The 57671-nt window shown below is 56.7% G+C and carries 47 protein-coding genes and 1 tRNA gene; 10 read left to right on the top strand and 38 right to left on the bottom strand.

All coding sequences use genetic code 11. From position 1 onward, the window contains the following. Positions 1–85: 85 nt before the first annotated feature. The 6 genes from Q0336_RS07150 to Q0336_RS07125 form a co-directional block, all read right to left on the bottom strand. The gene (locus Q0336_RS07150) at positions 86–625 is read right to left on the bottom strand and encodes a T9SS type A sorting domain-containing protein (RefSeq protein WP_298527124.1); all 540 of its coding nucleotides are present in this window, start codon (positions 623–625) and stop codon (positions 86–88) included. Positions 626–688: 63 nt separating this feature from the next. Continuing rightward, a complete protein-coding gene (gene cdaA, locus Q0336_RS07145; RefSeq protein ID WP_298527121.1) occupies positions 689–1462 on the bottom strand; it encodes a diadenylate cyclase CdaA in 774 nt (257 codons plus the stop codon). Between the two features lie 33 nt (positions 1463–1495). Then, positions 1496–2392 (bottom strand): dihydropteroate synthase, encoded by an 897-nt coding sequence (gene folP / locus Q0336_RS07140; RefSeq protein WP_298527118.1) that lies wholly within the window; start codon positions 2390–2392, stop codon positions 1496–1498. Between the two features lie 24 nt (positions 2393–2416). Continuing rightward, entirely contained in the window at positions 2417–2971 is a 555-nt protein-coding gene (locus tag Q0336_RS07135; protein ID WP_298527115.1) for a 5-formyltetrahydrofolate cyclo-ligase, read from the bottom strand. Positions 2972–3002: 31 nt separating this feature from the next. Further along, on the bottom strand, positions 3003–4652 hold the full coding sequence (locus Q0336_RS07130) for a S41 family peptidase (RefSeq protein WP_298527112.1): 1650 nt from the start codon (positions 4650–4652) through the stop codon (positions 3003–3005). A gap of 42 nt (positions 4653–4694) precedes the next feature. Next, positions 4695–5141, bottom strand: a complete 447-nt coding sequence (locus tag Q0336_RS07125; protein ID WP_298527109.1) for a dCMP deaminase family protein — start codon at positions 5139–5141, stop codon at positions 4695–4697. Positions 5142–5535: 394 nt separating this feature from the next. Here Q0336_RS07125 and Q0336_RS07120 point away from each other — a divergent pair, with 394 nt between their 5' ends. The 3 genes from Q0336_RS07120 to Q0336_RS07110 are packed head-to-tail and all read left to right on the top strand — an operon-like array spanning position 5536 to position 8629. After that, positions 5536–6516, top strand: coding sequence for a polyprenyl synthetase family protein (locus tag Q0336_RS07120; RefSeq protein WP_298527106.1), 981 nt, complete (start codon positions 5536–5538; stop codon positions 6514–6516). A 12-nt stretch (positions 6517–6528) separates the two neighbouring features. Beyond that, complete coding sequence (locus tag Q0336_RS07115) at positions 6529–7140, top strand: hypothetical protein (protein ID WP_298527103.1); 612 nt, start codon at positions 6529–6531, stop codon at positions 7138–7140. Next, positions 7133–8629 (top strand): metallophosphoesterase, encoded by a 1497-nt coding sequence (locus tag Q0336_RS07110; protein WP_298527100.1) that lies wholly within the window; start codon positions 7133–7135, stop codon positions 8627–8629. Before Q0336_RS07115 ends, Q0336_RS07110 begins: the two co-directional genes overlap by 8 nt. Positions 8630–8748: 119 nt before the next feature. Here Q0336_RS07110 and radA read toward each other — a convergent pair whose 3' ends face one another. Further along, a complete protein-coding gene (gene radA / locus Q0336_RS07105; RefSeq protein ID WP_298527098.1) occupies positions 8749–10125 on the bottom strand; it encodes a DNA repair protein RadA in 1377 nt (458 codons plus the stop codon). Between the two features lie 390 nt (positions 10126–10515). Between radA and cobJ the strand changes: the two genes are divergently transcribed. From cobJ to lipA, 3 genes are all read left to right on the top strand, one after another. Then, positions 10516–11931: a precorrin-3B C(17)-methyltransferase gene (gene cobJ, locus Q0336_RS07100; protein WP_298527096.1), complete on the top strand. Its 1416-nt coding sequence runs from the start codon at positions 10516–10518 to the stop codon at positions 11929–11931. 276 nt (positions 11932–12207) lie between these two features. Then, positions 12208–14382, top strand: coding sequence for a S9 family peptidase (locus Q0336_RS07095; protein WP_298527093.1), 2175 nt, complete (start codon positions 12208–12210; stop codon positions 14380–14382). 66 nt (positions 14383–14448) lie between these two features. Continuing rightward, positions 14449–15342, top strand: a complete 894-nt coding sequence (gene lipA, locus Q0336_RS07090) for a lipoyl synthase (RefSeq protein ID WP_298527090.1) — start codon at positions 14449–14451, stop codon at positions 15340–15342. Positions 15343–15511: 169 nt separating this feature from the next. Here lipA and Q0336_RS07085 read toward each other — a convergent pair whose 3' ends face one another. From Q0336_RS07085 to Q0336_RS07000, 18 genes are all read right to left on the bottom strand, one after another. Further along, positions 15512–16870, bottom strand: a complete 1359-nt coding sequence (locus Q0336_RS07085) for a sodium:alanine symporter family protein (protein WP_298527087.1) — start codon at positions 16868–16870, stop codon at positions 15512–15514. A gap of 299 nt (positions 16871–17169) precedes the next feature. After that, a complete protein-coding gene (locus Q0336_RS07080; protein WP_298527085.1) occupies positions 17170–17643 on the bottom strand; it encodes a Dps family protein in 474 nt (157 codons plus the stop codon). A 199-nt stretch (positions 17644–17842) separates the two neighbouring features. Next, positions 17843–18373 (bottom strand): 50S ribosomal protein L9, encoded by a 531-nt coding sequence (rplI, locus tag Q0336_RS07075; RefSeq protein WP_298527083.1) that lies wholly within the window; start codon positions 18371–18373, stop codon positions 17843–17845. Between the two features lie 61 nt (positions 18374–18434). Continuing rightward, on the bottom strand, positions 18435–18704 hold the full coding sequence (gene rpsR, locus Q0336_RS07070; protein ID WP_021667904.1) for a 30S ribosomal protein S18: 270 nt from the start codon (positions 18702–18704) through the stop codon (positions 18435–18437). Between the two features lie 26 nt (positions 18705–18730). Beyond that, complete coding sequence (gene rpsF / locus Q0336_RS07065) at positions 18731–19060, bottom strand: 30S ribosomal protein S6 (RefSeq protein ID WP_021667905.1); 330 nt, start codon at positions 19058–19060, stop codon at positions 18731–18733. 513 nt (positions 19061–19573) lie between these two features. Continuing rightward, entirely contained in the window at positions 19574–20050 is a 477-nt protein-coding gene (locus Q0336_RS07060; RefSeq protein ID WP_298527080.1) for a hypothetical protein, read from the bottom strand. 91 nt (positions 20051–20141) lie between these two features. Next, positions 20142–20717: a hypothetical protein gene (locus tag Q0336_RS07055; protein ID WP_298527077.1), complete on the bottom strand. Its 576-nt coding sequence runs from the start codon at positions 20715–20717 to the stop codon at positions 20142–20144. 261 nt (positions 20718–20978) lie between these two features. Beyond that, the gene (locus Q0336_RS07050; RefSeq protein WP_298527074.1) at positions 20979–22115 is read right to left on the bottom strand and encodes an RluA family pseudouridine synthase; all 1137 of its coding nucleotides are present in this window, start codon (positions 22113–22115) and stop codon (positions 20979–20981) included. A 5-nt stretch (positions 22116–22120) separates the two neighbouring features. Then, complete coding sequence (locus Q0336_RS07045) at positions 22121–22762, bottom strand: PASTA domain-containing protein (RefSeq protein WP_298527072.1); 642 nt, start codon at positions 22760–22762, stop codon at positions 22121–22123. Between the two features lie 33 nt (positions 22763–22795). Then, the gene (locus Q0336_RS07040; protein WP_298527071.1) at positions 22796–23527 is read right to left on the bottom strand and encodes an ATP-binding cassette domain-containing protein; all 732 of its coding nucleotides are present in this window, start codon (positions 23525–23527) and stop codon (positions 22796–22798) included. 18 nt (positions 23528–23545) lie between these two features. Then, positions 23546–24292, bottom strand: a complete 747-nt coding sequence (locus Q0336_RS07035) for an ABC transporter permease (RefSeq protein ID WP_298527070.1) — start codon at positions 24290–24292, stop codon at positions 23546–23548. Positions 24293–24322: 30 nt separating this feature from the next. After that, the gene (locus tag Q0336_RS07030) at positions 24323–24970 is read right to left on the bottom strand and encodes an outer membrane lipoprotein carrier protein LolA (RefSeq protein ID WP_298527068.1); all 648 of its coding nucleotides are present in this window, start codon (positions 24968–24970) and stop codon (positions 24323–24325) included. A gap of 54 nt (positions 24971–25024) precedes the next feature. After that, positions 25025–27559, bottom strand: coding sequence for a DNA translocase FtsK 4TM domain-containing protein (locus Q0336_RS07025; protein ID WP_298527066.1), 2535 nt, complete (start codon positions 27557–27559; stop codon positions 25025–25027). Between the two features lie 194 nt (positions 27560–27753). Next, positions 27754–29703 (bottom strand): TonB-dependent receptor, encoded by a 1950-nt coding sequence (locus Q0336_RS07020; RefSeq protein WP_298527063.1) that lies wholly within the window; start codon positions 29701–29703, stop codon positions 27754–27756. A 107-nt stretch (positions 29704–29810) separates the two neighbouring features. Beyond that, positions 29811–30527 carry an HmuY family protein gene (locus Q0336_RS07015; RefSeq protein WP_298527060.1) on the bottom strand — a complete coding sequence of 239 codons (717 nt, stop codon included), beginning with the start codon at positions 30525–30527 and terminating at the stop codon, positions 29811–29813. Positions 30528–31122: 595 nt separating this feature from the next. Next, complete coding sequence (locus Q0336_RS07010) at positions 31123–31716, bottom strand: hypothetical protein (protein ID WP_298527059.1); 594 nt, start codon at positions 31714–31716, stop codon at positions 31123–31125. A 244-nt stretch (positions 31717–31960) separates the two neighbouring features. Then, a complete protein-coding gene (locus Q0336_RS07005; RefSeq protein WP_298527057.1) occupies positions 31961–32596 on the bottom strand; it encodes an OmpH family outer membrane protein in 636 nt (211 codons plus the stop codon). A 50-nt stretch (positions 32597–32646) separates the two neighbouring features. Continuing rightward, positions 32647–32862, bottom strand: coding sequence for a hypothetical protein (locus Q0336_RS07000; RefSeq protein ID WP_298527054.1), 216 nt, complete (start codon positions 32860–32862; stop codon positions 32647–32649). 146 nt (positions 32863–33008) lie between these two features. On the opposite strand from Q0336_RS07000, the gene Q0336_RS06995 reads away from it, so the two are divergent. Beyond that, positions 33009–34466 carry an aminoacyl-histidine dipeptidase gene (locus tag Q0336_RS06995; RefSeq protein WP_298527051.1) on the top strand — a complete coding sequence of 486 codons (1458 nt, stop codon included), beginning with the start codon at positions 33009–33011 and terminating at the stop codon, positions 34464–34466. A 234-nt stretch (positions 34467–34700) separates the two neighbouring features. On the opposite strand, the gene Q0336_RS06990 is transcribed toward Q0336_RS06995, so the two are convergent. From Q0336_RS06990 to Q0336_RS06930, 13 genes are all read right to left on the bottom strand, one after another. Continuing rightward, positions 34701–35147 (bottom strand): hypothetical protein, encoded by a 447-nt coding sequence (locus Q0336_RS06990; protein WP_298527049.1) that lies wholly within the window; start codon positions 35145–35147, stop codon positions 34701–34703. A 169-nt stretch (positions 35148–35316) separates the two neighbouring features. After that, complete coding sequence (locus Q0336_RS06985) at positions 35317–37167, bottom strand: Ig-like domain-containing protein (protein WP_298527046.1); 1851 nt, start codon at positions 37165–37167, stop codon at positions 35317–35319. Positions 37168–37179: 12 nt separating this feature from the next. Continuing rightward, positions 37180–39030, bottom strand: coding sequence for a hypothetical protein (locus Q0336_RS06980; protein WP_298527043.1), 1851 nt, complete (start codon positions 39028–39030; stop codon positions 37180–37182). Between the two features lie 210 nt (positions 39031–39240). Next, on the bottom strand, positions 39241–40281 hold the full coding sequence (locus Q0336_RS06975) for a hypothetical protein (protein WP_298527040.1): 1041 nt from the start codon (positions 40279–40281) through the stop codon (positions 39241–39243). Between the two features lie 7 nt (positions 40282–40288). Further along, the gene (locus tag Q0336_RS06970; RefSeq protein ID WP_298527037.1) at positions 40289–41686 is read right to left on the bottom strand and encodes a hypothetical protein; all 1398 of its coding nucleotides are present in this window, start codon (positions 41684–41686) and stop codon (positions 40289–40291) included. 24 nt (positions 41687–41710) lie between these two features. Next, the gene (locus tag Q0336_RS06965) at positions 41711–43486 is read right to left on the bottom strand and encodes a hypothetical protein (RefSeq protein ID WP_298527034.1); all 1776 of its coding nucleotides are present in this window, start codon (positions 43484–43486) and stop codon (positions 41711–41713) included. A 6-nt stretch (positions 43487–43492) separates the two neighbouring features. Further along, positions 43493–45961, bottom strand: a complete 2469-nt coding sequence (locus tag Q0336_RS06960) for a TonB-dependent hemoglobin/transferrin/lactoferrin family receptor (protein ID WP_297192474.1) — start codon at positions 45959–45961, stop codon at positions 43493–43495. Positions 45962–45974: 13 nt separating this feature from the next. Beyond that, positions 45975–46556, bottom strand: coding sequence for a hypothetical protein (locus Q0336_RS06955; protein ID WP_298527031.1), 582 nt, complete (start codon positions 46554–46556; stop codon positions 45975–45977). A gap of 12 nt (positions 46557–46568) precedes the next feature. Next, on the bottom strand, positions 46569–47771 hold the full coding sequence (locus Q0336_RS06950; protein ID WP_298527028.1) for a hypothetical protein: 1203 nt from the start codon (positions 47769–47771) through the stop codon (positions 46569–46571). Between the two features lie 802 nt (positions 47772–48573). Further along, a complete protein-coding gene (gene cobT / locus Q0336_RS06945) occupies positions 48574–49626 on the bottom strand; it encodes a nicotinate-nucleotide--dimethylbenzimidazole phosphoribosyltransferase (RefSeq protein ID WP_298527130.1) in 1053 nt (350 codons plus the stop codon). Positions 49627–49650: 24 nt separating this feature from the next. After that, positions 49651–50163: a bifunctional adenosylcobinamide kinase/adenosylcobinamide-phosphate guanylyltransferase gene (locus Q0336_RS06940; RefSeq protein WP_298527026.1), complete on the bottom strand. Its 513-nt coding sequence runs from the start codon at positions 50161–50163 to the stop codon at positions 49651–49653. Between the two features lie 39 nt (positions 50164–50202). Further along, complete coding sequence (gene mfd / locus Q0336_RS06935) at positions 50203–53598, bottom strand: transcription-repair coupling factor (protein ID WP_298527023.1); 3396 nt, start codon at positions 53596–53598, stop codon at positions 50203–50205. Positions 53599–53724: 126 nt separating this feature from the next. Continuing rightward, a tRNA-Asn gene (locus Q0336_RS06930) sits at positions 53725–53798 on the bottom strand. Positions 53799–53883: 85 nt separating this feature from the next. On the opposite strand from Q0336_RS06930, the gene Q0336_RS06925 reads away from it, so the two are divergent. The 3 genes from Q0336_RS06925 to Q0336_RS06915 all read left to right on the top strand — a co-directional run bounded on the left by Q0336_RS06925 (position 53884) and on the right by Q0336_RS06915 (position 57390). Continuing rightward, on the top strand, positions 53884–54870 hold the full coding sequence (locus Q0336_RS06925) for an adenosine kinase (protein ID WP_298527020.1): 987 nt from the start codon (positions 53884–53886) through the stop codon (positions 54868–54870). A gap of 44 nt (positions 54871–54914) precedes the next feature. Next, positions 54915–56615 (top strand): S41 family peptidase, encoded by a 1701-nt coding sequence (locus Q0336_RS06920; RefSeq protein ID WP_298527018.1) that lies wholly within the window; start codon positions 54915–54917, stop codon positions 56613–56615. An 82-nt stretch (positions 56616–56697) separates the two neighbouring features. Next, complete coding sequence (locus Q0336_RS06915; RefSeq protein ID WP_298527016.1) at positions 56698–57390, top strand: NAD-dependent deacylase; 693 nt, start codon at positions 56698–56700, stop codon at positions 57388–57390. Positions 57391–57671: the final 281 nt, after the last annotated feature.

Below are 57671 nucleotides of genomic sequence, written 5' to 3'. Positions count from 1 at the left end.
ACCTTGGAGCAAGAAGAGCGCCCTTTCTCGCTGGAGAAGGGGCGCTCTTGCTGTAGGGGGTGGGGAAAAGGCGGTGCGGGCGGGCTTAGCGGACGATGAGCTTGCAGATGAAGGTCGTCGTCGGGAAGATCGAACGGAGTAGGTAGATGCCCGTGGGGACGTTGATCCGGGCTTCTTGGACTCCCCGAGCGGAGAGGACCTTTCGCCCTTGCATGTCGAGAAGGTCCAGCTGGGTAGCGGGGTGGGAGAGACGTAGGTTCTTCCCCGAGAGCCTCGCTATGGGGAGGGTCTCCGAGGTGTAGAGGGGCTCGTCGGAAGGGCGGGTGATCGAAGTCGGAGCCTTATAGTAGAAGCCCCCGATGACGTGCCCTCCCGAGATGAGGTACGTGCCGCCGCTGACTAGGGTGATCGCCCCTTGGTCGGCATAGGTGAAGATCTTCCCGCCGATGATCTTAGTTGCGCCCACACGAGAAGAGAGCGAAGGGAGGGACGGTATGCCATCCTCCGTGGGATGACCGCTTTGCACCTTGGGTGCTTCACGGTGGGAAGTAGCAGCTAGACCTTCGCCCCCCATGAGCGAGAGGAGAACGAGGACGAGGAACTGTCGGATGGATCGTGCTGACATAGATCTAGGGGCAGATGGAGGTGGGGCTGGGTACGTGTCTGCGGTGGAGTGGGTGGGCAGGCCTTAGTCTTCGGCAGCCAGGAGTGCCCGCAGTTCGTCGGGGCTGATGTCGACGATGATCTCGCCACGATAAGCCAGCGAGATTGAGCCGCGCTCTTCGCTGATGATGATCACCTTGGCATCGGTCTTCTGCGAGAGGCCAAGTGCCGAGCGGTGGCGAAGGCCTAGGTCTTTGTTCAGGTCGGTGTTGCTCGCCACGGGAAGGATACAGCCCGCAGCGCAGATCTTGCCCGAGGAGATGATCATCGCTCCGTCATGCAGAGGGCTATTCTTGAAGAAGATCGTCTCGATCAGTCGGGCATTGACCGAAGCCTGGAAACGTTCGCCAGCGTGCTGGTAGGGCGTGAGGTCGGAGATACCTTGCACGGCGATCAGAGCTCCGGTCTTCTTGCGGGCCATGTTCATGCACGCCAGCACAACGGGGGCGATGTAGTCGGCTTCGTCTTCCTCCTTGGCCGAGCCGTCACGTAGGAGCTTGCGTATCTTGCGCCAGCGCTGGGCCGAACCGATGGTGACGAGGATCTTCTTGATCTCATCTTGGAAGATGATCACTAGGATGATGAAGCCGATGTTGATGAACTTGTCCAGCAGCGCCCCCATCAGTCGCATCTGAAGCACCTGAGAGATCAGTAGCCAGAGGATGAGGAAGGTGACGATTCCCATGAAGATCGATCGGCTCCCCGAATAGCGCAAGGTGACGAACGCATAGTAGAGGAAGACTGCCATCAGCAGGATGTCGATGATATCCTTGAGCGATATGTCGAGCCACGAAAGCATAGAAGTCAAGGGTTAGAGAGGTAAATACAAGGATTAAAGCGGGCGAAGGTGTCGGTAGTGGAGGCTGTCGTCCGAGTGGAGGAAGGGACGTAGCTCTTCGTAGAGCTGGATGGCTTCGACGGCGGGGTGTACATCGTGCACACGAAGGATCTTCGCTCCTCGCTCTAGGGCAAGGGCATGGAGGAAGGTCGTCCCATTCAGCGCCTCTTTGGGGGTGATGCCGAGGGGGCGGTAGATCATGCTCTTGCGGGAGACACCGACAAGGAGCGGTTGGGTGAAGGCTTCGGCTAGGGAGGAGAGCTGGGCAAGAAGCTCGTAGTTCTGCGCCGTGGTCTTGCTGAAACCAAAGCCAGGATCTAAGATGATGTCGTGTACCCCGAGCTCGAGGAGCTGTCCCACACGCTGGACGAAGTAGTCGATGACATCGAGCGTCACATCGCTGTAGTCGGTCTGCTGCTGCATGGTCTGAGGGTCGCCCTTCATGTGCATCAGGATATAGGGCACTTGTAGCTCTGCCATCGTCCGATACATGGCAGGATCGAGTCCGCCCCCCGATATGTCATTGATCACGGCTGCGCCATATTCTTCGACCGCCATACGGGCTACGTCTGAGCGGAAGGTGTCTACCGAGACGGGTAGGTCGGGGTATTCGTCTCGGAGGATCTGAAGGGCGGGTCTCAAGCGAGCTCGCTCTTCCTCGGGGCTTACCTCTTCGGCTCCTGGTCGGGAGCTATAAGCGCCTAGGTCTGCCATCGCTGCCCCCTCACGAACGAGTGTGTCAAGGCGTGCTCTGAGAGCTACTGCTCCATCGATACGACTTCCTGCGAAGAAGGAGTCGGGGGTCACATTGACGATCCCCATGACGAGGGGCTTCTCGAGGGAGATCAGACGACCAGAGAGGTTGAGGGTAAGCTGATGGGCTGGAGTCATCGACGGGGAGGTGAGAAGGAGTATTTAGAGAAGGGCGGGCTGAGGGTAGAGCACTTCCTCGACGGGTAGATCCCAAGGCTCGTGGGGAAGCTCTTCGATACGACGGAGGCCGAAGGTCACACCCAGCCGATGGGTAGGGCAGGTGGCAAGGTAGCGGTCGTAGTACCCCTTACCTCGACCTAGTCGGTAGCCCGACGCATCGTAGGCTAGGGCAGGGATGATGATGAGGTCAAGCGTCCTAGGATCGACGGGCTCGGCTTCCTCTAGCTTAGGCTCCCAGATCCCGAAGCTCCCCGACTGCTCAAGGGCATGGCTACCTATATAGGGATAGAAGGCCATGGTCTCTCCATCAAGGACACGAGGGAGGAAAAGCTCCTTGTCCGTCGTCCCTTCGATCAAGGCTCGTAGAGAAGGTTCGTCAGGTAGAGCCGAATAGAGAGCGACCCGCCGTGCCTTCTTCCATAGTGGATGGATGGAGAGCTGTGCGACTATGGAGCGACTCCCTGCCTCCCGAAGGGGATCGGTGAGCACTTCTCGGCTGAGCTGCCGTAGCTCTTGGCGTAGGGTCTTCTTCTCCACGGGGACTAGGGGGTGCTTCAGGGGAGAGGGATTACTTCGTGGGTCGCCACTGAGGGGAGGTGAGGCGCTCTAGGGCGGTGAGCACCTCGAGGTCTTGCTCGTTGCGAGCACGGTAATAGGCATTCTTGTCGCCCCCGAGCATGTCGGCGATCAGGGCTACAAGGTCTCTGCGGAGGATGGGGAGCGACTCCTGCAGATGGCCAGGACGCTGGGGCACACCATGCTGTTGTGCATAGCTGGCATAGGCATAGACGATCTGATCTCCCTGCGCCTGCAGGTGGTCAAGGATCGCCTTGTCCGAGCCAAGAGCCGAGAGGCGACTACGCTCACGGTCGGCATAGGTGAAGGCAAAGCGCTGGAAGGTCCCCGAGCGCAGGAGGCGGAGGTAATAGGTATTGATCCCTACGCTGTCTCGAGGGGTGAAGATGTCGGGAGTGATCCCGCCACCGCCATAGACTACACGCCCCATGCGGGTGTAGTAGCGGGTGGTGTCGGGGCGACTGATGCTGTCGGCCGAATAGAGCTCACCGTGCAGGTAGCGATCTTCGATATCTTCCGCATAGGCTTCGAAGCCTTTGGCATAGCTCTTCTGGATACTACGACCCGAGGGGGTGTAGTAGCGAGCTACGGTGAGGCGCACCACGGAGCGGTCTCTTAGCTCGAAGGGAACTTGCACAAGCCCCTTACCGAAGGTGCGACGACCGACGATGAGTGCACGGTCGAGGTCTTGCATCGCCCCAGCGAAGATCTCGCTGGCGCTCGCGCTATTCTCATTGACGAGGATGCTGAGGGGGATCTCCTTGAGCCGTCCATCTCGAGGGCTCTTGAAGTCTTCTCGGGGATAGTGAGCGCCCTTATTGTAGACGAGCAGATCACCCTTGGAGAGGAATTCCGTAGCGAGGGCGGTAGCTGCCTGCAGGTAGCCCCCCACATTGTCACGCAGGTCGATCAAGATACGCTCTACTCCTTCGGCGCTGTGGTCAGCATAGGCTTGCTGGAATTCGATTGGGGTCTGTGCTCCCCACTTATTCAGACGCAGGTAGAGGACATGTGGGCGGATCATGTAGGCTGCATCGATCGTGGAGACGGGCACTGCACCACGCACGACGGAGGCGATGAAGGTCTTACCCCCACGGCGCACCGTGAGGCGAACGACCGTGTCCTCTGGGCCCTTGAGCGCCTTCATGATCTCTTCGGAGGTGATGGAGTCTCTCACGAGGTTGGTGGTGTCGGCCTTGAGGATGCGGTCGCCTGCCTTGAGACCAGCCCGTTCGCTGGGCCCTCCCTCGATGACACGGACGACGACGACGGTGTCGAGGAGCGTATTGAACTGCACACCGATACCAGCGAAAGACCCTTCGAGGCTCTCCGTCGAGACCTTGTTCTCCTCGGCATTGAGATAAGCCGTGTGGGGATCAAGCTGAGCGAGGATGAGCGGTAGGGCTTGCTCGGTCAGGCTGTCAAGGTTAGCCGAATCGACATAGTACTCCTGGATGAGCGAGTAGATCTCGCCCAGCTTCCCTGAGGGACCACGCTGCCCCCCGAGCCCGAGGAAGAGAGAGACAAAGATCCCGAAGAGGAAGGTCAGGACGAAGCCTGCCGTATAGGTCAGCCAGCGCAGCAGGCGTGCCTTGCGCTCGGGCTTAGGAGAAGGTGACTGCTCGTAGCGTTCTTCTTGCATGTTGTGACAAGTCAAAGGAAGGTATGTGTGTATGGGGGGAGCTTATTCCTCCAGAGAGACGTAGTCTACCTGGATACCTGCTCGCTGCAGGAGCTCGATCCCATCTCTTAGGCGATACTCTGTACTATAGACGACACGGCGGATGTGGCACTGGATGATGAGCTTGGAGCACTCGATGCAGGGGGCGGCGGTGACATAGACCGTCGCTCCAGAGCAGTCGTTGGTGCTACGAGCTACCTTGGAGATGGCATTGGCCTCGGCATGCAGGACATACTGCTTGGTCAGCCCGTTTTCGTCCTCGCAGACGTTCTCGAAGCCGACGGGAGTGCCGTTGTAGCCATCGGAGATGATGCTCTTGTCCTTGACGATGAGCGCCCCCACTTTGCGTCGCTCGCAGTAGGAGTTCTCCGCCCAGATACGCGCCATGCGCAGATAGCGCTTGTCGAGGGCCAGTTGCTTATCGTCGATTGTAGGTTTTTGACCGTTCATTTTCGTACGTATGCGTTTGTACAAAGATAGGGCTTTGCGAGCGAATGAGGGCTATTTCTCCGAGAGCTTTTCCCTCCGTTCGGAGAGCATGCTCCCAAGGGTCGAAAAAGCGACCTACCGTGGGTCGCTCTGAAAACCTACTGTGGGTCGTCTCACCGACCCACGGTAGGTCGCAAGGACGACCCACAGTAGGTTTTATTTGGGGCTGTCCTAGCCCTCTCGCCAAGGGGCTTCTTCCGCCCGCTTTTTCTCGGTGATTTCCTGCAGGGAGAGCTGGCTTGGGAAGTCCCAGAGGCGCTTGGGTTCAGTGGGGCTGATCAGGATAAATAGGAATAGAGGTGTAGACAGATAGAAATCGCTATTTTTGTTAAGAATTTTAGAAGCGCAGACCTAGATGCACGAACTCGATCAGATCAAAGCCCCAGTGGCTAGCTATGTGGATGACTTCCATAGCCAGTTTGCCTCGATCCTTGCGACCAAGTCCGAATGGCTGGAGCAGGCGATCCAGCACCTCAATGCCTCCACGGGCAAGAAGGTGCGTCCGATACTCACGGCTCTGATGGCTGGGCTCTTGGGCTCCAAAGAACCATCACAGAAGAGTATCGATGCGGCTGTCCTTCTGGAGCTGATCCACACTGCTACACTTATCCATGACGATGTGATCGACGAGGCCAAGACCCGCCGAGGTAAGCCCACCCTCGGGGCGATCTTCGACAATCGTGTGGCGGTGCTTATGGGTGACTTCGTCCTCTCTTCGGCACTGATCGGAGCCATCGCCCTCGGAGATCTGAGGATCATCGGCATCGTCTCTGCCATTGGCCGAGAGCTCACCGAAGGGGAGATCCGGCAAGCAGAGTCCGCTGACAAGGTGCGCCTCGACGAAGCCAACTACTACGAGATCATCTATCAGAAGACGGCCGTCCTCTTCCGCTCCTGCGCTGAGGTGGCAGCGGTCACGATGGAGGCTTCTCCTGAGGCTCTTGAGCAGGCCATCCAGATCGGTACGGCACTGGGGATGGCCTTCCAGATAAGAGACGATATCTTCGACTACTACCGTTCTGACGTAGGGAAGCCCACGGGTAATGACCTCCGCGAGGGTAAGATCACGCTTCCTCTACTTCATGCCCTCCTTCAGCTCGAAGCTGAGGGGAAGGCTGAGCCTTACCTCCAGCTCCTCGCCGACAAACCGATCACCGATGAGGCCGTAGAGCGCCTTACCGCCCTTGCCTTCGAGGCGGGAGGGATCGACTACGCTTGGCATAAGCTCTATAGCTACATCGAGGAGGCAAAGACACTCCTCCTTACCTTCCCAGAGAGCTCCTACCGAAGCTCCCTCCTTGCCCTAGCAGACTACATCGCAGCACGTACCCATTAGCACCTTACTACGATGAATACTACCCCCTCCAATAGGACGATCTCCGTCTCGATATATGCCCTCCTGTGGTTCGTCTTGATCCTCCTGCAGACGTTGGTGACCTCGGTGCAGGCCCTAGATGGTGAGTCCGTCTTCTCTCGCCCCGAGCTCTACTACTCCACGTGGCTGACGGATCTGTATCTGGTAGCTCTCTTCTACCTCAACTATTACTTCCTAGCACCTCGGATGATGCGTCGTCGGCTCTACCGACCCTATCTCTGGATGCTCCTCATCGTGGCGCTCGTCGGTTTCCTTATCCCTCTGCTCTGCTACGGCCTCTGGGGGCTCACCATGCCCGGTATAGCCCAAGGCTCTGCACCCCTCTCGTCGCTGGGAGTCGTCGGTGCTGTAGCGGTCGTTGCTCTTGGCTTAGCTATCCGAGGGCTCTTCGAATGGGACAGCCTCGGGCAAGAGGTGCGTGCCCTCCGTGAGGAGCGAGATAGCCTGCGCTCCGAGCGAGACAAGTTGAAGATGGAGCTCTCCACCCTGCGTCCTGCCGATCGCCGTGGTGAAGAGCCGATCGTCGTATCCCTCCAGCCCTCGGAGCCCGAGCTTGACGAGGAAGCCCAGTCTTCGCATGCGTAGGCGTAGATCACACCATCGCTTCGGGCAGAAGCCCACGAAGAAGCGTCGAGGCTGGCGTATCGCTCTAATCCTAGCGGTACTACTACTCGGGGGAGGCGGTCTCCTCCTGAAGCTCCGCTGGAATGCGTGGTTCGGTAATGCCCCTGAGCAGCCCTACACCATAGCTCAAGAGATCAGCCGCGTGACGCTCACTCCAGGCGAAGACTTCATGACGGAGCGCACCCTCTCTTGGCTCTGCGGTGAGGAGCCTCGCCCTGCTACCCTTCAGCTCTATCGGATCTCGGCTAAGGGCGACACCCTTCGTCCCCGTGCCCTTCATCCGACAGCCGAGGTCATAGCCTCTCGCTCAGGGAAGGGCTGCTATTATCAGGTGCATCTTGATAGTCTGAATAGGGGAGAGCGCTATATCTATCGCATTGAGGTCGAAGGTGCTCGTCCGCATACTCAGGCCTTCACGATGCCTAGCGAAGAGCCTCAGACGAACTTCGTCTACCTCGGTGATATCCAGGATCCTGGCGTGACGGAGAGTAAGCGCAACTTCGATTATCTCCGTCAGTCTGCCGAGGCGATCGACTTCTTCGCCTTCGCAGGGGATCAGATCGAAGGGCCTACGGATGCCTTCTGGCGTGCTTGGTACGAGAGTATCGGAGCGCTCAGTGGCGAGATCCCCATCCTCGCTGCTGCTGGCAATCACGAGTATCTCAAGAATGGCTTTGGCCGTGAGCTGGATGCGCGCTGGGTACGACAGTTCGGCTACCCGAAGAACGGTCCTGAAGACTTCTTGGGGCGTAGCTACTTCATCGACTTCCCCCTCCTACGCTTCATTGTCCTCGATACTACGGATATCATGGGCTTAGGATCGATCCGTCAGCATCGCTCTTGGCTAAGGAAGGTCTTGGGTGAGTCGAAGCAACCTTGGCAGATCGTCCTCTTCCACCACGCTGTGGACTGCGTACGAGAAGGGCGAAAGAATCTGGTGATGCACTATGTCTTCAAGGATGAACTGATCTCGGGAGGTGCTGACCTCGTCCTGCAGGGGCACGACCACGGCTATGCCCGAGCTACGACACGTGCGAAGGGGGGAGATACGATCGCTCCAGCCTTTGTCATCAGTTCGGCCTCGCCCAAGGTCTACCGCAATGGCTTCTCCTCGGTGCATGACCGTCTGGGGTCGGGCCTACAGCTCTACCAGCGTATTCGTGTCGATTCGAGTGAGATCAGCTACGCGTCCTATCGCTTCCCCCAGCCTATAGAGGGGCATCGGGATAGCATCGTGCCCGAGCCCCGCCGTCTCTATGACACCATCGTCCTCTACAAGGGCGAGGGTGGGCTGGTACGTATCCGAGACTACGCACGAGATCTACCTGAGCGGTTTGAGTTCAATGCCTTTGGTACGAACAGCAAGGGGCGCAAGCGGGCAGCCCAATATGCTAAGGAAGTTCGTGACCGCCACGAGGCGTACGAGGAGCGTATGCGAGCGAAGAAGTAAGCCTAACCTCAAGGCACTTCGCTGGATCAGCCAGCGTACCTAATAGATAAAGAGAGCGGGCTAGGAATAGTGCATTCCTAGCCCGCTCTCTTTTCTTTCGCTCTGTGGGATGTTCTTCGCTACTGGCTTCGTCGGAAGAGAAGACGGAAGGCTTCTTCGACCGTCTTCACACCGATGAGCTGGATACTTCGGGGGGCTGCACTCAGCCCGTGTAGATTGCTCTCGGGCAGGATCAAGGTACGGAAGCCGATGCGCTCGGCCTCTAGGATGCGCTGCTCGATGCGCCCCACGGGACGCACTTCGCCCGATAGACCCACTTCCCCCGTGAGGCAGACACCTTCGGGGAGGGCTATATCGAGGCTGGAGGAGAGGACGGCAGAGATCACCGCTAGGTCAGAGGCGGGGTCGGAGAGGCGAATACCCCCTGCGATATTGAGGAAGACATCCTTCTGGACGAGCTTGAAGCCAGCACGCTTCTCCAGCACGGCTAGGAGCATGTTCATCCGTCGGGTGTCGTAGCCCGTAGAGGAGCGCTGGGGGGTGGCGTAGATAGCCGAACTGACCAGTGCTTGTGTCTCGATGAGGAAGGGACGCACGCCCTCCATAGCTACGGCGATAGCTGTCCCGCTGAGCTTCAGATCGCTCTGGGTCATGAGGTGCTCGGAGGGATTCTCTACGGGACGGAGCCCCGTCTGACGCATCTCGTAGATCCCAAGTTCGGCGGTGCTCCCGAAGCGGTTCTTCTGTCCTCTGAGGATGCGATACATATAGTGCTTGTCGCCGTCGAACTGTAGGACGACATCCACCGTGTGCTCTAGGACCTTGGGCCCTGCGATGCTTCCCTCCTTGTTGATATGGCCGATGAGGATCACCGCCACCCCTTCGGTCTTGCAGTACTTGAGCAGGGCCGTGGCGCATTCGCGTATCTGTGAGACGCTCCCTGGGGACGAGTCGGAGAGTTCGGTCTGGATGGTCTGGATGGAGTCGATGACTAGGAGCTGAGGGCCGACCTCCTGCGCTGTGTGGAGGATCTTCTCTAGGCTGGTCTCGGTGTAGATGAGGCAGTCTTCGTTGGTGTCGCCGATGCGGTCGGCACGCATCTTGAGCTGGGAGAGGCTTTCCTCGCCCGAGACATAGAGCGTCTTGTAGGGGAGGCGAAGGACGGTCTGTAGGATGAGGGTAGACTTCCCGATCCCTGGTTCGCCCCCCAGCAGGACGAACGACCCTTCGACGAGCCCACCACCGAGCACTCGGTCGAGCTCGGGATCGCCCATCGTCAGACGGCTCTCTGCCCGCTGCTCGATGTCCGCCAGACGCACGGGTTTGTTCGTGAGACTATGAGCGGTGAAGCTCTGTGTGGGCTTGTCCTGCTTCCCGACGATGATCTCCTCTTCTTCGATGGAGTTCCACACCCCACACTGAGAGCAGAAGCCCTGCCATTTGGGATATTGAGCCCCACACTCGATGCAGTGATATACGGTCTTTTTCTTCGCCATAGCATGAATTGTTTGGAGCAAAGTTAGGCCAAGTGAAGCAATCTCCTTCGGCATGCGCTCCAAGGGCTTGCTCCAGCCTGCTTAATTACGGTGCTTGGATACCCCCAAAAAGGAACCTACGGTAGGTCGCAGATAAAACCTACTGTAGGTCGTCGATGCGACCCACAGTGGGTCGTCAAGGCGACCTACCGTAGGTCATTTTTGACCCCTTCCCAGATGCTGCTCCCAAGCGGGCTGTTTCGCCCTTCCCGCCTGAGTCTTCTTGCCCTCCCCCAGAGTAGCCTGAGCCAGCCCGCTTGATCATAGCTGTCAAGCAGGAGAAATGCCCTATCTTTGCCCCCGAAAACAAAACCGAAACGAAGAAATTTCACCACAGAATACAATCCATTGATGAAAAAGAATAAAATCATCGTCGCAGGCATCGGTCCTGGTAGCCCTGAGGATATTACTCCAGCGGTGCTCCAAGCCGTGCAAGCCTCCGATGTCATCGTCGGCTACAAGTATTACTTCCGCTTCATCCAGGAGCACATCCGTCCCGATGCCCTCAGCATTGACAGCGGAATGAAGGCCGAGCGTCAGCGTGCCGAAGAGGCCTTCCGCTATGCGCTTGAGGGGAAGACCGTCTGTGTCATCTCTTCGGGTGATGCGGGTATCTACGGGATGGCTCCCCTGATCTACGAGATGATGCGAGAGAAGGGTGTCACCGACTCCATCGAGGTGGAAGTCCTGCCAGGGATCAGTGCCTTCCAGAAGGCTGCTGCCCTGCTGGGCTGCCCGATCGGGCATGACCTCTGCATCCTCTCCCTCTCAGATCTGATGACCCCCTGGCTACGCATCGAGAAGCGTATCGAGGCTGCTGCCTATGGGGACTTCATCACGGCGGTCTACAACCCCAAAAGTCAGGGTCGCTACTGGCAGCTCTATCGTCTCTTGGAGATCTTCTCCAAGCACCGCTCTCCTGACACCCCCATTGGCTACGTGCGTCAGGCGGGTCGTGAGGAGCAGGAGGTGAAGCTGACGACGCTGGCGGAGTTCGATCCCGAGGAAGTGGATATGTTCACCGTCCTCATCATCGGTAATACGCAGAGCTACAACTTCGACGGCCACTTCATCACCCCCCGAGGCTACTATGCTGAGGGCAAGCTGGAGCAGGATGTCAAGGTCGGGCAGGGCATCATGATCGAAAGCTTCCGTACGATCAATAGCGAACTGCAGAATCCTGATGTCCCCCTTGATCACAAGTGGGCACTCATTCACTCCATCCACACGACGGCAGACTTCGAGATGGAGAAGATCCTCTATACCGACCCAGGGGCTGTCGCTCGGATGCATCAGGCGGTGCTCGATGGCAAGCTCCGTACGATCATCACTGACGTGACGATGGTCGCTGCGGGTATCCGCAAGGGCGCTCTGGAGCGTCTCGGGGTCGAAGTCAAGTGCTATCTCAATGATCCCCGAGCTACTGAGCTCGCAGCGAAGAAGGGCATCACCCGTTCGCAGGCGGGTATCCGCCTGGCGGTCGAAGAGCACCCCGATGCGCTCTTCGCCGTAGGGAATGCCCCGACGGCGATCATCGAACTATGTGACCTCATTCGCCGAGGCAAGGCTCATCCCAGCGGGATCATCGCTGCTCCTGTCGGCTTCGTCCAGGTGCGTGAATCTAAGTACATGACCAAGGTCTTCAAGGACATCCCCAAGATCATCGTCGAAGGCCGTAAGGGCGGTAGCAACCTCGCCGCCACGCTGGTCAACTCCATCCTCACCCTAGACGATGCCGAGGCGCTCCGCCCCGGCCGTGATGTCTAAGCCTCACAGACCTCCCCCTAACTCAGCGACTCCGCAAGTAGCACATCCCACGCAGGGAGGCTTCTTGCGGATTCGCTCTTTTTCTTGGGGTACTCTAGCACTCCAAAATAAAACCTACGGTAGGTCGTCGATGCGACCCACGGTAGGTCGGTGAGACGACCCACAGTAGGTTTTCAGAGCGACCTACCGTAGGTCGTTTTTTAGCCCCTTGGGAGAGCCCGAATTGCTTCCTTCCTTTTTGTATCTTTGTACGAGGTGAACTAATACATACAAGTTATGCGAACACTACTATCCCTAACCCTACTGCTCGTCACGCTTGGAGCTGGCTCCTATGCCGAGGCACAGCAGCCTACTAAAGACCTCCAAGTCGAGGACGTGACCTCGGGACGCTTCTATGCTTATACCGCAGGCCAAGGCATGCGCTCGACCAGCGATGGCAAGTACTACACGATGATGGACAAGGAGCATCAGGCGATCCTCCGCTACAGCTTCCATACGGGCGAACTCGTAGATACGCTCTTCAGCGTCCATAAGGCACGTGAGTGCGAATTCAAGAAGTTCGACGACTATATCCTTGAGCCCAAGGGACACCATATCCTGCTGATCACCGACCAAGAGGCTATCTATCGTCGCTCGAGCAAGGGCAATGTCTTCCACTACGACGTGCGTCGCAATCGTGTCGAGCCTCTGAGCTCTACGGCAGGCAAGGTGATGATCCCGACTTTCAGCCCAGATGGGAGGATGGTCGCCTTCGTCCGTGAGGGGGATATCTTCATTAAGAAGTTTGAGTTCGATACCGAAGTACGTGTGACCTCCGATGCTGTGCGCAACAAGGTCATGAATGGGATCACCGACTGGGTCTACGAAGAAGAGCTGGAGACGATCCGCCTAATGACTTGGAGCGAAGACAATAATTATCTGGCCTTCGTCCGTACCGATGAGAGCGAGGTCGATGAGTACAGCATGCCTATCTACGGGTCGGGGCAGTACCCTAGTGCTTATACCTACAAGTACCCGAAGGCTGGTACTCCCAACTCTAAGGTCTCGGTGCATATCTACAATGTGACGGATCGCTCACAGAAGCCTGTCACCTTCAAGAACGCTCCCTACTATATCCCCCGACTGGAGTTCGTCGGTCGGGATGGTAACCTCGCCGTCTTCTCCCTGAATAGACAGCAGAATCACCTCGTCCTCTATTACGTCAACGACAAGACCCTACTGCCGAAGGTCGTCCTCGAAGAGCGCAACAAAGCCTATGTAGATAGTCGCAATCTCACCAAGTGTAAGTTCATCCCCTCGGGCTTCGCTTACCTCGGCGAGCAGGACGGCTACCGCCATATCTATCTCTATTCCGATAAGGGTGTCCTCCAGCGTAAGGTCACTACGGGGAGCTATGATGATACGAACTTCTACGGGATCGATGCCAAGGGGAATGTCTACTATCAAGCAGCGGACGAATCCCCCATGCGTCGCTCGATCTATCGTATAGATCCCAAGGGGCGGAAGACAGCTCTTCACCCAGGCTCTGGGTCGAACGAAGCTATCTTCAGCGATGACTTCTCCCACTACATCAGCATCTTCAGCAATGCGCATACCCCCACGACGACTGCTGTCTATGCTACGGGCTCCCTTCGCCCCTTACGTGTGCTCAAGGATAACAAGGAGATCGCCGAGCGTCTGAAGGATTATCGCCTTCGCCGTGAGGAGTTCATCAAGATCCCTAATGGTCGTGGCGAAGAACTCAATGCTTGGATCCTCAAGCCTTATGACTTTGATCCCACGAAGAAGTACCCCGTGCTGATGACTCAGTACAGCGGACCCGATTCGCAGCAAGTACTTGATGCCTTCGGCCTCGGATGGGAGCAGATCCTACCTAGCAAGGGCTATATCGTCGTCTGCGTTGACCCCCGTGGTACGGGTGCTCGTGGCGAGGCTTGGCGCAAGTGCACCTACCTCCAGCTCGGGGTAAAGGAGATCGAAGACCAGATCGCCGCAGCTAAGTGGCTGGGACAGCAGTCCTACATCGATGCTGGGCGTATCGGGCTCTACGGCTGGAGCTTCGGTGGCTACATGACACTCATGGGGCTCTGCCATGGCAATGGGGTCTTCAAGACGGGTGTCGCTGTCGCCCCCGTAGCAGACTGGAGCTTCTACGATACCATCTACACCGAGCGCTTCATGCGTACCCCTCAGGAGAACCCCGACGGCTACAAGGCCTCGTCAGTACTGCCCGTAGCGAAGAACCTTCGAGGTAAGCTATTGTTAATTCATGGGAGTGCAGACGACAATGTCCATGTGCAGAATGCTATGGACTTCACCGAACTGCTCGTCCAGGCTGGTATCCCCTTCGACATGGCGATCTACAAGGACCGCAACCATGGCATCTACGGAGGTAATACCCGCAATCACCTCTACAAGCGTATCATCACCTTCCTAGAGGAGAACCTATAAGTCACAATCCCCTAGTAGCCCTTAGCTGGGGACTGCAACCTCCAGCTAAGGGCTACGTCCTACATAATGATGCAAGAAGAAACCATAGTCCCTAAGAAATCTGGCAAGGTCGTCCGCGTACGTAAGCCCGAGTGGCTCAAGATACGCCTCGGCGACAACTCCACCTTCACCGACACGAAGCACACCATCGAGCACCACGGGCTCAACACCATCTGCCACAGTGGTCGCTGCCCCAACCAAGGGGAATGCTGGAGTGCTGGTACTGCTACCTTCATGATCGGTGGTGCGATCTGTACACGTGCCTGTCGCTTCTGCAATACTCAGTCGGGGAAGACTCCTCCTCCTCTTGATCCACTCGAGCCGATGAAGATAGCTCAGAGCATCAAGAAGATGAACCTGCGTCATGCTGTGATCACGAGTGTGGACCGAGATGACTTAGAGGACTACGGAGCACAGCATTGGGTGCGTACCATCGAGGCTATTCGTCGTACGACACCAGAGGTCACTGTCGAGGTGCTCATCCCAGACTTCAATGGCCGACTGGACTATGTCGACCAGATCATCGCTTGTGAGCCTAAGATCATCTCCCACAACCTAGAGACGACCCGTCGCCTCACCCCCTCGGTGCGTCACGTAGCTACCTATGATCAGAGCCTCTCTGTCCTTGGGCGCATCGCAGCTAGTGGCATCCCTGCTAAGACGGGGATCATGCTCGGCCTTGGAGAAACGGAGGAAGAAGTCCTAGAGCTCATCGACGATGCTCATGCAGTAGGCGTGTCGATCATGACCATCGGGCAGTACCTGCAGCCGACGCACAGACATCTCCCCGTCGTCGAATACATCCACCCAAACCAGTTTGCACGTCTACGTACCCTTGGCTTGGAGCGTGGGCTACGGCACATCGAGAGTGGTCCGCTGGTGCGCTCCTCCTACCATGCAGAGCGCCACGTCCTGGACTAAGCCCTCCCATCTGACGTAAGGGCGATCTATCGCCTAGCTAGATATGACACAGCCCCTCGAGACTATCCTTAGTCTCGAGGGGCTGTGTCGTTAGGGTGGGTGCTTATCGTGATGTCAGTAACCTCTGAGGTGCTTCACAAGTGGGGACGGAGATACGGCACAGTGCTCGCTAGAGTGACTCTGTCTTCCGTCGCTGTAGGAAGCGCTTATAGATCTTCTTCACTTGAGGCGCCAGGATGATGATGGCGATGACGTTGGGGATGACCATGATGCCATTGAAGGTATCTGCTAGCTCCCAGATCAATTCGGCACGGAAGATCGTCGCTGAGAAGATACAGCAGATGACGATGCCACGGAAGGCATAGACGGCCTTCTTCGGGAAGAGGTAGCGGATATTCATCTCACCGAAGACATACCAGCCTATGATCGTCGTGAAGGCAAAGATCAGTAGGCTCACAGCTAAGAAGACAACCCCACCATGACCAAAGGTTTGCTCGAAGGCCTTCTGTGTGATCTGCACGGAGATAAGTCCTGTATCGTCATGAACTCCTGTGAGTAGGATGATGAAGGCCGTAGCGGAGCAGATCAGGAGATCCACGAAGACACCCGACATCGCTACGAAGCCTTGGATGGAAGGGTCCTTGACATTCGCTAGGGCATGAGCATGTGGCGTGCTCCCCATACCCGCCTCGTTGGAGAAGAGTCCACGGGAGATCCCGTAGCGAATGGCATACTTCATCACCGTGCCAGCGGCCCCACCTGCAGCTGCCTCTGTGGAGAAGGCTTCTTCGAAGATCGATAGGAAGACATGCTGGATCTGATCTGAGTAGATGAAGAGGATGATGATCGCTCCCAGGATATAGGCTACTGCCATGAAGGGGACGACCAGCTCGGCGATGGTCGTCACACGCTTCTGCCCGCCGACGATGACGATGGCTACGAGCGCTGCGATGAGTAGCCCGCTTGTCCAGTCCTTCATCCCGAAGGCACTGGTCAGTCCGATGGAGATGGAATTAGCCTGTACCATACAGCCGATGAAGCCAAGAGCAATGATCACGGCTATGGAGAAGAAGGCGGCGAGCTTCTTACTCTTCAGCCCTCGGTGGATATAGTAGGCTGGACCGCCTACGACTTGGCCGTCACGTACCTCTCGATACTCTTGGGCTAGCACGGCCTCGGAGAAGATCGTACCCATACCGAGAAGGGCGGATATCCACATCCAGAAGACTGCTCCTGTGCCACCCATGGCGATGGCTGTGGCTACACCGGCGATATTGCCCGTACCCACCTGAGCGGCGACGGCTGTGGCGAGCGCTTGGAATGAGTTGACTTGGTCTGAGGCAGCCGTACCCTTCTCTTGCTTCTTGAAGATCGAGCTAAAGGAATACTTCATCGCCAGACCGAAATGACGAATTTGGGGGAAGCCCAGATAAAGGGTGTAGAAGATCCCTACGCCGAGGAGGACGTACATGAGGAAGCTATTCCAGAGGATCTCATTGAACCCCTTCACGATTTGTAGCAGGTCCATCGTGGTAGTGGTATTTGAGTGAAGATGCCCCTTTCGCTTGGATCGGTGTCGGAGCTACGGGGCGGGTTGCGTTGCGATTACCATTACAAAAGTAGGGCTATTTTGTAAAGTTCGTATGGGTCGAACTTAATAATTTTATTAAGAAAAGCAAGGTTTTTGGTCTTTTATGGTATGGCTGGGGCTCGATGAGTATAAAAAGGCCGAGCACCTAGCCTCATCCCAGGGCAGGATGAGACTAAGTGCTCGGCGTCGTAGATTGTAGCGACCGCTCGGATCGCTTGCTATAGAAGGAGGAGCTATTAAGCTTGGAGGGCAGAGATCATCCAGACGGACTTCTCCTGACCGTCGAGGAGATCAGAGACGAGGTCGCCCGTGACGATATCGTCTGCTGCTTCGGCAGCGGCAGCTACGGCACGCTCCTGAGCGATGAGCACCTTGAGGGAGTCGAGGATAGCAGGGATGATCTGAGCAGGGTCAGAGATCTTGGTGTCTTCCTTGATCTGGCTCAGCTTGAGGTATTCGCTGAAGCGGTTCTCGGGGGTGCTACCGAGCTGGAGGATACGTTCGGCGATCTCGTCGACGTGCTCTGCAGCTTCGTCATACATCTTCTCGAACTGGCTGTGGAGCGTGTAGAACTGAGGTCCACGCACGTGCCAGTGGTAGCCACGGAGGTTGGTATAGTAGATCTGGAAGTCTGCCAGGAGCTTGCTAAGTTCGTTGACGACCTGCTCTGCCTTAGCTGGGTTGATCCCAGTGATTGAAAGTACGTTCATAGCGTTATCTTGTTTCTTGTTAATGATTACACTGCAAAGGTAGAGGTTTTGTTAAGGCCCAGCAACTGAATCGGTCTATATGAATATAAGCAAGATTTATAGTTGGCTCACTCCTTATGGGCTATAAAAAACTCTAGCAGGTAGCTCCCACAGGGGGAGACTACCTGCTAGAGCGTAGGTATGTGGAAGCGTATGCTTCTTATGCTTCTTCGTTAGCTTCTTCTACTTCTTCAGCTTCAGGAGCTTCAACAGCGAGAGCTTCTTCCTTCTTCTCTTCAGCCTTAGGAGCGTCGGAGAGTACTTCGACGGGGATTTCTACAGCCACTTCCTTGTGCAGGCGCACGATAGCGGTGTAGTTACCGACTTCCTTGATCGCCTTGATGTAGACGAGCTTGCGTTCGGTTTCCAGTCCAAGCTTGGTGAGCTCTTCAGCGATCTCTGCGCCAGTGACGGAGCCATAGAGGCTACCCGTAGCGACGTTGGTGTGAGCCGTGATCGAGAGGCGAACGCCCTGATACTTCTGGGCACGCTCTTCGGCTTCCTTCTTGATCGCAGCGATCTTGTGAGCACGCTGGCGGAGGTTCTCAGCAAGGATCTTCTTTGCTGCTTCCGTAGCGACGATCGCCTTACCGGTGGGGATTAGAAAGTTGCGACCGTAGCCGTCCTTTACTGTGACGATATCGTCCTTGTAGCCGAGACCGACTACGTCTTCTTTCAAAATAACGTTCATTGTATTCTGTCTCCTCTGGGTTTATTATTCTACTAGGGATAAGGGATACGGAGGGTATGCCTTATCGAGCCATGTTGTCCGTGACGTAGGGCAGCAGGGCCAGGTGACGAGCACGCTTGACAGCCTGAGCGACACGACGCTGGAACTTGAGGCTGGTGCCGGTGATACGACGGGGAAGGATCTTGCCCTGTTCGTTGAGGAAACGCTTGAGGAATTCGGGATCCTTGTAGTCGATATACTTGATACCGCTCTTCTTGAAGCGGCAGTACTTCTTCTTCTTGCTATCTACAGTGAGGGGAGTCAGGTAGCGTACTTCTGATGGTGCAGCCATTGTGTTTATCTCCTTTCGTTAATGGGTTATGCCTTACGGCTTCTTCTCTTCTCTGCGTATGCAGCTGCGAACTTATCCTGGCGGAAAGTCAGGAAGCGGAGGACATTCTCATCGCGACGGAACTGAGTTTCCAGTACAGCAATGGTCTCAGGCTGAGCCTTGAATTCGACGAGCTGGTAGTAGCCCGTGGTCTTCTTCTGGATCGTGTAAGCGAGCTTCTTGAGCCCCCAGTTTTCTTCGTTGACGATCTCAGAGCCTTCGCCCTTGAGGATGTCGACGAACTTAGCGACCGCTTCCTTTACCTGAGCTTCAGATAAATCGGGAGTAAGAATGAAAACGGTTTCGTAGTTATTCATTTCTCTTTCTGTTTTGAGAGTTAAAAATATCGGGCACAAAGATACACAATTATCCGATATTGGGCAACATACGTCACAGCGAAGCCCTTGGCGAAGGTATTCCTCTCTGGGAGGGTAGAGGCTCATACCCGCTGACTAGGCTAAGGTGGAGGTGTAAGCCTCGGGGATATTTCGCTCAAAAAGGGACCTACGGTAGGTCGCTCTTAAAACCTACTGTGGGTCGCATCGACGACCTACCGTAGGTCGGTGAGACGACCCACAGTAGGTTCTGGAAGGCCCTCCTGAGGAGGCTGTGTTTAGAGGCTCTAGGGGGAGGCCTAAAGCATAAGCGTATGGTGCTAATATCTTGATGATTAGGTTAGGGTATTTTCCTCCATTTCTTCCCCTGCCGTATTGCCTCAGGAATGGGAGCTGATGAGCCGATAGAGCAGCCATCATGAGCAAGCCCCGTGAGTAGACCTTCGCTGAGGTCACTCACGGGGCTTGAGCCTATAGCTTATGTGAGGAAGTGGGCTACTTCTCTTGGATGAGGCGCACGGGTGCTAGATGTTCACGAGCGACGATGATCGCTAGGAAGGGACGGATCTCGGAGGTCTCTAGGTCTTTCCCCTCAAGCGCCTTATAGACGAGAACAAGATGCCCCTCTCGATCTTTGTGCAGACTGCAGGGGGCCACTTCGGTGGAGATCCTTGTCGAGGGGAGGACGACGGGGATGACGAACTCTCGACTCCAATCAATCTCGGTGGGTGCCTGCTGCATGGTCGTAGCCATCCCCATATAGCGGTTCAGCGCTTCTTCGCTGGTGATCGTCGTGGGCAGGGCATCTGAGGCGGCGAAGTAACCTTCCGCCACACGATAGGGGATGCTGTCGGTGATCGTGGGGCTGAGGGCCGAGATGCTGTCTGAGTCTTGCTCCGTAGACTGGCGGCCAGTGCACGCTGTGAGGGCTACAAGGCTCAGGACAAAGAAGCTGAGTCGAATCTTATTCATTATCGTCAAGCAAAAAGGGGATGTTCTTTTTGCTTATAACGATCGACCCCTTTCGTTACGCATATCCCCCTCATGCACACGGACTCCTCTGCTAGAGCTTGACCCCGATGCCGATATCGACGTAGGGGAGTCCGAAGACCTTGTCCGTATCTCTCTGGAGCGGGATACTGGCCACGAGCCCTGCTTCAAACTTGGCATAGATGACATCGCTCATTACCGCTTGGTAGCCCCAGCCTGCCTTCATCGCCCAGCGGTAGTCCCATCGGCCTTGGAGCTCCTTCTTGAAGATGATGCCCCCTGTGTGGGACTGCATGGCAGTGCCGAGCACGACGAAGCCACCACGGTTGATCTCCTCTTCGCTCTTCTCACGGGCGTGGTACCAGCGAAGCTCTACACTGGCCGAAGGAAGAAGCATGTAGAAGAGATCGCTGTTGCTCCTTCTGTACTGCTCGGATCCAATGAAGTAGGTGGGATTGCTGTACAGATCGTAGCCGATATGAGCTCCCGCGACGAAGCCCAGCGGAAGAGCTTGATGGTAGCCGATGCGGCTCTGCATCAGCCCAAGCTCCAGCATGAAGCCCGAGTGCACCCGCTCTTCTTGCTGCGCTACGGCTTGAGGTGTGATGACCCCGAGGAGTAGGGTGAGGATAAGTAGAATTCGTTTCATTGATTGTCGTTGCTAATGTGGTCGTGCTGGCTTCGTCGGCCAAGAGCGGTCCGATCCAGCGGGCGCAAAGAAATAGCTATCAAACGACTCTACCAAACGGCTTCAAGGCTTTGCTCCTCATGGGATGCTTGATCGTGTGTCATGAGGAGAGCCTTTGTGGTTGATACCTCCCTTCGCCATGGGAAATAAAAAACCTCTCCACCCACAGCACGGGGTGGAGAGGTCTGTTCGCTTAGAGCGTATTTATTTCGACTCTTTCGTTTATTCGCTATCGACCTGAGCGGCATAGGTGCGCCAGCGATCTAAGAGCTCGGATAGGTCCGAAGGTAGTTCGCTGTCGAAGAGCATTTCTTCGCCCGTCATGGGATGTACGAAGCCGAGCGTCTTGGCATGAAGGGCTTGGCGGGGACAGAGGGTGAGGCAGTTGTGGACGAACTGCTTGTAGCGAGAGAATTGATTTCCCCAAAGGATCTTATCCCCTCCGTAGCGAGCATCAGCGAAGAGCGGATGCCCCAGATGCTTCATGTGCGCTCGTATCTGATGGGTGCGCCCTGTCTCCAGCCGGCATTCGATCCAGCTGACATAGGCCAGCTCCTCAAGGAGGGTGTAGTGTGTGACGGCATGCTTCCCCTTCGGACTACCCTCGGGGTAGACAGCCATCTGCAGGCGATCACGTTCGTCTCTGCCGATATTGCCGACGATGGTACCCTCGGGCTGCTTCAGACGACCCCACACAAGGGCTCGGTAGGTGCGCCGTGTCGTCTTGTTGAAGAACTGACGGGCGAGATGCGCCTTCGTCTCTGCTCGCTTGGCGATGACTAGGAGCCCGCTGGTGTCCTTGTCGATGCGATGCACAAGGCCAACATTAGGGTCTGCGGGGTCGTAGAGAGGATCATCCTTGAGGTAGTAGGCAAGAGCATTGACCAGCGTCCCCGTGTAGTTGCCATGCCCTGGATGTACGACAAGCCCCGCAGGCTTATTGACCACCATGAGGTACTCGTCTTCGTAGACGACATTTAGGGGAATGTCTTCGGGGATGATCTCTAGCTCGTGCTTCGGACGGCGAAGCTGGAGGGTGACGACATCAAGGGGCTTGATGCGGTAGTTGCTCTTCACAGCCTTGTCCCCCACGAAGACGTAGCCTCCATCCAGAGCCTGCTGGATGCGACTGCGTGTCGTGCCCGTCATGCGGGTGGCGAGGAACTTGTCCACGCGCATAGGAGCCTGCCCCTTGTCAGCTACGACACGGAAGTGCTCGTACAGCGGAGAACTATCGGCATGCTGGAGGTAGGAGACGGCTTCCGCCTCCTGAGATGAATCGCTGGGTGAGGCTGGGTCTACGAGGAAGATATCTTCGTCTTCGCCCCAAGCTCCGTCGTCAAGGTATTGCTCGGTCACGGCCTCTACCACCAGTCGTTGCTTACGTTTGAGCCGTCATCCTTGACGACACTATCGCCTTGGCTGGTGCTGTAGTCTTCGATATAGCGGTCCAGCCCAAGGGTGTCGATCACTTGACCTGCTACCAGCAGGATGAGCTTCGTGTCGATGGGAATCTGCGTCCCTGCGAGTATGGGCTTCCCATCGAGGGTCTGTAGCCCGACGACCGAACCGACATAGCCCCCAGGGACTACACGCTGCTCTACGGACTCAAAGCCGAGCCCCTTCAGTAGGGCCAAGATCTGTCGAGCAGACTGATCCTTGTAGTTGGGCACAGTCTGCTTGCGCTGATGGTAGCCGTTGATAGCGATGAAGAGGATGCGACCCGCCTTGACTTGGCTCCCTGGTTCGGGGACAACTTCACGTACCGTACCTGGGACAGCTGTGCGAGAGAAGGTGGAGTCATTGATCTCGTAGTCGAGACCTGCTTCGTCGAGGATGCGCTTCATCTCTGCTACGGTCTTGCCTCGGAGGTCGGGTACAGTGACCGTCTTCCCGTGACGTGTGTAGAGATCGAGACCGAAGATGAGAATGAAGATCAAGACTACTGAGGCAGCGATCATCACGAGGATGGTCGTCAGGAGCGAATCTTTCTTGAATAGAGACATAGAGATTGTCGGGGTGAAAGGGCTGGCTTCTCGCTAGAGACGGCCAGCGTTGATGAAGTGCATGACGCTCTCCGGTGTGTCGGGAGCATCTAGCGTAGCGCTACTCCCCTCCCATTCCTTGAGGCCATGGTGGAGGTAGATGATCTTATCGCCGATCGAGCGCACGGAGTTCATGTCGTGGGTATTGACGATGGTCGTGATGTTGTATTCCTTCGTCAGCTCGTAGATCAACTGGTCGATGACCATCGAGGTCTTGGGGTCAAGCCCTGAGTTCGGTTCGTCGCAGAAGAGGTACTTGGGATTGAGTGCTAGCGCTCGGGCTATCGCCGTACGCTTCATCATCCCCCCGCTGATCTCTGCGGGATACTTGTTGGCTGCTTCGGCGAGTCCCACACGCTCCAGTAGCTCCATAGCTCGGTGGTAGGACTTATCGTAGCTGTCTGAGGAGAACATCTCCATGGGGAAGAGGACATTCTCGATGACCGTCATGCTGTCGAAGAGTGCCGAGCCTTGGAAGAGCATCCCCATCTCACGGCGTAGTCGGAGGAGTTCGGGCTTGGACATCGTCAGCAGGTTGCGCCCATCATAGAGCACCTCACCTTGGTCGGGCTTGATGAGACCGATCATGCACTTGACGAAGACCGACTTACCAGCACCACTGCGGCCGATGACTAAGCTCGTCTTCCCTGCCTCGAAGGTGGCATCGATGCCCTTGAGGATCTCCTTGTCGGCAAAGCGCTTATAGATAGATTTGACTTGTATCACTTGAGGAGAGCGAGCTGATTAGGTGAGCATGAGGTTGGTCAGTAGCAGGTCGAAAAAGAGGATGAGCACACTGCTATTGACCACAGCTCGTGTGCTGGCAGTACCGACTTGGAGAGCTCCCCCCTTGACACAATATCCATAGTAGGAGGCTACCGAGGAGATGATGAAGGCATAGACCACCGACTTGATGATCGAATAGGTGACATAGATCGGCGTGAAGTAGAGCTGGAGCCCATAGATGAAGTCTTCGTGCGTCAGCGAGCTGGCAAGGTCGCAGGCTACGTAGCCTCCGACGATACCCGTCACCATGGAGAAGACCGAGAGTACAGGGATGAAAGCCATGAAGCCCACGATCTTCGGTAGGATAAGGAAGTTCGCAGAGTTCACCCCCATGATCTCCATAGCATCGATCTGCTCGGTGACACGCATCGTCCCAAGTTCGGAGGCGACACTAGAGCCGACCTTACCCGAGAGGATGAGGCACATCACCGTGGAGGAGAACTCCAAGATCATGATCTCTCGGGTTGAATAGCCGATGGTGAAGCGAGGGATGAGGGGGCTCGTCATGTTGATCGAGAGCTGGATGGTGATCACCGCCCCGATGAAGAGCGAGATGATGAAGACGATCCAGAGTGAGCCGACACCGAGACTATAGATCTCACGGATGACGGAGCGGAAGAACATGCGCCAGCGCATCGGGAGCGTGAAGGTGCGTCCCATGAGCTGTGTGTACTCGCCTATTTCGACGAGGGTCTTTGATTCCATGTACTATTGATTGGGTAGCAGACAGAGGGCTTAGCGCAGATCGACGACTTCGCAGCCGGGGTAGCTCTTAGCATTCAGAGCGAAGAAGCTCTGTGGATAAGCAGTGCGGCGAGTGACTCGGGCGACCTTTGCCGTCAGTAGACTCTTGTCCTTGGCAGAGAAGAGAAGCTGAGCAGGGAGGCCGTTACTGACCTGGAAGGTAGCGACGACGCTGGTGATATTGCTCTTGTGCTGTGGGGTAAAAGTGACGGTAGCCTGAGTACCCGTCTGTCCCTGCAGCTGGCTCGAGAAGCCCTGCGCTCGTGAGCGAAGGAAGTAGAGCGGATTGATCTGCAGGAGTTCGTCTGACGAAGGCTTGGAGATGGTCAGTGTATGCTCGGCGCTGTCGTAATAGGTCAGCGTCCCCGAAGCATAGACCGCCGTGATGGTGCCATACTCAAGGCGGAAGGCATCCCCCTGTAGGTGCATCTTGCCTGTCGTAGCACCTGCACTGCGCCCCGCCTTGTCACGGAGCTCGGTTGAGAAGTCTACTAGGGTAGCACCTGCACTATAAAGTGTGGCCTCAGCTCGCTCAAGGAGGGTCTGAGGAGTGATGGCGGGTGCCTTATTAGGGCGCTGGGCTCTAGCTCCTGAGAGGAGGGAGAGTGACAGCCCTAGGATCATGATGATATGTCGCATATTCATTGCTCACTTGAAATTGATATGTACTAATAGAACGGCTGATGAGTCAAGTTAGCTTAACTTCTGCAGCAGCTGCTCTAGACTTGCTTGGTCCTTGATGAAGACCTCACGAGGCTTACTTCCCTCTTGCGCTCCGACGATCCCTGCGCCCTCAAGCTGGTCCATCAGGCGACCTGCACGGTTGTAGCCGATGTTGAACTTGCGCTGGATGTTGGAGGTTGATCCCACCTGTGTCTGTACGACCATGCGGGCGACTTCATCGAAGAGGCTGTCCTTTTCATTGGGGTTGAAGCCCTTGGCTCCAGACTCTTCGCCCTCGGGGATGTATTCGGGAAGCTCGTAAGCTGAGCCTGTGCTCTCCTGACGGGCGATGTGCTCGACGATGGCCTCAGTCTCGGGAGTGTCCATGAAGGCACACTGTACACGCACCATCTCCTTACCTTGGTAGAAGAGCATGTCCCCACGGCCGATGAGCTGGTTGGCTCCAGGAGAGTCTAGCACGGTGCGAGAGTCTACCATGGAGAAGACCTTGAAGGCAATACGAGCGGGGAAGTTGGCCTTGATGAGCCCTGTGATGACATCGGTCGAAGGACGCTGCGTAGCGATGACCATGTGGATACCCGCGGCACGAGCCTTCTGAGCCAGACGGGCGATGGGCTGCTCCACTTCCTTACCAACGGTCATCATCAGGTCGGCGAACTCGTCGACGATGAGGACGATGTAGGGCAGGATCTCATGACCCTGAAGGCGGCTTAGTTCGCCTGAGCGTACTTGCTCGTTGTACTCACGGATGTTACGGACGGCACGCCCTGCGGTCTGCAGCAGGCGGTAGCGGTTGTCCATCTCGATGCAGAGCGAATTGAGGGTAGCCACGACCTTGGTCATGTCGGTGATGATCGCTCGGTCGGCATCGGGGAGTTTAGCTAGGAAGTGACGCTCGATCTCTTCGTAGATGGAGAACTCCAGCATCTTGGGGTCGACCATGACGAACTTCAGTTCCTCGGGGCGCTTGCTGTAGAGGAGTGAGGTGATCAGTGCATTGAGCCCAACGCTCTTCCCCTGCCCCGTAGCCCCTGCGATCAGCAGGTGAGGCATCTTCGTGAGGTCAAAGATGAAGGGCTCGTTGGTGATGGTCTTCCCGATCCCTACGGGTAGCTCCATCTTCTCCTGCTGCTCTCTGAACTTCCTTGAGGCAAGGATGCTGCGCATCGATACGGTCTGAGGAACGGAGTTGGGGACTTCGATCCCGATGGTACCCAGCCCTGGCATGGGAGCGATGATGCGCACCCCTTCGCTCTTGAGGCTCATGGCGATATCATCCTCCATGGTCTTGATGCGGGAGACCTTGATCCCTGAGTCAGGGATGACTTCGTAGAGGGTGACGGTGGGGCCGACGGTGGCTTTGCTCGGGGTGACGTGCATCTTGAAGCTGGCCAGCGTGTCGATGATCTTCTGCTTATTGTAGTCGATCTCCTCCATGTCTATGGGGCTTGTAGACTGCTCGTAGTCTCGGAGAAGGTCGGTCTGTGGCTTCTGATAGAGGGGGAGCTGTACTCCGTGCTTAGGGGGAGCTGCCTCGTGTGCCTCGTGATCCTCGATGAGGTCATCCTTGGGAGCCTCCTCGACGATCATCTCTTGGCTAGAAGAGGCGGAAGTGCTGCTGGAGGGGTGGGTGAAGCTCGTCGCCTCTCCTTGGGTGAAGCCCTGAGGCTCGACCTCTTCGTCGACGAACTCCTCACCTTCATCTGTGGGGAGGGGAGGCTCGTCACGCCAAACATCTTCGTCCTGCTGGGCACGATCGGTTTCGACTTCGGTGAGCTCTGGTCCCTTGCGACGGAGCAGTCGGGAGAGGAGTGATGCTGAGGGGAAGGAAGGTCGGGGGATGTTGGGGCGAGGGATCTTGGGGCTCTGTACGGCACCAAGCACACGTCCGCTACAGAGGACAAGGAAGATGAGCAGGCTGAAGCCTAGGGCAACGAAGACACCTGCGACTCCGATGCTACCATATATATAGGAGAAGAGCTCTTCACCTCGGAGACCTCCCCAGCGGAGGAAGCTGTCGGAGGGGAAGAGGGTCTGCAGGCCTGCTGCAGCGATGGCCGTCCAGATCGTCAGGAAGCCATCGATGAGGAAGTGCACGACATAGCGGATGAAGGCTATGCGTGGTCGCCAGATCAGATGGGCAAAGACGAAGACGACGAAGGTAAGGATGAAGATGATCCCCCAGCCGAAGAGCTGATTGAAGAGGTAGTCGGCTAGGCGAGCTCCGGGGAGGCCGAAGATGTTGGTCACCTGCCGAGAGGTCTCTTCGCTGGTCATCGCCTCTTGGCTCGCCGTGATCAAGCTCTGGTCACTCCCATGAGAGAAGAGGAAGGTAATGATCGACAGTAGGGCGATGATGAAGAAGGCCAGCAGGAGGAGCCCAAAGATCGTAGGGATACGACGATTGTCGAAGTTGGCTACTACCAGCTCCCGCACACCGTTCATCCCGCCGAAGAAGGAGGAAGAGCTAGCTCTCCCTTGCCTTGAGGAGGCTGGTCTTTTCGTACGTTGGTTCCCTTTTATCTTGCCTGAAGTCTTACCCATGATTGATCGTTGGCCTCGTAGCCCCTTTTAGCCTACAAAGTTAGCGAAAGAAGCCCATTTGCCTACAATCACTTCGAGCGCAGCACCTCGCCTCGTCGTGGGGTGGATGAAGTAGCGAAGGGAGCGGGCTTTCTTCCCGTGATGAACTCAGAGAGCAAGGGGAGCGCAGCGGTGACCTATGGAGGTAGGCTCTGCTAGATACCTATGGTAAGGGAAGAGAAGAAGGTGCGTCCTGGGGAGAGTGTCCCCGTGATATTGACGCTCTCGGGGACGAAGTCAAAGATATTGTCTACCCCGAGCGAGACACGCACCTTGCCTCGCCATGATCCACCGAGGGCGACACGTGAGACGCTGAAGCCTGAGAAGCGCACCTGCTCGTAGTCATTCGTCGAGCTATTCAGCTGAAGGGTCGAGAGCGCACTGCTGGCACGTAGACTGTAGTTCGCAGAGAGGACCGCCTCGCCTACTCGATGCTCATAGGTGAGTCCTAGGGTGAGGTTGTGGGGGCGGAGGTTGGAGTAGGAGAGTGTTCGTCCCGCCTTGTCCTTGACTTGACCAAAGCTCTTGAGGAAGGCATAGTCGAGCGTAGCGCTGAAGCCCGAGGGCAGGAGATAGCGTAGGCTTGTCTGGAGGTTGAGCACCTTCGTCTCCTTGGAAGTATTGCGGTAGCGCATGACCTTCCCTCCATCCTCAGGGACGAGATCGATGCCGTTGGTGATGAGGTTGTAGGAGGCGATCACCGTAGCATTGAGGCGCTTGGTCTGATACTCGGGAGAGAAGCTGATGAGGTGGCTGATCTCGGGGCGAAGATCCTCCGAGCCACGGATGTAGAACATGTTCTGATGATCCCAGTCCATGTACAGCTCCTTGATCGAGGGCGAGCGGAACCCTTCGGCATAGGAGGCCCTTAGGCGAAGATCCCCCAGCGTGTAGAGGGCGGATAGTCTAGGGGAGAGGTGAAGCCCGAAGCGGGAGTGGCGGTCGTAGCGAAGACCTCCGACAAGGGAAAGCTTCGACCAAGGGTGCCATTCGGCCTGCCCATAGAGCGAATAGAGCTCAGCACGGCGAATATCCTTAGTACTTGGGAATCGGTCGCCTCGGAGACGCTCGGCATAGATCTCCAGACCTACGTTCGCCAGGATAGGAGTCTCGCCCTCTGCCCCGTAGTTGTACTGCAGTCGACCCGTGTGCGAGCGGAAGAGGAAGATGGGCGTTGCCTCACGGGCAGCTGGGTACCACGAGGAGCGGTCGTAGAGCTCATTATTGTAGTCTAGGCGGAGGTTGTGCCGGCTGTTGAAGGCATAGTAGGCTCGACCTCCGAGGCTGTGTGTCGTGTAGTGATGCTGGGTGATGGGGTCGAAGTCTTGGTCTCGGAAGCTGTAGCGAAGGTAGCCCGCTAGCTCTAGACGATCATCTGTGCTGCGGAAGCGGAGCTTCTCGCTTAGGTACTTGGTCTTGCTGCGGGAGAAGAGGCTGGGGGCGGGGACTCCACCACTGCGGGTGGCGATGGAGTAGGGGGCTTGCTCGGTGTAGCCTGCGGAGGTGGTGCTGGAGAGTCGTCGGTAGCGCACTCCTAGCGAAGCCGCATAGCGAGAGAGCCCTTCGCTCGAGATGTCTGCTGAGGCGGAGGCCTCTAGGGGGCGGGAGCCCTGCTTGGTGATGAAGTTGATGACCCCACCGATGGCGCTGGAGCCGTAGAGTGCGGAGGCCGCCCCACGGATGATCTCGATACGCTCGATGGTGGAGATATCTATTCGGTTGAGGTCCACAGAGCCATTGCCCTCGGAGGTGATCTTCTCGCCATCGACGAGGAAGAGGACATAGTCTCCCGCCATCCCCTGGATGACGACCTGCTGCTGACCGCCGTGCATGGAGATCTGCACCCCAGGGAGCGTCATCTGGAGCGCATCGGCTGCGGAGCGAGGCTGTACTCGATCCAGATCCTTACGGCTGATGATCTGCGTCGGGATGGGGAGCTTCTTCAGCAGGCGAGGCGTTTGTGTCCCCGTCACGACGACTTCGTGGATGGCGAAGCCGTTGCTCACGCTATCCGTGGGACTCTCGGCTGGGGAAGAAGCCTTCTGAGCATGTAGACTAAGAGCCGTGAAGGATAGGGCGAGCGAAAGCGGTACGATACGGAGCATAGTTAGCTGGGGATGGGTGAAGGGGGAGTGAAGAGCGACGAAGAAGAGGCTCGATCGACATAGTCTGTATGTAGATCGAGCCTCTTGAGGTTGGTGATGCCTAGGCTTTACTGGACGGGATAGACGTACTGGATGGTGATGTGACCCGAGACGGGCTTGACCACGCCGTCCTTACCCTTGAGCGGAGTGCTGTAGCCCGTGACCTTGACCTTGGCGAACTTGCCCGAGGCGGTGCGCACGAGGTAGACCTTGTTGCTCAGCGTCGTAGAGGGACCACCGCCATTGCCGTGGCCACCCATGTCGAGGGTGATCGCACCCTTCTTGATGATCTTGTAGACGGGGCGACCTCCTTCCATGGAGATCTTCTGAGTTGTCGTTAGCACGAGGTTCGCAGGGATATCTTCGTAGCGGGTCTTAGCTCCATCAGCGCCGTGTGTGAACTCGACGAGCTGTCTCTGAGACTTGTCTACTTCGAACTGGTCAGCTGCAGGGATCGTGATCTTGTCGTTGATGTTCTCCGTAGAGGTTTCGACGGCGCCGCCCTGACCCTTGCCCGAGAGACCACTATTGGTTCGGAAGTCGTAGCGGTGAAGGCCAAGGTCCCAGTTGGTCTGGCTCTTGTGTGCTTCGTCATCCCAAGCAGCGGTAGAGACGACCTTCCCCTCTTCGAAGGAGAAGTAGACGTACTTCGTGTAGTCAGAGGCATCGATGATGACGGTCTTGACTTCGCCCTGCTGGGGCTTCTTGGGCTCGTCCTTCTTGTCGCAGGAGACGGCACCGAGGCTAAGAGCAGCTACTGCTAGCCAAAGGAAGTTCTTCTTCATATTGGATCTGTTGTGACTTGAGTTGATGAGTTGCTTAGTTCTATCGCTGTGGGGCACTCCACAAATGCTCGGGAGGTGCTTCTCACAAGATGTTGCAAAGGTAGAGCGATTAGGGATGTGCTTAAATACTAGGAAATAGCCATTTTACAGCCCCTCGATACCTACAAGTGATTAACCATAAAAGAGTAGATGGGAGCACAGTCGAATGCTTATGCTCTACCTAGCGGGGTAGGGTCTATATTCGTGGGGCTATGGCGGACGACTCCGTAGGAGTGAACCTTCACGATTTATCCTCTGTCGCTGAGAATAGACCCCCTGCTAAAATGCGTCGCTCTGGTCGGCTCAGAGACCGCCCTCGAGACACCCCCAAATAAAACCTACTGTAGGTCGTCGATGCGACCCACGGTAGGTCGGTCAGGCGACCCACAGTAGGTTTTTTCGGCGACCTACCGTAGGTCTGTTTTTTGCCCTCTCGAGAGGATGAGTTGTTAGCCTTGAGATGAAGCGTGCAAGAGTCTCTGTTATACAAAGAAAAGCCCCGTAGCTCACGTGAGCTACGGGGCTTTGTCTTGAGGAGTAAATCTCGGGGGAAGGATTACTTCTTCACCAGCGTCCCTTCGAAGTTGATGGTGCTGGAAGCATTAGCCTTGCTCAGGGCAGCTAGCACCTTCAGGAGTTCGGCACTAGCCTTAGCTCCGAAGCTAGCCTGATAGCTACGAGCATAGAAGTGGTACATACCGATGGAGAGTGTAGCCTTGATCGTGCCGTCCTTGATGACGGCGCTACCGATCTGTGGCGAGATGGGCATATTACCGGTCTGGGGTACGTGGATATTGCCCGACTCTCTGAGCTCATAGCGAGCTACCTTGCCCTTCTGCTGTCCTTCGAGGTAGATGTAGCCCTTGTGTATGGTCACCTTCGTGAGACGACCTGTGCCAAGGACAGCTTCCCCGAAGTTGATGTCTTCGAAGCCTACCTTGCCGATGCCATCGAGCTGAATGTCCTTGGGAGTAACATCTACGAGGTGGATGGTATAGGCATCCCCATCTGCGGGGACGACGATGACATCTCCTCCGGGATTAGGTGTGGGCTTGGGTGTAGGCTCATCGTTCTTCTTGCCACACGAGGTCGCTACCCCGAGGAGAAGTCCGCCGAGGAGCAGCGCTGTAGTCCATTTCTTGATATTCATGTTTCTTGAGAGGATAGGAGTGATTAGAGGCGAAGGGTGTATCCCTCGCCAGCGCAAAGGTAGGGATATTCGCCCGCCTTCAGGGTGAAAAGGTCCAATATACCTATCACTAGGTACAGCCCCCTTCCTGCACTATTTGTCCTTAGCTCCCTCCTGTCATAGCTCCCAAAAGGCAAGGGGCACCACGGCTACACATCGGTGCCGTGATGCCCCTTGTCCCTCCCAGCGGAGTGGGGAGGAAGGCTTACTTCTTCTTAGCTGTAGAGTCGGCGGCTACGGAAGCCTTGCTAGAAGTATAGTGCTCGTTGAGGTACTTGATGAAGTCGTCCGTGATATCTAGGGCTTCATCTGCATAGAGGACGTTGTCCCCGACCTGCGTGAGGATGAGCTTGTAGCGACCATCCTTGTTGTATTCCTTGAGCTGGGTGCGGATCTCCGTCATCACATCTTCGAGGAGCGACTGCTGCTTGAGGGCGAGCTTCTGAGAGAGCTCTGCGCTGAGCGCTTCACCTTCCTGCTGCATGCGGATGATCTTCTGTTGCTCGGCCTGCTGAGCTTCAGCAGAGACGAAGGCATTGATACGCATACGACGCTCGAAGTCTGCTGCTGCCTTCTGGATCGCAGCGCTCTTGCCCTGAAGACGAGTCTGGTGAGCGATGGCATCCTTCTCAAGAGCCTCCTTCACCTCTTGGGCGAACTTGTACTGAGAGGAGACACTGTCCATGCGAACAAGAGCTATGGGGAGACCCGTAGCCTGCACTTCGGATGGGGTAGAGGGGGCGGACTTTTGCTCGGGCTTGCCTTGGCAGGAGGAGAGGCTCAGGGCTGAAGCGATGGCCAGAGCCAGTGAGCAGAGGGTCATACGACCAGTCTTTGTCATAGGTGCTGTTATATTTTAATTATTGTATCCGAGGGAAGTGAAGGGGAGATTTAGGAAGCCTGCTCAGCCAGACGCTCAGCTAGATTCTTCTGACGCTGAGCATCCCGATGCTGCGACGTGTGGCAGGAGATACCTCGACGTTGCATGGCACGGCTCCCGCCGACATGCGTATTGGGGAAGCGACCATTCCTCTTGAAGATAATCGATACCGAGAGGAGAAAGACCGCAGTTCCTACGGCGAAGAGTGCGACTAGGAATAATGTCATCCTTGTATTTTATCGTTATATTTGTTGGGAGCAAAGGTACAAGTTTTCGCTGATTAAGGCTTAGATAGATGAATTCGGGTCTTAACTCTCCGAATGCCACTGATGCACACGTAAGCAACTACTCAAACATAAACATCAAGTAAGCAATGGAAATCACAGAGCTGAATCCTAAGATCGTCTGGAAATACTTCCATGAGATCACGCAAGTCCCCCGCCCCTCTAAGAAGGAAGGTAAGATCATCGCCTATCTAGAGAAGTTCGCTCAGGAGCATGGTATCGAGTACAAGAAGGACCATGTAGGCAACATCGTCATGAGCAAGCCTGCTACCCCAGGTTACGAAGATCGAGTGAAGCTCATCCTCCAGAGCCACGTCGATATGGTCTGTGAGAAGAACGCTGGCACCCAGCATGACTTCGACAACGATCCTATCCGTACGATCGTCGACGGCGAATGGCTTCGTGCTGACGGGACGACTCTCGGTGCGGACAACGGGATCGGCTGTGCTGCCCAGCTCGCTATCCTAGCTTCGGATGACCTCGAGCACGGACCTCTCGAAGCGCTCTTCACCATCGACGAAGAGACGGGTATGACGGGGGCCTTCGAGCTTCGCCCAGGCTTCCTCACCGGTAAGATCCTCATCAACCTCGACAGCGAAGACGAAGGCGAACTCTTCATCGGCTGTGCTGGTGGTAAGGGTATCGTAGCGACCTTCAAGCCCGAGTATCAGCAGGCTCCTCAGGGTCTTGTCTGGCTTCGTGCCTCGGTCTCTGGTCTCAAGGGCGGTCACTCCGGCGGTGAGATCCACTGCGGACTTGGCAATGCGAATAAGCTACTCACCCGCTTCCTCTATGCGCTGGAGAAGAATGTCGACTGGAAGCTCTCTGAGATAGCTGGGGGTAACCTCCACAACGCTATCCCTCGTGAGGCACATGCTCTCGTCGGTGTTCGCCCCGAGGACAAGGCTAAGGCAATCGAACTGCTCAAGAGCCTCGAAGAAGCTGTGCGTAACGAGCTTAAGGCAGTAGACCCCAACGTCTGCTTCGCTATCGAGGAAGCTTCTGCTCCCGCCCAGATCATCGATGACAAGACGAAGTCGGCGCTGGTACGTGCGCTCTATGCTTGCCCTCACGGCGTACTCGGCATGAGCCACGAGATCGAAGACCTCGTCGAGACTTCCAACAACCTTGCTTCGATCAAGCAACGTGACGGTGTGATCCTCGTCGAGACCAGCCAGCGAAGCTCTACGACGAGCCTTCGTGACTCGGCTGCCGAGATGGTCGCTTCTGTCTTCGAGCTGGCAGGGGCAGATGTCGAACTCACTGACTCTTACCCTGGCTGGAAGCCCAATCCAGACTCTGCTATCCTCAAGGCTTCGGCAGATGCTTACCGCAAGCTCTTCGGCAAGGAAGCAGCTGTGAAGGCCATCCACGCAGGGCTCGAATGTGGTCTGATCCTAGACGTATATCCTGATCTGGATATGGTGTCCTTCGGGCCAACGCTTCGTGATGTGCACTCTCCTGCAGAGCGTATCGAGATCAAGACGGTAGACCTCTGGTGGCGTCACCTCCTTCAGGTGCTCAAGGAAATCCCCGCAGCGAAGTAAGCACTTCCCTTCTGTAGGAAGTAACTACTTCCACCTTCCAGAAGTAACTTCCCTTACTTCCTAAGATAAGGCCAGCGACCGTAGCCTCCCGATCAGGTGAGGACTACGGTCGCTGGCCTTCTAGCTTTGTGGATAGTGGAGGGCCAGAGCCTCTGCGGGCAAGAGGCTAGAATGTGTGAGGCAAGGATCTTAGGCTTGTGGAGGTAAGACTCTAGCCTCCGTGATGGGAAAGTACTAGACCTTGCGGTGGAAGAGGTATCCCTTCAGCGGCTGGGCGACGAAGCGGAGCGCACCTTGCTCGCTGTCTCGCTCCATGCCTGTCGTCGTGAAGTCAGCCTTCATCACACCTCCCTCGAGCTGTGCTGTGAACCCCTGAAGGATAGTGGCTGTCCCGAAGGGTGTATCCTGTATGATGTCTCCGATCGTGAGGGTACTTCCCGAGAGATTGTAGGTGGCGGTGTAGGCCATCGCCCCTCGAGGAGAACCAGCGGGAGTGAGGGTGAAGGTCACTTCTCGCTCCGTGCGGAAGTCGAGCGTCATCGTGCCTGTCCCTTCTGTCCAATACGTACCTTTCAGGGGGGAATGCTCGGCTGTATCTCGAGGTGTGTCCTTGTGGCAGGCCGTGAGGGCAAGACTGAGGAGGGTGAGCAGGAAGAAGCTCAGGCGGGGAAATAGTTTCATTATCCTAATTAAATGAGTATCGCTGTCGTCGCTTGAGAGGTGTCGCTATCGTAGCTGGGTGAGTATCTCTATCATAGCAGGGGAGGTACCGCTGTCATCGCTGAATGGATAGCGCTGTTGTCTCTGGATGAGTAGCACGGGTGCCGTCATCGTGGAGGGCTTGGTGGGGCTACTTCGCCGCCTCTTCGATTCTGAAGAAGAAGGGGGCATAGCCAGCCTGCACGTAGGCGGGCTTCGACCCTCGGGGCACAATCAGCTTCTCGATACGTCCCTGCTTAGCGGTGCGGAGGAAGACTTGAGCGCCAAGGGTGGGAGGCACCTTGCCTAGCGCATGCACTGTCTCAAGTCGTGGGCAGAGGGCGAAGGCCTGATCATCCAGAGAGCGGAGGCTCGCTGGTAGCGTCACCTCGCTGAGGCTACTGGCGTAGAAGGCCAAGAGGCCGATGCTCTCTAGGCCCTCAGGGAGGATGACGGGCTGAGCTATCTGAGCGGCGAAGAGGGCGGCCTCGTCGATGGAGCGGAGGCTCGAGGGGAAGATGATCGCATCGAGCTGTATTGCATTCTTCTCATCCAGATCTTGATTGCGGATGAAGGAGCCATAGACACCCGCAGCGAGCGCTCGGCGAGAGAGGCGCTGGAGACCCTCGGGGAGGCGAAGGGTTTTGGCCTGCATCCGTGAGAGTACATCCTGGTACTGGTTGGGGTAGCGAAGGAAGAAGCTCGGACCCAGTTCACGGAGCTTAGTCGGGGAGGCGAAGGTCACATCATCGAAGCGACCTGTGAGGGTGATCTCCTCGACGGAGCTGGGGATCGTCAAGGGTGCTGAGAGCTCAAGGAGCGCACGGAGCTCTCGTAGCCCCTCGGGGAGTATAAGGGGCTCCTTGACGGAGGAGATCTTGAGCTCCTCTTCACCCCCAGAGCGCTCTCCGAAGAGCTTAGGCTGGTTGCAGTAGAGGCGTCGGAGGCTTTTCGGGAGGGTGAGATGCTCGGTGGCAAACTCCCCTAGGTGAAGCTCCTCGTAGCCCTCAGGTACTGTGAGGGAGACGAAGGTATAGCCGAGCCCGAAGTCAACGAGTGAGCTAAGCCCTCTCGGCAGGGTAAGGCTCTTGATGAGGAGCTGCTGAGCGAAGAGCGGGGGTAGGACGCCGTCTGTGACGGAGATGGGGCTAGGCTCGGGCTGTCCCGAGCGCCTACGGGGCACTAGGGTACGCCCCCCGCTGACTACGTGAGTGTCGGAGAGGTCAAGGGCATCGATGCGCTCCTTGTTCTCGATGAAGAAGAGCAGGTCACTGCCGTTGATCGGACCGTGGATACTGATCTTGGAGAAGTAGGGCATCTCCTTAGCCACCATCGGTAGCAGTCCCGGCACGCTCTGCGTGAGATCTAGTTCTCCATTTGTATAGGTATATCGAGGGGCTTCGTGGTGCTCCACGGTCACTGCTACCGAGTCTTCAGAGAAGAAGCCAGAGAGGGGATTGCCGAGGCGGACATAGATCGTCGCCTCCCCATCCTGCAGGCCTCGTATGACCCCCTCGCTATCGACGGTAGCCACGGCTTCGTTGGAGCTACGCCAGGAGAGAGCTTCTGTTGGCTTGTAGTCTTCAGGCAGGAAGCGGTAGCCGAGGCGATAGGTCTCTAGGGGGTTGATCGTCACGGCTCGATCTCGGAGGTAGACCCCGGAGGAGATGAGGACGAACTTACGGCTCGCCCGCACCCGACGCCCGCCTGACTGGAGGCTGGTGACATAGACGGTGAGTTCGCCTTTGCTGAGGGGCTTCAGTAGTCCACCATATTGGATCGAGGCCAAGCTAGCATCGGATACGCTCCACGAGAGACGAGGGTCAGAGACCTGGGGTGAGGTGGATACTGAGAGATGATATTCACGCCCCGTGTAGAGGGTGTCCGAGGCGAAGGAGTTGATCGAGAGCGTCTCTACGACGGGCTCTTCCTTAGAGCAAGAGCTTAGGATAGAGATGGCGGAGAGGAGAGCAACTCCTAGGGCAAGAGGTCGGATGTTCATGGGAGCTGTCTATTAGTGGGACTGACGGAGGGTGAAGGTGATGGGGCTCAGCCCTTCGCCCGAGGGTGGCACGAGTCGAAGGAGGGCGGAGCGGTCTCGCCCTGTATCATTCTTGTCTGCATAGAAGGCGATGGAGCTGACGTAGCCGGTCTCGGGGTCTACGGCAAGTGAGGCCTGCACCCAGCCTGATCGAGGGTTAGGCTTCTCGAGGAGGATCTGCTCGGGGGCTAAGTTCGTCTGGAGAGCTACTGTCGCGATGATGTACTGCTGGTAGCTGTCGTCGGTGTCTCCTGCGAAGTCTATCGCTGTCCCTTCGTTTGTGGAGAAGATATAGCTCCCTGTGAAGGGCTCCTGCTCACAGACGAAGTCTACAGGGAGGAGTGGGGTACGCCCTGTGTATTCGCTCTGGATGTATGTGGAGATCTTAGCCTGTAGTACGAAGCGTCGGACAGAGCGAAGCGGGTTGGCGGTGACGTGTATGTTATTGATCGTCAGGAGATCGGGGTAGGTAAGTGTCGCCCCTTGAGGAATAGCAGGACTAGCTCCCCAGTCTTTGTCAGGGATGGTGATGAAGGTCGGGCGCTCCCACTCGATATCGTCGGACGAGGTATTGAGGCGGAGCTTGACAGAGAAGTCTGACGCCTCTTGTGGGAGCTTGATGGTCTCTCTCTTCTTCATCCCTGAGGTCGCCAGGTAGAGCTCCTGCTTGTACGGGGGAAGCTTGACGAAGCTCCAGAGCTTCTGATCATGGAGGTCATTGGTGACGAGGAAGGCTAGTTGCCCGTCGAAGAGGCTGGGGCTAGAGATATCGAGGAGATTATTGTTGGAGGAGGTCTGCCCTACGATGGCTACGCCCGAGGCGGTCTTGACGAGCCGGAAGTGTCGCTGGAGCTCAGGGCGCTCCATCTGGTAGTCCTTGGGATTGATGGTGTACTGCCAGTGAGGGCTACGTATCTGTCGATCATCTGATCCGTCGGCCCTGTCAGAGACGTCGACACTACGGACGTAGGTCGTGAGATGGAGCTTCTCGAGCGGTATATCTGTGCGGAGCTCGAGTCGGTACTGCTGAGGGAGTGCCCCGAAAGATTGGATCTCCTTCGTAGGGTCTACGAGCGAGATGGGGCGACGGATCTGCAGGAAGTCCAGTGCTACCGAGAGGTTCGGATGCTCGGGGTCAGAGAGACGGAGGCGCACTCGGCGCTGCTCAAGGCTCTGCGGGATGGCGTCGAGGCGGAAGCTGAGGCCCCAGATATCCCCCTGGCGTGTGAACTTCAGGTCGTGTATCCAGTCACGACTCTCTGAGCCATACTCTAGCTGGGTGGTGAGTCTCGTAGCGTCGAGGTTTGTGCGGAAGGCTTCCTTTGTCTCGAAGAGGCTTGCTGAGGCGGGCAGAGGGAGCGTGCAGACGATCCCGGGATTGCGGTAGAAGTAGTCCTCCGAGACCTTGAGCGCTGAGGTATAGGCGAAGAGATAGCGGTCACTCGCTAGCGATACCGATGCTGGCTGGACGACTGTGATGTGCTGGGCCTCACGACGCTCGCCCCGCTCGATGATCTGTAGGGTCAGCTGGGCTGTGCGCTTGGTGGGGCTACTGTTGCGAGCCACATAGATGAGGAGCATCCCTCTCTCTAGCTTCGTGTCGATCCAGTCCTCGGCCTCGGTGATCTGGAGGCGGTGATCGTAGATGGATGAGGTGAAGGGGATGCGGAGGGTATCACCTTCGCTGCGGGCGACGAGGGGCTGGGAGGCTTTGCCTTCGTTCACCACGAGCTGAGGAGCTTCGCTCGTACTGCGACAGGAGTCGAGGATAAGGGAGAGCAGGCCTCCGAAGAGGAGTAGGAGGGAGTATCGTAGGGTATTCATCTGAGCTTATTGACTAGAGTAGACGGCGGGTGGGGGGAGTGACTGCCGTCGGAGAGCGGGGCTGGGGGAGGGGGGATCCCTTGAGTACGTCTACCTCTCGGGTGGCACTAGTAGTACTTCGGAGGAGGCACTACTGGTGCTTCGACAGAGGCGCTACTAGTGCTCCGAGACCGTTGTGCTTTGCCTTTGTGTTGGGCTGGGATCCTTCTGCTAGGAGGTCTTCACTTTATGGAGGGAGAGATAGACGGAGATCATCCCAGGCTCGGAGAGGCGGACGAGCACAGCATCTGCTTCGTCTCGCACGACCTCCATCACGAGGGTCACATCGTGACGGGCATAAGTAATGGCGATCGGGGGGATGAAGTCGCTCTCGAAGACTCCAGGATAGCGTGATACGTCGCCACGGAAAGGGAAGATGGGGAAGCTCATGAGGAGCTTGCTCCCTCGTATCTGCCACGTGCCCTTGAAGGTGTTGAGCCCGAAGAGGAGTGGTGGGAGCGAGGAGAGCGTCACCTGACTATTCGACTGGAGCGAGAGGCGGTAGCCGTAGAGGAGGGGATGGTGATCATACTCGGCGTCGTCGATATGTAGCACGCGCTTCCAGCTCTCGGTATCTACACGATAGCTACCGAGGAGGGCTCGGTAGTCAAGGGGCTCTTCGCTCACGGGATTGCGTTCGCCCCAAGAGGGGTCGATGACGTCTGTCTCCTTACTCCAGTAGTCATCCTGTGCGCCCTTCCCCGTCATGAGAGCGGAGAAGCTGTAGTCGGGGTTGACGAAGAAAGCCTCCATGACGAGCATATTGTTCAGCAGGTTGAAGCGACGGATCTTCAGTCGGTACTCTAGGTCTCCCCCGATGGGGCTACCGACACGTACCAGGAGCTCTTCCTTGTTCTTTGGGTCTAGCGCCCAAGTACCGCTGTAGTGGAAGATGGTATTGCCGAAGTCTTCGATGACATAGGTAGCATAGACTTCGCCGGTCTTGGAGAAGAAGATCGAGTTGAGGTGCTTGCCCGCTACATTGAGTATCGGGCGAGCCTTCTCGGAGAGATTGGACAGGGGAGAGGGGAGGATGACCTCCTGCCTCTCTGGATCTACCTTCCACGTCACCCCGAGGATCTTCTCCAGGGTCAGGGAGGAGGGGAACTGGATCCGGCGCTCTCGCCCTGTCTGATTCGTCGGGAGCTCATTAGTACAGGCTGTGAGCGAGAGCAAGAGCAGGGCCAGGAGCCCATGTAGGTATCTATTCATCGTCGTATCAGCGCTTGGGGAGGGTGATCTTTTTGAAGTCGGCGACATAGCCACTCTGGAGGGAGACGGAGAAGGCGGGCTTCACCTCTCCTGTCATGAGGTCATAGCTCCAGTAGCCATTATAGGGAGCATCCTCACCGGTACGCACGTAGCGTAGGTAGAGGTGCCCGTCGACAAAGGCCGCGATATTCACGCCCTGCTGGAAGGCGGACGAAGGGCGAAGGGCAGAGAGGGGCTTGGCCTCCCTCGTCTGTAGGTCTATCGTATAGTACTGCCAGAGATTCTCGGGGATCTGACTGCGTACGGCGGGTAGAGGCTGGACATTGACCAGCGTGAAGAGCTTACCACCACGGGCGAAGATCCCGTTGAAGCGGGCGGGGTAGCCTAGTCCCAGATCCGAGATACGCACCTGCCAGTCGGGATCGATGGTGTAGGAGCCTTTGCGGATGCGATAGAGGAGCGAATTCTGGTAGAAGCCCAGCTGGTCACCCCCTTGGGCGAGGAGGTAGAGATCCCCCTCTTCGTCGGTCGTATACTGTAGCAGTTCGGAGGGCGTGCCGAGTCTCCCGGTATTCTCCAGGTGAGAGAGACCGAGGAGCTTCCCGCCGTTCTTCGCCTCGTAGGCTACGAGGTAGCTGTCTCGGGAGAGATTGGCATAGGAGGGGGACTGGAGCTCTACGTCGAGGATGAGGGCAGAGCCGTGGACGGCCAGGAGCTTCATCCCCACGATCAGGTTGGGTAGCTCTTGTCCTGCTAGGGAGGGAGTCCGCTCGAGGATGAACTGGCGGATCCGCTCCTTGTCCAGGTCGGAGACGTAGATCTGGGGACTTGTCTTCTCCATCGTCTCGGGGTCAAAGCTACGGATCGAGAGTAGGTCTCGCTGGTAGGCGGGCTGGACGAGGAAGCCTTGCCCTGAGGTGACTACGAAGTTCTTCGCTGCTTGGCTGAAGCCCCCGCTCTCGGACTCTAGGAGTGCTCGCTCCCCGATAGCTCGGGGTGTGGGGCTGAAGACGAGGCGTACGGGCGTATTCACCAGTAGATCCCCTTGGCTGAGGTTATTCACCGCATTGGAGAAGCGGTAGAGGTGCTCCCCAGACTGGAGGAGTCCGCCCCCGTCTTCGCCGAAGCGACCGAAGAGGGTATTCTCCTCGAGGATGTTATTGATCCCCTCCCCTTGAGGCATCTGGGTGAAGTAGGAGATATAGCTCTCTAGGATACTCCTCCCCCTCATAGGTCCTGAGGGGATGATGGTCTTCCGGTAGGTCATGAGCACATAGCGGTCGGGGCCGAGGGTGACCTCTGCTCTCGGGGTGACAGCAGGGCGAGGGGCCTCGGAGCGACAGGCGCTGAGCCCCGTGAGGAAGAGGCCTAGCAAGAGCAGGCAAGCGAGTGAGCGCTGATTCATTCGGTACATGAGGACGGGGGAGGATTAGTAGGGAGAGCCGATAGAGCTGTAGTAGATGCGCATGCCTTCGGGTACATTCTTCACGACACAGCCAGGATTGACGCGGAGGGAGGTCGTGTTGAGGTTGGTCAGTCGGAGATGCCCGAAGTCAAGGTAGTCGATACGCTCACTACCCGTACGGGAGCGCTCGAGGCCGTGGAGGTAGACGACCCCCTTGAAGTCCCGCCACTGCTCCCCGCTGAAGTCAAGGATGTTGAAGCCAAACCAGATCGCACGCTCATCGCTACGAGGGCGGTACTTGCTCGGAGGCGTGGAGACGCAGAAGCCAGATACCGAGGCGAAGTGATCCAGCAGATAGTCATAGTCGAGGTCGGAGAAGCGAACGGGGAGATTACCCGCATGTCCTTCATCTCCACGGGAGGTGTAGTCGGCGAAGCTCGCATGAGCCTTCTTCGTCGCCCCCTGGGGTACGGTGATCTTGTCGAGGGCTTCGACCTCGAGGATGAGTTTGTGCTCGTGGCTAAGAGCTGGGGTGACGAGCTCCCTCATCCCCCCGGAGAGGTTGACGCTCTCTAGGCGGGGATTCTTCGCCGAAGTCACGCCTGAGAGGTCGATACGATCAGCGTAGAGGGGGAGGAGGGCGAGCTTCTTGAGCTGAGGACAGCCCGAGAGGGAGAAGCGGATGTCTCTACCCCAAGCACTGTGGGGGACTGCCTTCCTCGAGGAGCGGATGCGTAGGGAGAGCTCTTCCAGAGCGGGGAGGTTGAGCTTCTCGAAGGAGGCCTTGTCGAAGTCTTCCCTTTGCGCAAAGAGCACCCGTAGGGTCTTCAGTGTAGGTAGCTGTCCGTTGAGCTTGGTGATGAAGGCGTCGTCGAAGGGTAGAGGGCGGTAGCGTAGCCCGTCTGAGCCGAAGGTGTCACCAGCTTCGACGGAGATGTCGAGGGTCGTGAGTGTGCGACTGACCTTCCCTAGCAGGTCGACGTCACGTAGCCGTACATTGTCTAGGTAGAGCGAACTAGCCTGCTCTACCGCTAGACTCTGTAGTGAGGCGAAGTAGCTACCCGAGACGATCAGCTTGGGACGAGCGCTGGGGTGGAGACGAAGCCCTAGATTCGGCGTGCCAGTGAGCTGGATCTCCCCTAGGAGGGGACTCTCGCTGGCGTCGATGATGAGCCCGTCTTTTGCCCCCTTGACGACAAGCTTCCTCAGAGAGCGGAGTCCTCGCAGGTCGAGGCGCTCGAGCTGTGCTCCCGAGATCTCCAGATCCGTGGTGCGGGGATAGGCTGAGAGGTTGTGAATCTCTACCATGTCTCGGGGGACATAGTCTCTACCCCCCAATTGGGAGTAGTTGTTGCCTTCGAGGGTGAGGAGGATGAGGCTCGTATTATCGTCCTCATAGGACGAGATGAAGCCATGCTCGAGATAGTAAGCGATACGTGCACGCCCGTTCATATACTTCTTGCGTCGCTGAGCATCGACTACATAGATGAGGTGGGCGTCAGCGAAGGTCTCTGCCCGATCCAGTACCCCGTGGAGGGAGTCCCTCACCCTACGATCGGTCAGGAGCTCCAGTTCCTGCCGAGCTAGAGCAAAGGAGAGCTGACGGATGTAGCCCGTAGCTCGGCGCTCGATCTCGCCCTGATCCATGTGGAGGCGATCTCCCGCTTCGGGGGTGATGGGGCTGTCGCCCTTGGGGAGGGGCTCATATACTCGCTGGCAGGCTGTGAGCCCGAGAAGTGTCGTGGTGAGTATCGTGAAGAGACGGGGGCTGATCCGTCGTAGTGGTAGTAGGGGCTTCATAGTCGACTAGAGCTTGAATTCGAGGGAGAGATTGGCATAGCGACGGGGCTGGCTGAAGCGTGTGATCGTCTCTAGCCCCCCTCTGAAGAAGTCATTGTGCTGGACGAGCATCACGGGGCTGATGAGCTGACGGATATCGTCCCAGAGCCAGTAGCGGGTATCGGTGAGGTTCATCACAGAGGCTCGTAGCGTGAGGTGACGTGCTAGGGTGACGTAGGCAAAGAGATCCACGGTCACGGCGTTCTGGAAGAAGTAGTAGGGGAACTGGCTGATCTGTTCATCTCCATAGAAGCTCTTGACGAACTTGGTCTGGTCGACATCCTTGGCCTTGAGGAAGTTCACCCTTAGGCTCAGCCCAGCCTTCTCCTTAGGCAGGTCGTAGTCGAAGCCCGCTACCGCCTTCAGAGGCTGGATAGCTAGCATCGAAGTGCCATCACTGAAGCGCCCCTCGGAGTAGTTCAGCGACCCCGTCAGCAGGAGCTGTCCTAAGTGCTTGAGACGAGGCATGAGCTCCTCGAGGTAGAGGCTCGTGCTGAAGTCGATCCCCCAAAGGCTGGCGTTCTTCTTGTTTTCATTGATGGAGTAGGCGACATCCCGATTCTGCCCGTCGAGGAAGACCTTCTGTACCCCATAGAGAGGCTCGATATAGTCTCTATATCTATTGTAGTAGAAGCTCAGGTCATAGGCAAAGTACTTCGGATCGGAGGTGCCGATGTGCCATTCGTGGTTGAAGGACAGCTCCCGACGAAGCTTAGGATTGGAGAGTACGAAGAAGGCAGGCGAGAGACTTACATACTGGAAGAAGCGCTCCTGTGAGGTGGGTACACGGTAGCCCGTAGAGAACTTGTACCCAACACTCAGATATCGGCTGAAGTCGTAGCTCACGATAGCCATAGGGGTGAAGCCCCACTCCTCGATACGGGCCTTGTCGAAGTCCATCCCCGCTGTCTTGAGGTTGCCTATAAGGTAGCCTAGGTAGTTGAAGTCATTGTCCCCCTTCCAGTCCCTCGTCTGTGAGACGAAGTGGTCATAGCGGAGACCGAGGTCGAGTTTGAGTTTCCCCAGGCGAATATTATCTGAGAGGGCCACGGAGAAGTTATCTCTGTCAGCCGGACGCTGGAAGGAATAGATGTAGGAGCTCTGAGGGAGGGCTTCGCCCATGCGGTAGAAGGTGCCCTTGTACCGCACACCGTCCTTGTATGTATTCAGAGGCTTACTGATGTCGACGTTCTTGTCCTCGGTATGATGATGGAGGTAGGAGGCGTGCAGGGTGAAGAAGTGATAGCCTAGCGACCCAAAGTTCTGAGGCTTGGAGGTGGCCTTCAGTGCAAAGGCTTGGTCGTAGAAGCTCATCCCTTTGAGCAGACGACGAGTACCAGCAGGGAGGTAGCTGGGCTTGAAGTTAGAGATGTCGGGACGATAGATAGAGCTTCGGGTGTCGGCATCGAGGAAGGACTGCTGGCCGTTCACATAGAGATTGACTTCATTCAGCCAAGGAGACTCGAGCGGGGTGAAGCGGTAATGTACATCCCAGCGCCGTGTGAGCACCTGGTCGTGGCCATAGTAGTAGGGCTCGTGCTGCGAGGTGAGCACGTAGGCAGGCTCCATCGACCAGACCTCCGAGTCAGTGATCTTATTCTGGCTGTAGAAGGATGCGGTCAGCTTGTGAGCACCATGGCGGAAGGCAAGCTTGCCGAGGAAGGACTGCTGTCGGTACTCCATCGGGTCGGGACGGGTAGCGAAGATACTTCGGCGAAGCTCGCCGTAGCCGAAGTTGCGTACCTCACGCCCTGTACGCTCGGCATAGAGAGCGAGAGCTTCGAGCCCTTTGTAGATGTAGGCACCGCCCAGAGAATAGATACGTCCGTGCGCCATGTTGTCCCCGCCGATCTTAGCCTGGAGCCCGTAGCTACGGTCTCCCTCGATCATCGTACGTGCCTCCTTTGTTTCGAAGTTCACTGCACCGCCGAGCGCCCCTGTACCATGCTCGAAGGACGAGGCACCCTTCTTGATGTCGACCTTCTTGATGAACTCAGTCTCGAACTGTGGGCGGGCGGAATTGATCAAGCCATAGGAGCTGAAGACGACATTGGTCTCGGTCTCGGCTTGAGGGAGGCCGTCGACGGAGATCGATACGCGATTCTCGTCGACACCACGGATAGCGAAGCCCTTGTTGCCATATCGGGAGACGGACTCCGAGATACCTACGCCCGGCATGTAGCGGACGAAGTCCTTTGTGTTGAGGATGAACTGACGGCTGATATCTCTATCTGTGACTACTTCACGTCCGATCTCCTTCTTCTGAACCTTCTTTTGCCTCTTCTTCTCCTTGACTTCGACCTCCTTGATATGGATGGTACGGCGCACGGTGTCGGTCTGCTCTCGCTGGGGGCTTTGCGCAAGAGCTTCCCCTACCGCAGAGGAGAGGAGAAGAGAGAGGAAGCCAGTGAGGAGGGTGTATCTATGGATGAGCATGCTCGGGGCTAAGTTAGTTGCGGTAATAGGTGAGATCGTAGCTAGGCTCGATGCTCATGCCGATGGATTTGTCCTGCCAGCTTTGGCGCTTCTCCACGGTGACCTCACGACCCTCAGGGAGGGTGAAGGAGCGCAGGCGCAGGGTGAAGCGGTCTCGTGTCTGTGCGCTCTCGGGCTTCTTCTTGAGCGTGCAAGCGACCTCAATGACTACGGGCTCGGAGAAGACCTCAGAGCGTAGCAGAGCTCCATGGAAGAGAAGCCTATCCTCACGGGAGTGGTACTCGTAGGTACAGCCAGAGAGGTCTACTGTGGCGGGTCTATTGAGCTGGTCGATGTAGAGGAGGAGCGGGAGCTGCGCCGATCCTTCGATGCTCACTTCGTTGTTGTTGCCGAAGATGATATAGCGGTCGTAGTCATCAAGCTTGAAGGTGCGGAAGCGCAAGACTTCATTGTCTGCTCGACTAGGATCTTGCTTGATGTTGACATAATTGTCTTCGTACTCCAGTTCGCGCTTGAAGCAGCTGGTCGTGAGGCTTAGAGTGAGGAGCGCAAGAGGAAGGAAGCCTTTCATGCGTCGGTAGTCTATCTGGTACATACTTCGAAGGGGCTAAGGTTGAGTAGAAAGGACGAAGCTCACGGGACCTGCCCAGACGTAGCTCGGTGCAGCATTGCGTACACGGATCGTCCCCCAATGCTTGCTCCGGTCGAAGATGCTGTAGAAGAGCCATGGGTCAAGGTCGCTCTCTACTCCTGCACTGTTTGGCCCACGCTCATAGCGGGGTAGAAGGGTCTTGGGGCTGGAGGTGAAGCGTCCTCGTTGGTACTCCATGGTGATAGCGATGGTGTATTGCTTGCTTCTGGGGAAGGAAGAGGGGCGAGTAGGTAGGATGAGCGTCAAATACTTCTGGCCGAAGTAATAGCGCATACCTTCTGCTTCGAAGGGACCCTCCTTGACGGCGAAGATGGAATTGTTTTGCCCCCGTCCTCTTCCATCGAAATCCTTGAAGATCTCTGCAGGACTATAGCCGTAGGGGAAGGAATAGTACGAGGTGGGGAGCTGTAGTGAATCGAGATGAAGCTGATGATCCTTGCCGAAGGAGATTTTCCCAGCGAAGACGCCCTGAGGTGTATAGAGCGCTCGATAATAATCATCCGGGTTATCCTTTCGCTGATAAGCCTGCTGCTGCCAGCTTGTCCCTTCTAGTTCGGACTCGCTACCGGTGAAGGAGGTGTATGAAGAGAGGGCGTTCTCGAGGAACTTGATCCCTTTGCTATCGATACGCTCCCGGATGGTAGCTTCCTTCTTTGGGTTGCGGTACTTATAGCTCGTTACCTCCTTCGTAAGGAAATCTTCTGCATCAGCACGGAGTGCCTCTAGTTCGTGTACCAAGACGGTGGGGTCGGTAGCAGGGGATTCGTCTTGGGGACCATAGCTTCCCTTGGGGAGGAAGATCATTGTCTGGAAGCGGTCGTAAGTCGTCTTCGCTAGCTGATTCTCTAGTTTCCTCAGGCGAAGGGCAAAGGCGAGAGCTCTTCGGAGGTAAGTGATCTCGGCGTTGAAAGCCTGGTCTTCACTCAGCGCTCTGAGCTGCGCTCCTTCCGCCGAACGATAAAGGTCGCCGATCCCTCGCTCTACTTCTAGGGGATGGACGAAGACGTCGTCGAAGAGGCTATCTGTCAGGTGAAGGAGCTGTCGTCGCTGTAGGAGCTGATGCTCATAGAGCGTACGGCCTGGATCATGGCCTGACTCCCGACAGGCTGTGGTTAGTGCTATCGTCAGGAGGAGGATGAGGCCGAAGCTGTTTCTCATAATGCTTATGTGTCTGCTGTCTATTCTTGAGTCTACTACTTGCTTTACGGGATAAGCGCCACAAAGAAACGAGGAAAAATAGCGCTGTACAATCCATTCAAGTAGGTAGATTTCGCCGTATTCGTCCCCATATATGGCGATTAAAACGTCTATTGTAAAGTCAAGCAACTAAGGAAGGAAAGGGAGCAAGCCAAGTGAGTCTAGGAAAGAAAGCAAAGGAAGGAGGTAAAGGCAGTAAGGAAAGAAGGGGAGGTAAAGAAAGAAGGAAAGGAAGGAAATTCAGGAAAGCAAGCCAATCAATCCAAGAAAGAAATCCAATCCAAGCCTGAAGAAAACCTCGAAGACCACTGGAGAAAACTGGTTCACATCATTATGAATAGTTAAAACTACGCTCGTTGCTTTATAAAGTGACGGGCGTGGTTTTATAAAGCAACGGACGTAGTTTTATGGAGCGACGGACGTGGCTCTAACTTTTCTTCAATGGTTTTTCGCTTTCTCTTCAGGTACTTTCGTACTTCTCTTCAAGTACTTCCGAAGTTTTCGGAAGGCGTTTTCGGGCCAATTCACAGCGATGACTGCTTGCTTTGGAAGGAGGTGCTTGGTCGGAGAATAGGAGCCCTTCACATTCCCAGAAGGAGAACCTTCCCTTAGCAGAAGGAGATTCGTCCCTTTAACTAAGGTGCTTTCAACCTTTGTTTAAGGCACCTTCGGGAGAAAAGAAAAGCGCTCCGAGAGGGAAGACGAGCTTCCCCATCGGAGCGTGGCAGTTCCCGACGAGGGAACTTATAAGAAGAGTGCGGAGCTATTCCTCCTTGGACGAAACGTAATCCGTTACTCCTGAGGTCGTGAACGTAGCCATCTCATGGAGCATTCGTACGGAAGAGTCGAGGATGGGGAAGGCACATACAGCGCCCGTACCTTCACCGAGACGAAGATCCAAGCGAAGGATCGGTTCGGCACCTAAATAACGGAGTAGGCGAGCATGCCCCGCTTCGTCGCCCGCATGACCGAAGAAAGCGTAACCCGCGACCGAAGGATGAAGCGCACGAGCCATCAGAAGGCAGGCCGTCATGATGAAGCCATCGACGAGGAAGGCGATACCTAGTTCAGCCGAACGGAGCATAGCGCCTACCGCTGCCACCAGTTCGTAGCCTCCGAAATGGACGAGGATGGAGAAGGGATCTGAAGGGCCGGAGTAATTCTTGACGGCTTGGCGAAGGATGTGAAGCTTGTGGGTCATGCCTTCATCATCAAGCCCACTGCCTCGGCCGATGCATTCCTCCAGAGGGAAGTCGGTGAGGTAGTACATCCACAGGGCAGAGGCGGAGGTATTGGCAATGCCCATCTCGCCGAAGGAAAGGAGCTTCGCCCCACGCTGATGGGCTTCGTCGACGGAGACTATCCCCACCGAGAGTGCCCGGTGTGCCTCGTCCAGAGTCATCGCTGCTTCAGTGAGGAAGGAGCGAGTGCCTCGACGGATCTTGCGGTGCACTAAGTTCGGTTCGTCGCCGAACTCATGATCGACACCCACATCGACGATATGCAGGCGGAAGTCATGTTGCCTCGTGAGGAAACAAATACCAGCACCGCCACGAAGCATGCTGTAGACGACTTGGCGTGTCACTTCACGGGGGCTCTTGCTTACGCCTTCCCGCTCGATACCATGATCAGAGGCGAAGACGAAGTGTTCGCGTGGGGTGAGCGAAGGACGGAGAGTGTCCTGCAAGGCAGCGAGACGGGCAGCGAGATGCTCCAGCTGTCCCATCGAGCCGAGAGGCTTAGCGATCGTGTCAATATAAGCTTGTGCCCTCAGGATCTCTTCGTCAGAGATGGGGCGGATATCGAAGTCTTGTATCATGATGAGAGGTGAAGTGCGGGCTTAACCCTTGACGGTGAGCGGCTGACCACAGACCATCAGCGTCACTCGGTCGGCTCGGTCGCCGACGTATTGATTCATCCAGCCTTGGAGCTGCGTGAAGAGGCGCTGGGTGCGTGAGCTAGATGTTCCACCCATACCCAGTTCGTTCGTCACGAAGATGAAGGTAGCATCTTGGGAGACCAAGCGATCGAACTCGGTCTGTAGCGCTTCGAGGGCTCGGTCTACGTCTTGCTCTAGGTCGAAGAAGTAGTTCGTCGACCAGAGGGTGATGCAGTCCACGAGCACTACTCGCCCTGTGAAGTCGTGCTTCGACGGTGTGAGGTCTTCCTCGATATTGGTCCATTCGGGGCCACGTCGCTCTTGGTGGCGGAGGATGCGCTGACGGAACTCTTCGTCCCAGACTCGTGCCGTAGCCAGATACACGGGATTGGGGCTGAGTCGCAAGGCTTCAGCTTCGGCGTAGGAGCTCTTACCTGAGCGCTCTCCGCCAGTGATGAGATGGATGTAGCTCATAGTTTTGTTTGGGGTGTAATAGGTTTGGTTGGTCGGTCTTTATAGGGCACTTCCCTCGACCTTACGGCGAAGGATGTGCTCCATCACTTCGATCGCAGCATGTACCGAAGGAATGTGGCCGATGCGGATGATGTGCTTCCCCGTGCGCTGGACGAATTCGCAGTTGCGACTATTGCGAGCTACGTACTCTAAGAGCTTGCCGAAGGTCTCCGAAGCATAGTAAGGGCTCGACGTATCAGAGAGTAAATGCAGGCTCATCGATCCTGACTTGAGGACGACCTTCTCGATGCCGAGGTGATGCCCCAAGCGACGGAGGCGAGGAACGAGTACCAGTTCTTCGGCCTCCTTCGGTAGCGCACCGAAGCGGTCTCTCAGTCGGGCGGTGAATTCCTCAAGCTCTCGGTCTTCGTTCAGCCCGTCCAGCTCTCGGTAGAGAAGGATACGCTCGCTGTCGGAGGGTACATATTCATCGGAGAGTGCCAGCTCGAGGTCGCTCTCTACCTGAGTCTCTACGACGAAGCGGTCGGCTAGTTCGCCATCGCTCGTCTTATCCTCATCGGCATAGATGTGGGCGAACTCATCCGCTTTCAGTTCACGGACCGCTTCGGAGAATACCTTTTGGTAGGTCTCGTAGCCCATATCGGTGATGAAGCCACTCTGCTCGGCACCGAGGACATTACCCGCTCCTCGCTGATCAAGGTCTTGGAGGGCGATGCGTATGCCACTACCCAGATCGCTGAAGCTCTCGATGGCACGCAGACGACGCTTGGAGTCTTCGCTAAGTCCCTCCAGAGGCGGAGTCAAGAGGTAGCAGAAGGCCTTGCGATCACTTCGCCCAACACGCCCTCGGAGCTGATGCAGTTCGCTCAGTCCGTAGTGGTGGGCATCGTGGATCATGATGGTATTGGCATTGGGTACGTCGATCCCGTTCTCGATGATCTTCGTGGCTACCAGCACGTCGTACTCTTGGTTGCCGAAGTCGATGAGGATCTGCTCCATCTCCTTCGGTGCTAGGCGACCGTGTGCTACGGCGATGCGTGCGTCGGGTACTTCACGCTGGATCAGTGCTGCGAGGTTCTCGATGTTGCTGATGCGGCTATTGACGAAGTAGACCTGCCCATTGCGACTCATCTCGAAGCCCACCGCCTCACGGATGATCTGTGGGGAGGTCTGGGTAAGGATCGTCTCTACGGGACGGCGATTTGCTGGGGGAGTATTGAGGTTCGATAGATCTCGAGCCCCCATGAGGGAGAACTGGAGCGTGCGGGGGATAGGCGTAGCGCTCATCGTCAAGGTATCGACATTGACCTGCAGCTGGCGTAGCTTCTCCTTGGTGGCGACTCCGAACTTCTGCTCTTCGTCGATGATAAGGAGCCCTAGATCATGGAAGGCTACATCCTTGCTCGTCAGGCGGTGTGTGCCGATGATGATATCGATCTTCCCCTCCTTGAGATCGCTGAGGATGGCACGAAGCTCCTTCGGACTACGGGCACGAGAGATATAGTCTACTCGGACGGGGAAGTCACGCAGTCGCTTGGAGAAGGTGCGGTAATGCTGGTAGGCAAGGACGGTGGTAGGTACGAGCACGGCTACCTGCTTGCCATCGGTGGCCGCCTTGAAGGCTGCTCGTACAGCGACTTCGGTCTTCCCGAAGCCCACATCTCCACAGAGGAGGCGGTCCATCGGGAAGGGGCGCTCCATGTCGGCCTTCACAGCAGCGACGGCCGAGGCTTGGTCGGGTGTATCCTCGAAGGCAAACGATGCCTCTAGCTCATGCTGGAGGTAGCTGTCGGGACTGAAGGCATAGCCCTCGGTCTCCCGTCGCTTAGCATAGAGGCGGATCAGATCTCGGGCGATGTCCTTGATCCGCTTCTTTGTGCGCTCCTTGATGCGCTGCCAAGCACCCGAACCGATGACACTCAGATTGACCTCCGTACTCTCGCCTCCCGTACGGTAATGGGAGAGCTTGTGCAGGCTGTGGAGGTTGACGTAGATCGTGTCGTTGTTGCGGTAGATGAGCTTGACTAGCTCCTGTGTGTGATCGCCCTGAGGCATGCTCACCAGCCCGTCGAAGCGTCCGATCCCGTGGTCGGCATGTACGACGAGATCGCCTCGGCTGAAGCTCTGCAGTTCCTTGAGGGAGAGGGTGACCTTGCCCGAAGTAGCCTTGTCGCTACGGAGACTATATTTATGGTAGCGGTCGAAGAGCTCGTGCTCGGTGAGTAGCACCCAGCGGTGACCTTCGTCGACGAAGCCTTCGTGCAGGGTGATGGCGGTGCGCTGGGGGAGTTCTGTGGGCTTGAGGTGAGGGGTGAGGATGTCGAGGACACGCTCATAGGCTGCCTCGGTGCTCGCCGATAGCCAGACGGTGTAGCCTCTCTTCTTCCACGAGCGGATCTGGGTAGCTAGTGCTTCGTAGTCCTTGTGGAAGAGGGGCTGACGCTCGGTATGGAAGTGGATCCCTTGGGGTTCAGCCTCGGTGGTGAACTCGTAGCCCGAATAGCTCTCTAGCTCCTGCAGCAGCGTCTGAGGCTCGATGAGCATCGTCCTCAGTTCGTCAAGGTCACGGAAGCCCTCTCCATCCTGGAGTAGCGGAGATTCATCCCAAGTCATCTGCAGGCGGGTAGCTAGCGAAGCTCGGCCAGAGAGGAGAAGCTGCGTCCCTCGGGGAAGGAGCGAAAGTAGGGAGACCAGTGCCCCTCGGCTCTTAGCAAGGTCGGGGCTTAGTGTGATCTCCTCCAGCTGTCCTACGGAGAGCTGGCTATCGACCTCGAAGCGACGAAGGCTCTCGACTTCATCGTCGAAGAAGTCCAGACGGTAGGGGAGCTCGGAGGCAAAGGAATAGACATCGACGATGCTCCCTCTCAGGGCAAACTGCCCCGGCTCATAGACATAGTCCACTCGCTCGAAGCCCCAGCTAAGGAGCTTGTCACGAAGCTCATCCCGATCGACGAGATCGCCTTTGTGGATCAGGAGGGTCTCTGTCGGTTGGTCGCCTTCCTTGGGTACACCCTCAAGGAGCGCTTCGGGATAGGTGACGAGGATGGGTAAGTGGGAGCGTCCACGCTTCTTCTCGCTAAGCAGGGCACTCAGCACCATGGAGCGCAGGAGGACGCTCGCCTCATCCCGATGCCCGTAGCGGATAGCTCGGCGGTAGGCGGAGGGGAAGAGCAGGACTCGATCTTCTCCAAGGTACTGGGCGAGGTCCGAATAGAAGTAGCCCGCCTCCTCGTCATCACGAAGGAGTACCAGCAGAGGCGCTGCCTCACGCAGTCGGGGCGTGATCAGTGCACGGGATGAGCCTGCGAGCCCAGAGAGGCTGCGCCAAGTCTTGGAGGGGAGGGGAGTCTGGAGCGATGCTCCCTCGGTGCTGTCCGCTAGGGCAAGAGGCGGAGCAAAGGAAGCTCGGGGAGAAGTCTTATCTACCTTATTCACACTACGAAGATACGGCTTCTCGGGTAATTGTACCCATGTGCTTAGGGGGATATAAAGAGACTCCGCAGACCCTATGACTAGGACCTGCGGAGTACTTCACCGCTCGGAGCGGTATGCTTTAGGATGCTCTTCCTCTTGGACTTGAACCAAGGACCCTCTGATTAACAGTCAGATGCTCTAACCGACTGAGCTAAGGAAGAAGGGGTTTGTCCTTCAAAAAGACGCCGCAAATATACGGGCGGATTGCAGACATGCAATACTTTTGCCAAAAAAATAATGCAAGACATGAGAATTATCGGAATAGGAAACGCGTTGCTCGACGTGCTGCTGCGCCTCGAAAGCGATGCTACGCTGCAAGCGATGGGTATGAAGAAAGGCGTCATGGAGTTAGTGGACGAATCCACAATGCGCGACATCCAACAAGAACAATCGGGTCTCGAGCGCTCTGACGCACCCGGCGGATCGGTCTGCAACACCATGCGGGCAATGGCGTTGCTGGGCGCCTCGGTCGGGTATGTCGGTAAGGTCGGGACGGACGCCAACGGAGCCTTCTACGAGAAGGCCATCCGCGACGCCGGCGTGACGCCCCACATTGTGAAGTCAGAGGGTATTTCGGGCTGCTGCACCGTGCTGATGTCGCCGGACAGCGAGCGCACGATGGCCACCTTCCTCGGCCCCGCCGGAACGCTCACTACCGACGAGATTGCCGACGAGACGCTCCGCGCATACGACTGCCTTTATATGGAGGGTTACCTGATCTCCAACGCCTCGAACGACCGCCTGTTCCTCCCCATCCTGCGTCGCGCGCGCGACCTGGGGCTGAAGGTGGCTATCGACCTTTCGAACTTCAACATCGTCAACGGCTTCAGCGACATGCTTCATCGGGCCATTCCGGAATACGTCGACATCCTCTTCTCTAATGAGACCGAGGCGGAGGCTTACACCGGCAAACCTGCCGACGAAGCGATTCGAGAGATCATGAAGGAGGTGGAATACGCCATCGTCACTGTCGGGAAGGACGGGGCGCTGGCGGGACACGCGGGCGAGGTCGTACATGTGCCGGCCATGAGCAGCAAGCCGGTGGATACTACAGGCGCAGGTGACAACTTCGCCGCGGGCTTCCTCTACGGCTTCTCACGCGGGGCTTCGATCCGACAATCGGCCGAGCTTGGTGCTTTGATGGCCGGGAATGTGGTGGAGACGGTTGGTCCGCAGATCGTGCCCGAACGTTGGCCGCAAATCACGTCGAAGGTTAGCAGCATCTTGGGCTGATTGATTTTCTGATAACTCACACATTACACACATACATGTTACAAATGAAAAAAGCACCAATCTTGTTTTTGGCCGTCGCACTGAGCCTCGGTGTACTGCCGCTGCGGGCACAGGTGGAATTTGCAGTGGAGCTTGAGAGACCGGCGAAGGTGAACCGCTTCGAGGTAAGTAAGCAGTTGGAGATCTTGAATGCCTTGGTGAAAGAGGTGCAGCTGTTTTACGTCGATTCGGTGGAGACGGAGAAGATGGTGCGCCGAGGCATCGATGCGATGCTAAAGGGACTGGATCCGTACACGGAGTATTACCCGGAACAGGAGACGGAGAACGTGAAGATGCTTGTGACGGGCGAGTATGGCGGTATTGGCGCGTTCATTCGTGCACGCGACGGTGGCGTGATCATCAGCGAACCTTTCGAGGGCATGCCGGCGGCATTGGCTGGACTGAAAGCGGGCGACCGTATCCTGATGATCGACACGGCGGACGTGACGAAGGCGACGACTCAGCGCGTCAGCGAACTGCTCAAGGGTGTGCCTAACTCGAAGGTGACGCTCAAGATCGAGCGGCGGGGCGAGAAGAAACCGATGAAGGTGGAGATCGTGCGCAAGCAGGTGGCCGTGAAGCAGGTGGTGCATTATGGCGTCTATGGGAATGGTACGGGCTATATCTATTTGGAGGGCTTTCGGGAGAAGAGTGCTGACGAGGTGCGTGAGGCGTTCGAGGATTTGAAGAAGAATCACCACATCACGTCGCTTGTACTGGACTTGCGCGACAATGGCGGCGGACTCCTTTCGAGTGCCGTGCAGATCGTCAACTTGTTTGTGCCCAAGGGGCGCGAGGTGCTCTCTACGCGCAGCCGGATGAAGTTTTGGGATCGCACTTACCGCACAACGCTTGACCCGGTCGATTCGGTGATTCCGATGGCGGTCATTATTAACGGCAGTTCTGCCTCCGCGTCCGAGATTGTCAGCGGCGCGCTACAAGACATGGATCGGGCGGTGCTGATCGGCAATCGCTCCTTTGGCAAAGGGCTGGTGCAGACGCCGCGCGACTTGCCTTACGACGGACAGGTTAAGATCACGACCAGCAAGTACTACATCCCCAGTGGCCGCTGCATCCAGCAGTTGGACTACTCGCACCGCAATGCCGATGGCTCAGTGTCGGCTGTACCCGACAGTCTCACGTCAGTCTTCTACACGGCTAACGGACGGCCTGTGCGCGACGGCGGTGGCATACGGCCGGACTTTGAAATGGAGGAGAAGAAGACGCCTACCATACTCTTCTACCTGATCAACGACTTCACACTCTTCGACTACGTCACTGACTGGGTACGAGAGCATCCGACCATTGCTCCGGCCAAGGAGTTTGTCTTCTCCGACGCGGACTATGAGGTGTTCAAGAAGCGCCTAAAGGACGCAGGCTTTACCTACGACCGACAGAGCGAGAAGGCGCTCAAGGCGCTCAAGGAGACGGCTGAATTTGAGGGTTACTTGGCCGAGGATTCGGCTGTTTTTGTTGCTCTCGAGGCGCGCCTGAAGCCGGATTTGGATCGGGACTTGGAGCGCTATAAGGACGAGATCAAGCGGTTGATCTCTACGGAGATTGCCAAGAGGTACTACTTCCAAGAGGGCGGAATGATAGAGACGCTCAAGGACGACAAGACGCTCAAAAAGGCGCTCGAGGTGCTCGCCGATAAGGAACTCTACAAGAAGACGCTGAGCCGTCCGGAAGAGGAAGAGAAGAAGTAATGTGCTACTTCTTCCTACTTTCCACTACTTACAACAACTCCTTTTATAACTACTCCTGACTTCTTTCTAACCACCGATTGATATGAAAAAGTTAGTCATCCTGACCGGCGCTGGCATGAGCGCCGAAAGCGGTATCTCCACCTTCCGCGACTCGAACGGGTTGTGGGAGAATTATCGGGTGGAGGACGTGGCTACGCCTGAGGGTTTCGACCGCAACCCTGGGCTGGTGCTGGATTTTTACAACACGCGGCGGCGAGAACTGCTCCGGACTGAACCGAATGATGGACACCGTGGGCTTGCAGCGTTAGAGCATGACTTCGACGTGCACATCGTGACGCAAAATGTGGACAATCTGCACGAGCGTGCGGGTAGTAGCCATGTGGTTCACCTGCATGGCGAGCTGATGAAGGCATGCTCCGATCGCAACCTGAACCGTCCGCTCCCGATTGATCCTGAGCACCCCGACCTGCACGTGGGTGACAAGGCGCCCGACGGAGGACGGCTGCGTCCGTTCATCGTTTGGTTTGGCGAACCGGTACCCATGATCGAGGAGGCGATCCGATTAGTGAACGACTGCGACATCTTCGTCGTGATCGGCACGTCGCTCAACGTCTATCCTGCGGCTGGCTTGTTGGGCTATGTGCAGCGCGGCCGACCTATCTTCCTGATCGATCCGAATGAGGTGCCTGTCTATCGAGGTGATGTGGAGTTCATCCGCTGCGGCGCCTCGGAGGGTGTGCGCATCCTCACCGAACGGCTGAAGGAGCTTAGGTAAGGTCTAATGGTTATGCCGGGGCTGTTGCGGCCGCCGGAAAAGTTTGCCGGACACATGCAGGGAGAGTCATCCCGCATGTGTCCGGCATTTTTTTTCGTGTGCCTCAGGGGGTTGCCCGGGAGGGGACGTGATTGTTTGCAGAGGGAATGTTTGGGGGCGTATGTGATACGTCCCTACGAGAAGGAGGACTTTGTCTCCTGACCCTTACTTCCTTTTCTTGTCTTGGCACAAGAAAAGGAAGCAAAAGAAAGTCAAGGCGCCAAGGGGCGCCGGCCAAGCTG

This window comes from uncultured Porphyromonas sp. (assembly GCF_938039215.1).
Lineage (GTDB): Bacteria > Bacteroidota > Bacteroidia > Bacteroidales > Porphyromonadaceae > Porphyromonas.
The sequence above is the reverse complement of the archived record's forward strand: the minus strand, read 5'-3'. Positions and strand labels throughout refer to the sequence as shown.

Coding starts and splice junctions, on each gene's coding strand:
- Q0336_RS06965 (WP_298527034.1), bottom strand. CDS start 43,486: ATGAAGCCCCTACTACCACTACGACGGATCAGCCCCCGTCTCTTCACG.
- Q0336_RS07080 (WP_298527085.1), bottom strand. CDS start 17,643: ATGAACGTACTTTCAATCACTGGGATCAACCCAGCTAAGGCAGAGCAG.
- lipA (WP_298527090.1), top strand. CDS start 14,449: ATGATGCAAGAAGAAACCATAGTCCCTAAGAAATCTGGCAAGGTCGTC.
- Q0336_RS06915 (WP_298527016.1), top strand. CDS start 56,698: ATGAAAAAGTTAGTCATCCTGACCGGCGCTGGCATGAGCGCCGAAAGC.
- Q0336_RS07020 (WP_298527063.1), bottom strand. CDS start 29,703: ATGCTCCGTATCGTACCGCTTTCGCTCGCCCTATCCTTCACGGCTCTT.
- Q0336_RS07150 (WP_298527124.1), bottom strand. CDS start 625: ATGTCAGCACGATCCATCCGACAGTTCCTCGTCCTCGTTCTCCTCTCG.
- Q0336_RS07130 (WP_298527112.1), bottom strand. CDS start 4,652: ATGCAAGAAGAACGCTACGAGCAGTCACCTTCTCCTAAGCCCGAGCGC.
- Q0336_RS06970 (WP_298527037.1), bottom strand. CDS start 41,686: ATGAATCAGCGCTCACTCGCTTGCCTGCTCTTGCTAGGCCTCTTCCTC.
- Q0336_RS07115 (WP_298527103.1), top strand. CDS start 6,529: ATGAATACTACCCCCTCCAATAGGACGATCTCCGTCTCGATATATGCC.
- Q0336_RS07010 (WP_298527059.1), bottom strand. CDS start 31,716: ATGAATATCAAGAAATGGACTACAGCGCTGCTCCTCGGCGGACTTCTC.
- Q0336_RS06940 (WP_298527026.1), bottom strand. CDS start 50,163: ATGAGCTACATCCATCTCATCACTGGCGGAGAGCGCTCAGGTAAGAGC.
- Q0336_RS06955 (WP_298527031.1), bottom strand. CDS start 46,556: ATGTACCAGATAGACTACCGACGCATGAAAGGCTTCCTTCCTCTTGCG.
- Q0336_RS07055 (WP_298527077.1), bottom strand. CDS start 20,717: ATGAAACGAATTCTACTTATCCTCACCCTACTCCTCGGGGTCATCACA.
- rpsF (WP_021667905.1), bottom strand. CDS start 19,060: ATGAATAACTACGAAACCGTTTTCATTCTTACTCCCGATTTATCTGAA.
- Q0336_RS06990 (WP_298527049.1), bottom strand. CDS start 35,147: ATGAAACTATTTCCCCGCCTGAGCTTCTTCCTGCTCACCCTCCTCAGT.
- Q0336_RS07110 (WP_298527100.1), top strand. CDS start 7,133: ATGCGTAGGCGTAGATCACACCATCGCTTCGGGCAGAAGCCCACGAAG.
- folP (WP_298527118.1), bottom strand. CDS start 2,392: ATGACTCCAGCCCATCAGCTTACCCTCAACCTCTCTGGTCGTCTGATC.
- Q0336_RS07030 (WP_298527068.1), bottom strand. CDS start 24,970: ATGCGACATATCATCATGATCCTAGGGCTGTCACTCTCCCTCCTCTCA.
- Q0336_RS06980 (WP_298527043.1), bottom strand. CDS start 39,030: ATGAATACCCTACGATACTCCCTCCTACTCCTCTTCGGAGGCCTGCTC.
- Q0336_RS06960 (WP_297192474.1), bottom strand. CDS start 45,961: ATGCTCATCCATAGATACACCCTCCTCACTGGCTTCCTCTCTCTTCTC.
- Q0336_RS06920 (WP_298527018.1), top strand. CDS start 54,915: ATGAAAAAAGCACCAATCTTGTTTTTGGCCGTCGCACTGAGCCTCGGT.
- rpsR (WP_021667904.1), bottom strand. CDS start 18,704: ATGGCTGCACCATCAGAAGTACGCTACCTGACTCCCCTCACTGTAGAT.
- Q0336_RS06950 (WP_298527028.1), bottom strand. CDS start 47,771: ATGAGAAACAGCTTCGGCCTCATCCTCCTCCTGACGATAGCACTAACC.
- Q0336_RS06975 (WP_298527040.1), bottom strand. CDS start 40,281: ATGAATAGATACCTACATGGGCTCCTGGCCCTGCTCTTGCTCTCGCTC.
- Q0336_RS07015 (WP_298527060.1), bottom strand. CDS start 30,527: ATGAAGAAGAACTTCCTTTGGCTAGCAGTAGCTGCTCTTAGCCTCGGT.
- rplI (WP_298527083.1), bottom strand. CDS start 18,373: ATGAACGTTATTTTGAAAGAAGACGTAGTCGGTCTCGGCTACAAGGAC.
- radA (WP_298527098.1), bottom strand. CDS start 10,125: ATGGCGAAGAAAAAGACCGTATATCACTGCATCGAGTGTGGGGCTCAA.
- Q0336_RS06995 (WP_298527051.1), top strand. CDS start 33,009: ATGGAAATCACAGAGCTGAATCCTAAGATCGTCTGGAAATACTTCCAT.
- Q0336_RS07000 (WP_298527054.1), bottom strand. CDS start 32,862: ATGACATTATTCCTAGTCGCACTCTTCGCCGTAGGAACTGCGGTCTTT.
- Q0336_RS07060 (WP_298527080.1), bottom strand. CDS start 20,050: ATGAATAAGATTCGACTCAGCTTCTTTGTCCTGAGCCTTGTAGCCCTC.
- Q0336_RS07045 (WP_298527072.1), bottom strand. CDS start 22,762: ATGTCTCTATTCAAGAAAGATTCGCTCCTGACGACCATCCTCGTGATG.
- Q0336_RS07095 (WP_298527093.1), top strand. CDS start 12,208: ATGCGAACACTACTATCCCTAACCCTACTGCTCGTCACGCTTGGAGCT.
- cobJ (WP_298527096.1), top strand. CDS start 10,516: ATGAAAAAGAATAAAATCATCGTCGCAGGCATCGGTCCTGGTAGCCCT.
- Q0336_RS06985 (WP_298527046.1), bottom strand. CDS start 37,167: ATGAACATCCGACCTCTTGCCCTAGGAGTTGCTCTCCTCTCCGCCATC.
- Q0336_RS06925 (WP_298527020.1), top strand. CDS start 53,884: ATGAGAATTATCGGAATAGGAAACGCGTTGCTCGACGTGCTGCTGCGC.
- Q0336_RS07035 (WP_298527070.1), bottom strand. CDS start 24,292: ATGGAATCAAAGACCCTCGTCGAAATAGGCGAGTACACACAGCTCATG.
- Q0336_RS07085 (WP_298527087.1), bottom strand. CDS start 16,870: ATGGACCTGCTACAAATCGTGAAGGGGTTCAATGAGATCCTCTGGAAT.
- Q0336_RS07005 (WP_298527057.1), bottom strand. CDS start 32,596: ATGACAAAGACTGGTCGTATGACCCTCTGCTCACTGGCTCTGGCCATC.
- cdaA (WP_298527121.1), bottom strand. CDS start 1,462: ATGCTTTCGTGGCTCGACATATCGCTCAAGGATATCATCGACATCCTG.
- Q0336_RS07025 (WP_298527066.1), bottom strand. CDS start 27,559: ATGGGTAAGACTTCAGGCAAGATAAAAGGGAACCAACGTACGAAAAGA.
- Q0336_RS07120 (WP_298527106.1), top strand. CDS start 5,536: ATGCACGAACTCGATCAGATCAAAGCCCCAGTGGCTAGCTATGTGGAT.
- Q0336_RS07125 (WP_298527109.1), bottom strand. CDS start 5,141: ATGAACGGTCAAAAACCTACAATCGACGATAAGCAACTGGCCCTCGAC.